The 57,671-nt window shown below is 40.6% G+C and carries 52 protein-coding genes, 1 tRNA gene and 1 other RNA gene (2 of these 54 cut by a window edge); 24 read left to right on the forward strand and 30 right to left on the reverse strand.

Annotated elements, in window-relative coordinates:
• The 17 genes from I3B46_RS17640 to I3B46_RS17720 all read right to left on the reverse strand — a co-directional run.
• On the reverse strand, window positions 1-1,472 hold the 5' portion of the coding sequence (locus tag I3B46_RS17640) for a fimbria/pilus outer membrane usher protein (protein ID WP_231405873.1). It extends 1,114 nt beyond the left edge of the window; 1,472 of the gene's 2,586 nt are visible here — the first part of the coding sequence; the start codon lies at window positions 1,470-1,472; the stop codon falls past the left edge of the window.
• A 22-nt stretch (window positions 1,473-1,494) separates the two neighbouring features.
• Window positions 1,495-2,247: a fimbrial biogenesis chaperone gene (locus tag I3B46_RS17645; protein ID WP_104873240.1), complete on the reverse strand. Its 753-nt coding sequence runs from the start codon at window positions 2,245-2,247 to the stop codon at window positions 1,495-1,497.
• Window positions 2,244-2,927, reverse strand: a complete 684-nt coding sequence (locus I3B46_RS17650) for a fimbrial biogenesis chaperone (protein WP_014657614.1) — start codon at window positions 2,925-2,927, stop codon at window positions 2,244-2,246. Before I3B46_RS17650 ends, I3B46_RS17645 begins: the two co-directional genes overlap by 4 nt.
• A 10-nt stretch (window positions 2,928-2,937) precedes the next feature.
• Window positions 2,938-3,507 carry a fimbrial protein gene (locus tag I3B46_RS17655; RefSeq protein WP_014657613.1) on the reverse strand — a complete coding sequence of 190 codons (570 nt, stop codon included), beginning with the start codon at window positions 3,505-3,507 and terminating at the stop codon, window positions 2,938-2,940.
• Window positions 3,473-4,030 (reverse strand): fimbrial protein, encoded by a 558-nt coding sequence (locus I3B46_RS17660; RefSeq protein ID WP_080574253.1) that lies wholly within the window; start codon window positions 4,028-4,030, stop codon window positions 3,473-3,475. Before I3B46_RS17660 ends, I3B46_RS17655 begins: the two co-directional genes overlap by 35 nt.
• Entirely contained in the window at window positions 4,002-4,700 is a 699-nt protein-coding gene (locus I3B46_RS17665) for a fimbrial biogenesis chaperone (RefSeq protein WP_060561401.1), read from the reverse strand. The genes I3B46_RS17660 and I3B46_RS17665 overlap by 29 nt, the downstream gene beginning before the upstream one ends.
• Before the next feature lie 47 nt (window positions 4,701-4,747).
• The gene (locus I3B46_RS17670; protein ID WP_014657610.1) at window positions 4,748-5,326 is read right to left on the reverse strand and encodes a fimbrial protein; all 579 of its coding nucleotides are present in this window, start codon (window positions 5,324-5,326) and stop codon (window positions 4,748-4,750) included.
• 337 nt (window positions 5,327-5,663) lie between these two features.
• Window positions 5,664-6,692, reverse strand: a complete 1,029-nt coding sequence (locus I3B46_RS17675) for a hypothetical protein (protein ID WP_163762172.1) — start codon at window positions 6,690-6,692, stop codon at window positions 5,664-5,666.
• 28 nt (window positions 6,693-6,720) lie between these two features.
• Complete coding sequence (locus tag I3B46_RS17680) at window positions 6,721-7,266, reverse strand: fimbrial protein (RefSeq protein WP_060561399.1); 546 nt, start codon at window positions 7,264-7,266, stop codon at window positions 6,721-6,723.
• Window positions 7,267-7,278: 12 nt separating this feature from the next.
• On the reverse strand, window positions 7,279-7,803 hold the full coding sequence (locus I3B46_RS17685; RefSeq protein WP_060561398.1) for a fimbrial protein: 525 nt from the start codon (window positions 7,801-7,803) through the stop codon (window positions 7,279-7,281).
• Window positions 7,803-8,309 (reverse strand): fimbrial protein, encoded by a 507-nt coding sequence (locus tag I3B46_RS17690; RefSeq protein ID WP_060561397.1) that lies wholly within the window; start codon window positions 8,307-8,309, stop codon window positions 7,803-7,805. The genes I3B46_RS17685 and I3B46_RS17690 overlap by 1 nt, the downstream gene beginning before the upstream one ends.
• Before the next feature lie 12 nt (window positions 8,310-8,321).
• Complete coding sequence (locus I3B46_RS17695; RefSeq protein WP_060561396.1) at window positions 8,322-8,948, reverse strand: fimbrial protein; 627 nt, start codon at window positions 8,946-8,948, stop codon at window positions 8,322-8,324.
• 46 nt (window positions 8,949-8,994) lie between these two features.
• On the reverse strand, window positions 8,995-9,759 hold the full coding sequence (locus tag I3B46_RS17700; protein ID WP_014657604.1) for a fimbria/pilus periplasmic chaperone: 765 nt from the start codon (window positions 9,757-9,759) through the stop codon (window positions 8,995-8,997).
• Window positions 9,760-9,838: 79 nt separating this feature from the next.
• Window positions 9,839-12,364 (reverse strand): outer membrane usher protein, encoded by a 2,526-nt coding sequence (locus I3B46_RS17705; RefSeq protein WP_060561395.1) that lies wholly within the window; start codon window positions 12,362-12,364, stop codon window positions 9,839-9,841.
• Window positions 12,365-12,428: 64 nt separating this feature from the next.
• Window positions 12,429-12,968: a fimbrial protein gene (locus I3B46_RS17710; protein WP_060561394.1), complete on the reverse strand. Its 540-nt coding sequence runs from the start codon at window positions 12,966-12,968 to the stop codon at window positions 12,429-12,431.
• Between the two features lie 38 nt (window positions 12,969-13,006).
• Window positions 13,007-13,534: a fimbrial protein gene (locus tag I3B46_RS17715; protein WP_014657601.1), complete on the reverse strand. Its 528-nt coding sequence runs from the start codon at window positions 13,532-13,534 to the stop codon at window positions 13,007-13,009.
• A 192-nt stretch (window positions 13,535-13,726) separates the two neighbouring features.
• Complete coding sequence (locus tag I3B46_RS17720; protein WP_223854670.1) at window positions 13,727-14,068, reverse strand: helix-turn-helix domain-containing protein; 342 nt, start codon at window positions 14,066-14,068, stop codon at window positions 13,727-13,729.
• Window positions 14,069-15,034: 966 nt separating this feature from the next.
• Between I3B46_RS17720 and I3B46_RS17725 the strand changes: the two genes are divergently transcribed.
• Together I3B46_RS17725 and I3B46_RS17730 are read left to right on the forward strand one after the other, a co-directional pair.
• Complete coding sequence (locus I3B46_RS17725) at window positions 15,035-15,376, forward strand: tetratricopeptide repeat protein (protein WP_014657599.1); 342 nt, start codon at window positions 15,035-15,037, stop codon at window positions 15,374-15,376.
• Window positions 15,377-15,624: 248 nt separating this feature from the next.
• Entirely contained in the window at window positions 15,625-16,812 is a 1,188-nt protein-coding gene (locus tag I3B46_RS17730) for an MFS transporter (protein ID WP_053109755.1), read from the forward strand.
• A 1,939-nt stretch (window positions 16,813-18,751) separates the two neighbouring features.
• Here the strand turns inward: I3B46_RS17730 and I3B46_RS17735 are convergent.
• Together I3B46_RS17735 and I3B46_RS17740 are read right to left on the reverse strand one after the other, a co-directional pair.
• Window positions 18,752-18,828 (reverse strand) — tRNA-Ile (locus I3B46_RS17735).
• Window positions 18,829-19,199: 371 nt separating this feature from the next.
• The gene (locus I3B46_RS17740; RefSeq protein WP_014657597.1) at window positions 19,200-19,796 is read right to left on the reverse strand and encodes a GNAT family N-acetyltransferase; all 597 of its coding nucleotides are present in this window, start codon (window positions 19,794-19,796) and stop codon (window positions 19,200-19,202) included.
• Window positions 19,797-20,045: 249 nt separating this feature from the next.
• Here I3B46_RS17740 and I3B46_RS17745 point away from each other — a divergent pair, with 249 nt between their 5' ends.
• Window positions 20,046-22,067, forward strand: coding sequence for an NADPH-dependent 2,4-dienoyl-CoA reductase (locus I3B46_RS17745; RefSeq protein WP_102780818.1), 2,022 nt, complete (start codon window positions 20,046-20,048; stop codon window positions 22,065-22,067).
• Window positions 22,068-22,150: 83 nt separating this feature from the next.
• On the opposite strand, the gene sstT is transcribed toward I3B46_RS17745, so the two are convergent.
• Window positions 22,151-23,404, reverse strand: a complete 1,254-nt coding sequence (gene sstT, locus I3B46_RS17750; RefSeq protein WP_036943096.1) for a serine/threonine transporter SstT — start codon at window positions 23,402-23,404, stop codon at window positions 22,151-22,153.
• A gap of 273 nt (window positions 23,405-23,677) precedes the next feature.
• Window positions 23,678-24,637 (reverse strand): TerC family protein, encoded by a 960-nt coding sequence (locus I3B46_RS17755; protein WP_053109761.1) that lies wholly within the window; start codon window positions 24,635-24,637, stop codon window positions 23,678-23,680.
• Between the two features lie 622 nt (window positions 24,638-25,259).
• Here I3B46_RS17755 and I3B46_RS17760 point away from each other — a divergent pair.
• The 5 genes from I3B46_RS17760 (at window position 25,260) to I3B46_RS17780 (ending at window position 27,816) form a co-directional block, all read left to right on the forward strand.
• Window positions 25,260-25,928 (forward strand): DedA family protein, encoded by a 669-nt coding sequence (locus I3B46_RS17760; RefSeq protein ID WP_004925324.1) that lies wholly within the window; start codon window positions 25,260-25,262, stop codon window positions 25,926-25,928.
• A 259-nt stretch (window positions 25,929-26,187) separates the two neighbouring features.
• A complete protein-coding gene (locus I3B46_RS17765) occupies window positions 26,188-26,493 on the forward strand; it encodes a DUF883 family protein (protein WP_004925327.1) in 306 nt (101 codons plus the stop codon).
• Between the two features lie 5 nt (window positions 26,494-26,498).
• A complete protein-coding gene (locus I3B46_RS17770; protein WP_053109763.1) occupies window positions 26,499-26,897 on the forward strand; it encodes a phage holin family protein in 399 nt (132 codons plus the stop codon).
• Window positions 26,890-27,189 carry a YqjK-like family protein gene (locus tag I3B46_RS17775; RefSeq protein WP_004925332.1) on the forward strand — a complete coding sequence of 100 codons (300 nt, stop codon included), beginning with the start codon at window positions 26,890-26,892 and terminating at the stop codon, window positions 27,187-27,189. The genes I3B46_RS17770 and I3B46_RS17775 overlap by 8 nt, the downstream gene beginning before the upstream one ends.
• A 231-nt stretch (window positions 27,190-27,420) precedes the next feature.
• Window positions 27,421-27,816 carry a DoxX family protein gene (locus I3B46_RS17780; RefSeq protein ID WP_004925336.1) on the forward strand — a complete coding sequence of 132 codons (396 nt, stop codon included), beginning with the start codon at window positions 27,421-27,423 and terminating at the stop codon, window positions 27,814-27,816.
• Window positions 27,817-27,910: 94 nt separating this feature from the next.
• Here the strand turns inward: I3B46_RS17780 and I3B46_RS17785 are convergent, their stop codons facing one another.
• Complete coding sequence (locus I3B46_RS17785) at window positions 27,911-28,807, reverse strand: LysR family transcriptional regulator (RefSeq protein WP_004925339.1); 897 nt, start codon at window positions 28,805-28,807, stop codon at window positions 27,911-27,913.
• Window positions 28,808-28,943: 136 nt separating this feature from the next.
• Between I3B46_RS17785 and I3B46_RS17790 the strand changes: the two genes are divergently transcribed.
• The 10 genes from I3B46_RS17790 (at window position 28,944) to dagF (ending at window position 37,932) form a co-directional block, all read left to right on the forward strand.
• Complete coding sequence (locus tag I3B46_RS17790) at window positions 28,944-29,645, forward strand: pirin family protein (protein WP_004925342.1); 702 nt, start codon at window positions 28,944-28,946, stop codon at window positions 29,643-29,645.
• A gap of 183 nt (window positions 29,646-29,828) precedes the next feature.
• Window positions 29,829-31,790, forward strand: coding sequence for a BglG family transcription antiterminator (locus I3B46_RS17795; protein WP_076914734.1), 1,962 nt, complete (start codon window positions 29,829-29,831; stop codon window positions 31,788-31,790).
• Between the two features lie 648 nt (window positions 31,791-32,438).
• Entirely contained in the window at window positions 32,439-32,777 is a 339-nt protein-coding gene (locus tag I3B46_RS17800) for a transcriptional antiterminator (RefSeq protein WP_004925351.1), read from the forward strand.
• A gap of 18 nt (window positions 32,778-32,795) precedes the next feature.
• Window positions 32,796-33,161 carry an SFCGS family glycine-rich protein gene (locus I3B46_RS17805; protein WP_004925354.1) on the forward strand — a complete coding sequence of 122 codons (366 nt, stop codon included), beginning with the start codon at window positions 32,796-32,798 and terminating at the stop codon, window positions 33,159-33,161.
• A complete protein-coding gene (locus tag I3B46_RS17810; RefSeq protein WP_004925357.1) occupies window positions 33,161-33,457 on the forward strand; it encodes a DUF4312 family protein in 297 nt (98 codons plus the stop codon). The genes I3B46_RS17805 and I3B46_RS17810 overlap by 1 nt, the downstream gene beginning before the upstream one ends.
• 27 nt (window positions 33,458-33,484) lie before the next feature.
• Window positions 33,485-34,276: a DUF4311 domain-containing protein gene (locus I3B46_RS17815; RefSeq protein WP_014657591.1), complete on the forward strand. Its 792-nt coding sequence runs from the start codon at window positions 33,485-33,487 to the stop codon at window positions 34,274-34,276.
• Window positions 34,277-34,278: 2 nt separating this feature from the next.
• Window positions 34,279-34,929 (forward strand): DUF4310 family protein, encoded by a 651-nt coding sequence (locus I3B46_RS17820; protein WP_004925362.1) that lies wholly within the window; start codon window positions 34,279-34,281, stop codon window positions 34,927-34,929.
• Window positions 34,930-34,954: 25 nt separating this feature from the next.
• Complete coding sequence (locus tag I3B46_RS17825) at window positions 34,955-36,094, forward strand: amidohydrolase/deacetylase family metallohydrolase (RefSeq protein WP_014657590.1); 1,140 nt, start codon at window positions 34,955-34,957, stop codon at window positions 36,092-36,094.
• Complete coding sequence (locus I3B46_RS17830; protein ID WP_004925369.1) at window positions 36,078-37,190, forward strand: DgaE family pyridoxal phosphate-dependent ammonia lyase; 1,113 nt, start codon at window positions 36,078-36,080, stop codon at window positions 37,188-37,190. Before I3B46_RS17825 ends, I3B46_RS17830 begins: the two co-directional genes overlap by 17 nt.
• Window position 37,191: 1 nt before the next feature.
• The gene (gene dagF / locus I3B46_RS17835) at window positions 37,192-37,932 is read left to right on the forward strand and encodes a 2-dehydro-3-deoxy-phosphogluconate aldolase (RefSeq protein WP_004925371.1); all 741 of its coding nucleotides are present in this window, start codon (window positions 37,192-37,194) and stop codon (window positions 37,930-37,932) included.
• A gap of 589 nt (window positions 37,933-38,521) precedes the next feature.
• Here the strand turns inward: dagF and I3B46_RS17840 are convergent.
• The 3 genes from I3B46_RS17840 to rsmI form a co-directional block, all read right to left on the reverse strand.
• Window positions 38,522-39,694 (reverse strand): tetratricopeptide repeat protein, encoded by a 1,173-nt coding sequence (locus tag I3B46_RS17840; RefSeq protein ID WP_104873212.1) that lies wholly within the window; start codon window positions 39,692-39,694, stop codon window positions 38,522-38,524.
• Window positions 39,695-39,923: 229 nt separating this feature from the next.
• Window positions 39,924-40,296, reverse strand: an RNA gene (gene rnpB / locus I3B46_RS17845) — RNase P RNA component class A.
• Window positions 40,297-40,345: 49 nt separating this feature from the next.
• The gene (gene rsmI / locus I3B46_RS17850; protein WP_004925382.1) at window positions 40,346-41,221 is read right to left on the reverse strand and encodes a 16S rRNA (cytidine(1402)-2'-O)-methyltransferase; all 876 of its coding nucleotides are present in this window, start codon (window positions 41,219-41,221) and stop codon (window positions 40,346-40,348) included.
• A 60-nt stretch (window positions 41,222-41,281) separates the two neighbouring features.
• Here rsmI and I3B46_RS17855 point away from each other — a divergent pair, with 60 nt between their 5' ends.
• From I3B46_RS17855 to dolP, 4 genes are read left to right on the forward strand one after another with little or no spacing between them, the layout of a single operon-like run.
• Window positions 41,282-43,036 carry a penicillin-binding protein activator gene (locus I3B46_RS17855; protein WP_104873211.1) on the forward strand — a complete coding sequence of 585 codons (1,755 nt, stop codon included), beginning with the start codon at window positions 41,282-41,284 and terminating at the stop codon, window positions 43,034-43,036.
• Window positions 43,037-43,085: 49 nt separating this feature from the next.
• On the forward strand, window positions 43,086-43,469 hold the full coding sequence (locus I3B46_RS17860) for a YraN family protein (protein ID WP_004925388.1): 384 nt from the start codon (window positions 43,086-43,088) through the stop codon (window positions 43,467-43,469).
• 20 nt (window positions 43,470-43,489) lie between these two features.
• Window positions 43,490-44,080 carry a DnaA initiator-associating protein DiaA gene (diaA, locus tag I3B46_RS17865; protein ID WP_004925390.1) on the forward strand — a complete coding sequence of 197 codons (591 nt, stop codon included), beginning with the start codon at window positions 43,490-43,492 and terminating at the stop codon, window positions 44,078-44,080.
• A gap of 9 nt (window positions 44,081-44,089) precedes the next feature.
• A complete protein-coding gene (dolP, locus tag I3B46_RS17870; RefSeq protein WP_004925393.1) occupies window positions 44,090-44,665 on the forward strand; it encodes a division/outer membrane stress-associated lipid-binding lipoprotein in 576 nt (191 codons plus the stop codon).
• 60 nt (window positions 44,666-44,725) lie between these two features.
• On the opposite strand, the gene mtgA is transcribed toward dolP, so the two are convergent.
• From mtgA to arcB, 3 genes are all read right to left on the reverse strand, one after another.
• Window positions 44,726-45,451: a monofunctional biosynthetic peptidoglycan transglycosylase gene (mtgA, locus tag I3B46_RS17875; protein WP_014657584.1), complete on the reverse strand. Its 726-nt coding sequence runs from the start codon at window positions 45,449-45,451 to the stop codon at window positions 44,726-44,728.
• An 8-nt stretch (window positions 45,452-45,459) separates the two neighbouring features.
• Window positions 45,460-46,110: an isoprenoid biosynthesis glyoxalase ElbB gene (elbB, locus tag I3B46_RS17880; RefSeq protein WP_014657583.1), complete on the reverse strand. Its 651-nt coding sequence runs from the start codon at window positions 46,108-46,110 to the stop codon at window positions 45,460-45,462.
• A gap of 233 nt (window positions 46,111-46,343) precedes the next feature.
• Complete coding sequence (gene arcB, locus I3B46_RS17885) at window positions 46,344-48,689, reverse strand: aerobic respiration two-component sensor histidine kinase ArcB (protein WP_061064395.1); 2,346 nt, start codon at window positions 48,687-48,689, stop codon at window positions 46,344-46,346.
• A 961-nt stretch (window positions 48,690-49,650) separates the two neighbouring features.
• Between arcB and gltB the strand changes: the two genes are divergently transcribed.
• Window positions 49,651-54,114, forward strand: coding sequence for a glutamate synthase large subunit (gene gltB / locus I3B46_RS17890; protein ID WP_104873210.1), 4,464 nt, complete (start codon window positions 49,651-49,653; stop codon window positions 54,112-54,114).
• Window positions 54,115-54,124: 10 nt separating this feature from the next.
• Window positions 54,125-55,540, forward strand: coding sequence for an FAD-dependent oxidoreductase (locus I3B46_RS17895; RefSeq protein ID WP_004925414.1), 1,416 nt, complete (start codon window positions 54,125-54,127; stop codon window positions 55,538-55,540).
• A gap of 1,166 nt (window positions 55,541-56,706) precedes the next feature.
• On the opposite strand, the gene sspB is transcribed toward I3B46_RS17895, so the two are convergent.
• Window positions 56,707-57,198: a ClpXP protease specificity-enhancing factor gene (sspB, locus tag I3B46_RS17900; RefSeq protein ID WP_014657579.1), complete on the reverse strand. Its 492-nt coding sequence runs from the start codon at window positions 57,196-57,198 to the stop codon at window positions 56,707-56,709.
• 8 nt (window positions 57,199-57,206) lie between these two features.
• Window positions 57,207-57,671 carry the 3' portion of a stringent starvation protein SspA gene (sspA, locus tag I3B46_RS17905; RefSeq protein ID WP_004925425.1) on the reverse strand. It continues 177 nt past the right edge of the window, so the window shows 465 of its 642 coding nt (coding positions 178-642); the start codon falls outside the window, past its right edge — the gene reads right to left on this strand; it ends in the stop codon at window positions 57,207-57,209.

Genomic DNA, 57,671 nt, shown 5'->3' on the forward strand with positions numbered 1-57,671 from the left:
TAATTATGTGTATTAAAATCAGAGAAGCTGAAGAAATGACGTGTGGAATAACGTAATGCGGTTAAATCGACATTAGTTCCTGTAGAGGTTAAGCTTTTTGAATATTTAATCCTAAAAGATTGACCTTCTTTTCGATCACCAGAGACAAAAGAAGCTGCTGCATGGGTAATATCGACGGACAAAGCGCCAAAATTCCCTAACGAAATCCCCGTCCCCATCACCCCAGAAAAATAATCTTTGGAGAATAAAGAGCCACCGTATAAGGTCACATCATAAGGCAAGCCATAAACCAAGCTACCCAACAAAAATTTAGCGCGTTTAGAAGAGCGCGTTAAATTGCCGTTATATTCTCCCGCCGTCACTTCATATTTCATGCCACCCGGTCTTAACATCACGGGTAATGAAGAATAGGGATAAACAAAGGTTCTTTCAGAACCATCTTCTTCACTGATATTGACCTGTAAGTTCCCTGAAGAGCCCGTTGGGTATAAATCTTTAATGCTAAAAGGCCCCGGTGCAACATAAGTTTGATACACCACATTACCATTTTGGCTGACAGTGATCCGCGCATTAGATTGTGCAATGCCATTAATTTCAGGAGCAAAACCACGCATACTGGAAGGCAGCATTTTTTCATTCGAAAACAGCTTAATTCCTTTAAAAGGAATACTGTCAAATACATTACTGCCCGTTGAACTTTCCCCCACCAACACCTCCCCCCGTAACGCGTTAATGGCTCGCATCACATAGGTGTTTGAAAAAGTCGACGTGCGGTTAGTGTAATTACGCCTTCCTTCTGAATTCGAATAGTAATAACGATAATTTGAACGCAAACGCCAAGCCCCTAAATTGACGCCGCCACGCAGGCTTAAAAAGGCATTATCATTATTTTGAGTTTCTCGTTGGGACTTATTACGGCTGTGACTCCCATTGAGCTGATAAGAAAGCAAAATTGCAGGGATCCCATTTTCCAACAGCCCTTCAGGCACATAACCATTAGCACGGTTATCCATATAAATTTGCGGAATACTGATTTCCATGCTCAGTTTAGACAAATTTGTTTTCACAAACGCGTCGGGAATATAATCCCCTAATGCGGTGATCGCTTCATCATCCGAAAGTTTTTGTAACGTTGGGATCGAGGCTACATTCACACCAAACTCACCGAGCATAGACTTAGTGAACTCAGCGGAAACATCACCATCATGGCCTTTTACGAAAGTAACATCCATGCTTCCCATATCTTTTTTATTGATAAATACCGTAATATTGTATTTACCTTCAGGAACCGTATTGGCTTTTTCAAATTGAGATAAATCGATTGAGTTCGGATCCATTCCTGACTGCAAAGATAATAGTTTTGGGTCAAAGTAATCCTCTGCATAAGAATAACCAGCAATGCCAAGACAATAAGAAATAAAGCTCAGATAAAAAATTCCACTTTTCATCTTAGACGAATGATATAATTTCATAGTTATCTCTCAGTGATTTTTTTTATAGTTTTTGGGTTTGCTCTGGCATTTCCAGCATGAATTCATTTAATAATCGCCATTTCACCGTGGCATTCGCATAATTCCCTTTCGGTAATGAATAACTTTGTTTGCCAAAAGGTGGAATTAATTTAAACAGTTGCATATTGTCAATTTGATATTGACCCACCGCTAATTTCCCAAAGGTTAAATAAAGTGGAGACTGGTTATCAACGATCAGTTTTCCATCAGAAACAGTAAATTTAAATTTATCTTTAACATTAACCATTTTAAGATTTTTAATCGCTTCTGGGCGATAATAAAACTTATAATGTAAAACTTTTGATAGAGTTAAGCTTCTATCCATTTTTTTAAATTTAACAGTATTTTTAGTTCCTTTCGGGGGAATAGACTTTAATCGAATAAAAAACACTGACTCCCGGTCTTGAGGTAATTTTTTTAAATTATCAATTTTTTTGATTTGCCAGTTATATTCTGACTTGGCCTCTAGCCGATATAAGGGTGGTGTAATCATAAAAAGAACTGAATCCGCTTTTTTCGCATTCAGCCCTGTCGACTCATCAGGAATGGCAATATCAGCTTGAACAAGATACGCATTTTCATCATTATTTTTTAATAAAAATGATAGTCCTCGGCTTTCTTGATGAAAAACCAATCGTTCATTAGGAAAGCGCAAGCCACTGCTAGTATTTTTTGCAATAGCTTGATGAAAGTTTAATAGACCTAAAAATAATATGATTAATGAAATTATTTTCATTTTTTAGCCTTACTTTCAAATATAAAAGGTTTAGTTGTGCCGCCATAATCATTCATTATTCGCCATGAAAAAGAACTAAGCCCCGCCATATCAGGTATCGTTATATGTGAATATGGAGCAACCATTTTATTCTTTATTTTACGATTATTATTCACCTTCATATCAACTAAAGTAGTATAATAAGGTGTTGGATTATTAATGGTTAATGTATTATTTTCATAGCTCACTGATATCTTTCCATACGAGTCTTTAACTGCCATATCTAAGTTTTTAGGCCGATAATAAAGTTTAATAACCAAATTTGTAACTATGGATAATTTTCCACTACCTTTTTCATCATTTTTCTTTGGTGGAATAGCTCTTGAGCTAAAATAAAATACACTCTCACGATCTTTTGGCAACAAGCTTAATGATGCAGGAAAAATACGCATCATAAAGGTTGAGTTTTTTTCAACTCTAAAAATATTAGGTGTAATAATAAAAAAATCGCTTTTTTTATTATCTACATCATAAATTTCATTTTGAACAAGAAAGGGAGATCCCACATTATTTTTAAATGTCACAGATGCAGATTTATCACCTTCATTGAAAATGATCCGGGTCTTATTTAAACTTAAACCAGCAGAATAAGTAAAAAAAGAGAGAAAAAATAAGAAGACAGTAAGCGTTATTTTTTTCATTATAATCGCCCTAATCTGAAAAATAGCTAAAAGTGACATGAGCGGTAAAGTCACCAACATCATCTTCCGAACAGCTTTGTCTAAGATCATAACAGGCTAATACTGCGGTTAAGATAATATGTTCATCTCCATCATCAATATCATCAAAAACGATATCTCCAACTGCAAAATTCTCTTGTTCATCTTCATCCATGATAGCGACACCAAAATAAGCATCGGGATCGCTATTAAAGACATAGCCATCAGAGCCATCAACAATACTTCCAGACGTCATTTGAATATAGCTGGTTGAAAAATCACCTTCACAATCTTGAAGAATAATTTCAAACTTTCTCCTCTGCGTTTGCTCAATAATGTCCTGCATTGATACAATGCCAAAATCAATTTCATCAGAAGCTTCATAAAGATCTTCGACAATAATGTCACAGGGCTCTTGATCAACATAAGCTGTAAATTCAAAACGGATCGAATCATTATCAGCTTTCACTGAAATGGAAAACAATAAACAAAATAAGAAAGAAAAAGTAACCCAATATTTTTTCTTATTATGGTATTTGTAATGAGAGTTCAATGGCAGCATCAATATCACCTGATGTTATGGTTTGATTGTCAATTTTTGCAGCAACAACTTCAAAATAATGCTCACCAGTCCCTGACTCGACGATTGCCTCATCGCCAGAAAAAATCACTTCCTCACATGCACCATTGTCATCACCGCAATTCATCAATAAAAAACCCACATTGATCGCGCTATCTTCATACAACACGTTATTTTTTATGTGTGTACTGCTTAATGGTGTAATCACAATATCGATGGATTCGGTGTCCTCTGAGATCCCTTCACAGCTATATTCCACCGTGAAAGACTTGCGATAATTACTTTCTTCGCCCGGCTGCAGCGCGTTCAGTACACTGCTGCTAAAAGGCTCATCAAAAATAACTTCCTGATCGCTATCTGCGGCGAATTCACAAGTTGCATTAGCTACCGTACCACTAAAATAAATCGTCGCACTTTCATCAGCCAAGCTGACCTTAGATAGTAAAACTGCTGGCAATAATACCCCTAAAAAATACTTATTGAATTTCTGCTGAATAGCCATCATAACCCCCTAAATCATTAATTGCAGTCCATTTTGCTATTGCCCCTTTTGGCGTTTTTAGGTCAAAATTAATACTTGAAAATGGTGCTATCATGTTATTTTTATTATCTGAACTAATAGTCATCACTTTATTATTCAGCGTAACGCTAAATAGACTGATGTAATAAGGTGAACGATTGATAACCTCAGTTTTATTACCAACATTTTTAAATACTAGCGATGACTGTGCTTCTTTGGCTGTTTGCTTTAAATCTGTAGGTCGATAAAATAATTTGATAATATTATCAAAACCGATAATTACCCCTTCGCTATTTTTATCTCTCGCTGGCACCATTCGTGCTTTAAAGTAAAAAACAGACTCTCTATCTTTAGGTAATTGATTATTGATCAACATAATGCGCACATCTTGCCTGCTCATTTTTTCTAAACGAAATAAAGGTGGAGCCACTTCAAAGGCATCGGGATATTGCTCACTCGCTATCGTGATTTGTGTCAGATAATTAATCTTTTCGTCATTATTTCTTAGTGTCACAGAAACACTTTTTTCACCTTGAGGATAAATAATGCGTGTTGCATCAATACCTACTCCAGCGGAATAAGCAAAGTTATTTAACAATAAAAAATTAACTAAAATAATAAACAACCAAATTTTTAATGACAGTGTATTTTTCATAAATTTTTATTAAGGTGATTACAAAATTTGTAATCACCTTGCTTTAATTAGTTATAAGCTACGCTAAAGATAACAGGTACATTCAGAATATCTGTATCATTAGCACCATTGAGTGCGAACAGGTCTGCCTGCATTGGTAATAAATTTACTGCGTTACCATCAACATCAGTTGCAGCGCCTTCATCATCCGTACTCATAGCCAGTGATTGATTAACACTGATTAATTGGTTTGGTTTAATTTCAGTGGCTGTGCCTGAAGCAGGATTGGTTTTAATTCCCACTGCTAATGTTTTTGCATCAGTGTTAGCAAAGAGATTAGGATTAAAGATACTTGCTTGACCATCTGCGTATAAACTTAATGCACCAGAAGTGGTTTCAGCACCCGCACAATTAGTTAATACTAAGTTGAAATCTTTATTAGCAATGGATGTTGTTGGACCTTGAGTCACGCTCTCAGTTGTGAAAACACCAAAGTCAACAATAGAGCCAGAGCTTGTTGCAATATCACAAGTTCCTTTCTGCAATTGTGCTTTAAAAGTTACCGTTGTTGTTGTTGCTGCCATAGCAGAACTTGCAACGCCAGCCGCTAACATTAATGCAGCGATAGATGCTAATTTAATTTTCATATTGAACCTCTTTTATAATGATATAAACGTGCGACACCATATAGAGACAGAACAATTCTGACTCTCTATTTCTTTGTATAGAAATTAATTTATTACCCTTCGGTAAGTAGCTTATTTACAATAAACAGTAATGTGACAATTTTTATATAACGCCTCTACTAACTAATAAAGGGGACAAAAAATAATTTGTTAATATTTTTCATTTCGCTAATTTTAAAATCATTTTTTAAATGTTAATGGCTCGAACCCTAATCGAATAATCATCGATTTACGATATTTCATTAGAATAATTTATCGAAGATTTATATATAAAATACACTTTATAATTGGGCTACTTTTATTCATATTCGATTTTTATAATACCTGACTTGGAATAATTTCCAGGAACAAGGTCAGTATCAATACTACTCACCTGAGCCCATAATATGGAGTTTTCTACTTTATCCCGATGCAATTGCCAATTGTTTTTCTTAGCAGACCAATAGTTATCATCAAATGACATACTTACCGTTAAGCCCCCCATATGCATGTCCTGAGGTAATACTTCTAGATTCACTATTACATCACTATTACATTGACCACTGATGACTCCACTTCTATTGGCCTTCATAGCTGAGTTCTGGTCAACAACCCCTAAATCTAATGTATCTTCATCTAACCAAAAATTACAAACGAGATCAGGTTCTATCGGTTCTATAGGCTCTGTCGGTATAGGCTCCCCTACAGACAAATATGCATGGTCGCCACATGACAGTCCATAAAGATCAGCATAAGGAATAACGTTTGGTCTTGCACCAGCACCATGAACATAAACAGGTGAACTCCGACCAGGCTTAGTATAAAAACCTTGAGGGACATCAGTTACATATACTTCTGCAGATAACCCTGGTGCGCTAAATGTCGCTATAAATTCAGGTTTCCCTAAAGGCATTCCAACCCATCTAGTTTGCACTCCAACACCACCGCCAAACCCCTTATCATATAATGCACCAGCACTATTATAGACGGTGCCTGTAATTCCTGGCTGCATAACGGTCCAGCCAACAAATAATTGCGCCTTAGGATCTACAATTTCACAATTACCTAAACCATAATAAAATGATTCATTTATATTTAAACTAATAGTACCGCTATAACTATACTTTAGCGTTGATACTTTATAACTTTTTCCATCTATAGCTACACCAAGCCAAATATCATTTGTTTCCATTACATCAAAAGTAGATGAGGTATGTTGAAATTCAACACCAGGAATTAAATATGCAGCCCTCATAACTAAATTAAATATTCTGGTTTCATTAGGGTATGGTTCCGCATAAACAAATGGAGAAATAAAAAAGAATGCGAATATAATTTTTAATTTCATAAAACTCCATTAAACCTCAATTAAATATTTATTCATAGCTTAACGCATAAGTCATGATTGCATTGAAATCTCCAGCCACTAAACTTTTATTTGCTAGAGCTTCTCGCTCTCCTTGTACATAGGCTTTTAAACGAATAAGCATATCGCCATCAACAAGCTGTACACTATAATTTGACTTTCCATCTATAGAAATAGGCCGACCATCTAAATATTCTAAGCCTATTCCTGCACCTTTTGCTTCACTTCCTGGTGCAAACCTTAATAAACCTTCATTATTTGTTGATCCTGAAAATGAAGCTTTAACAGTAGTACCTAACGATGTATCGCAATCTTTCAATTCAAATGTTATTAATATTCCTGAAGTTCGGGTAAAGCGATAGAGTGATTTTGTTGGAGTAACACCTAAATCATAATAAGCATTCTCCGTCCCTGGTTCTATCGTACATGGAAGAGCAATTAAAGTGCCCCCATAGTGAATAGTTGTCGAAGATGATGCCATAGAATAAATTGGTATTAATCCTCCACTCAACAGGAATAATATTAAATATTTAAAAGCTATTTTATAATTATTCATATTGTTTCCTTTTTAAGGATAACGAATTTCTACTGTGCCAGTAGCTGAAAATGTACCTTCAAATAAATTGCGATCATCTTCTCTCACAGGAACAGCCCATAAGGGAATTACCTTTGAATAACCACCTGACATTACGATGGGAATGTCATCATTATTAGGAGAAACAACTTGGTCTTGATAATATAAACGTATGCCAAGCCCTCCAATACTCGTTTGTACAGCATCATTATCAAATGGAGCATTCATACCGTTATATCCCATATACAGCTGCACACCATTACCAAGGTCATTACCGCAAGTCACTATTAATGTAAAATCCTTCCTATAATTAATTCCGTCGATCCTAGTAAGCCCGACTTCATCAAAATCAACATAAATTGGATCATTTTCCCCCGATATATCACAAGGTGGATGGCCAATTAAATTGCCATAAAAATTGACTTGTGTAGATGCTTGTACAGGTATCATGATATATCCAGATATCAATACACTGGCTATCAGCCATAATACAATGGAAATTACACGTTGTTGTGCCATTACTCATACTCCACAGTAAGTAACGCCGAAGCCGTAAACGGACCGTCATCAATTCCAGCTGATCCTCTTGCTACAGGAACAACAGACAACTCAGGTTGATTGCCGTAAGTAAAATAAACCCAATTATTAAACGCAAAAGGATAGCCATCTTGTTTCACTCGCAGCCCTAAATTAGGTTCGCTCGTACGTAATAAGTTGGCATTAAAATTTGCCCCGGAGTTATTTTCAAAACGTAACTTAAGTGGAGTACTATTGGTTGCATCGTCACAATCAAGTGTATAATCAATCGGTTGCTCGTAGGCTACACCATCGATATTTTTGATAATCATGTCACCAAAATCTACTTCAATGGCTTGATTATCATTTACATCACAAGTTTTAATCTCAATACGTATAGTTACCCTAAAGTCTAACTGAGTTGAACCAGCTAAAACATCTCTTGGTAGTAATACCGTTCCCAACAAAACACTATACAACCAGAGTATTTTGAATGTTTTTTTTCCCATAACTATTTCACCTTACTCATAGCGCATTTCAAAAGAAATCAGCGCAGAGTACGCTCCCGGCTGCATCAATTGTGCCGTACGTACCGGTGAGACATAATAGGTCAGCGTCGATTGCCCTGATGGCAGCAGATCTGGGTTACTATTTTGATTTAAAGGCAAGATTTGCCCTGCCTTATCACTCAGTACTAAACCAATCCCTTGTGCGCCAGTCACTCTGGCAAAATCCGGCATCCACGGTACCGTTGGCGCAATAAAACGGATTTTAACCGCCGGTTGGGTGCTACTCCACGCGGTTTGCCCAGTTTGGACGTTTTCCAAGGCACTGTTCACTTCGATACAATCTTGCAGTTCAAGGTGAAACGCCGTTGCACGCCCTTTATCCCCCACGGCTTTCAGTTCCGCCGTTTCGGTATTGCCCAATTCAACCGCTTGATACGCCGAGGTCATCGCTAAACGGCACGGACTTTCGGTCAGTGAACCCGACACATACAGCGCACCGTTGGCACCATCGACCTGCCAGTTATCCACAGGACGATACAAACGCGTATTGTTATCTTCGGCCTGACTGCCCCATGAACAGACAAGTACGCTGCCAAACAACACAGAGGTGACAGCATGATGGAGTAATTTGTGTGTCATCGGTTATTCCTTATCGTCATGATGCAGACAAAGCAAATATAATGGTTTACGGTGTCGCAGGCTTATCGTTCGGTACCACGTGACATTGGCTACCTTGACATTGGAAGGTCAAGTTTGGACGCCCGCCGTAATCATTGATGTAAGTCACGACCGGACGCTGCCCTAATGCATTGGCACTCACCCCCAACGCGCTTTCACCAAACGGTGGCAACATGATGGGTTTAAATTCTTTTTTATCTTTGTTGTCCAATGCCTTAAGGCTTTCTGCTGCATTAATCACTGTCACATAATACGGCGTGGGATTTTTGACCATTACCGTATCGCCTTGTTTTTGCAGGGTTAATTTTTCTTGCCATGGTGTGCCCATTTTGGCCGGCACAATCGCTTTTGGCCGATAGAACATTTTTACGCGGGTTTGTAAGGCAATCTGTAACGTGTTGGGCTTATCGCTTTTAGGCGGTATTTCACGCAAGTTAAAGTAAAACAAGCTCTCGCGATCTTGTGGCAAGGTACTAACCGCTGGCAGGGCTTCGATTTTCACTTGGCTAGATTTGCCGGGCTCCACACGCTGCACTGGCGGCAATACCACCAATGGCGAAGTAATTTTGTTGCCTTCAGCATCATCAATCCACGCCTGTGCTAGATACGGTAATTGTTTATTGTTGTTAGAAATGTTGAGTGACATCGATTTTTGGTCACCGTTAAAAATCACCCGAGTACGGTCAAGACCAATCGCCGCGTGTGCCATGCTGCTTAACCACATCATGCCCATCACACCCGCTATCAAAGCGTATTTTTTATTCAGTTTCATGCTGTTATAACCTTTTTAATGTCATCTCGGAGACACCATCGCGTCACCGCAAATTCTGTTCATACCGTGCTAACGCGTGTTATCGCTGCGCTAACTGCTTTGCTGCTAGCGGAGTACACTGCAACAACAGCGATGGATTGTTGATATCGATACTCTCAGGGAAAGCCACTTGGCATCCGTCCTCGTCTCCCCACTGTATGGTCATTAGGGAATTTGGTTCAATACCGCTGATATACGCACTGCCGCTATCCCCTACGATGCCGGTGCTTTGGCCTTTTGTATTGAATATTTGCGCCCCAAACGGAGGGTAACTGCCATCCGGTAAGCGCAACACCGTCATCGCTTTTTGCCCTGCCACAACCGCAAATTCGCGGTAACCCACCGCCCCTTCGGTTAAGGTCACTTGCACCACCGATTGCTGTGCATCCACATCATCTGGCAGCGCGTTCAAGTCAATTTGTGCCTTGCTGCGGTAGTAACTGTTCATGTCACCAACCACCGCTTTACCAAACATATTGGTGGTAACCGGAGCTCCAAACCCTTTGACAGGCACATTAGCAATGCCATCGGTGTCCACCAGTAAACGGGTTCCTCCAGGGATGCTCATGCGATGTACACCACCACCTTCTGCCGTCAGCGTGATCCCACCAGTTGCTGATAATCCAAACGCGGTATATTGGTTATTGGCGTAACTCGCATTACCCGAGACTCGCGCGGTATCGCCTTGGTGAGTCAGATACGCAGTTCCACTCGCTCCTTTACGGTTTGATCCTACGCCCAATTGATAATTGGTACGCTCATCAATGCGGTCATGGTAAGTCACTCGATTGACCGTGTCATAACGGCTGCTATTTAAGGAATACCCCACATTAGCACCATTACTCAGCGGAAATGAGGTCGATAAATAAATACTGTCATCCGTCACCCCGTTATACATACTGCGGTTTGCCGACAGGTTAACGCTGACATTCTTAATCGTTCCCACATCAAAATATTTGGATAACGTCAGGCTGTAATAGTTGTTTTCCGGTCGATCCCAATAGGTTTGGTGGTTGTAGTTCAAATACACAGACATACCGATATCACGGAAATTTTTGCTCAGTGAAATGGTGTACAGCTCTTTGCTACCACCATAACGAATACCTGTTTTCCTTGCCTGTAAGAAGTCTGACATACTCATAAAGTCTCGCTCCGAGAAGCGATAACCCGCGAATTGAATTTGACTATCAATAGCATCAAAACGTTTTGCGTAGCTGACACGATAAGATCCACCGTTAATAGTGTTTTCACCTGCCAAACGCGCAAACGACTGAGTCACATCGAATGACAACGCACCGAACGCCAGTAAGTCTCGACCAATACCCGCTGAAATCGCTTGGTAGTTTTTGCTGCCAAGCAAACCACTGAACAGTGACCAACCGTTATTCACCCCCCACGAAAACTCACCAGTGATAAAGTTATCACCCTCTTTGTGCCGGTTAACATCATTCGGCTGACCCAATGCCAACTTATATTGAAGCTGTCCCGGACGAGTTAGGTAAGGTAAGTTAGCTGTATCGAGTTGATACTCTTGTACCGTACCATCTTGCTCTTCAATTTTGACGTCCAACGTACCACTAATCGCATCGCTCAAGTTTTGAATACGAAACGGCCCCGGTGCCACTTGTTCGGTATAAATCACACGCCCTTGCTGGCTTATCGTCACCGTCGCATTGGATTGTGCGATCCCTGTTACTTCCGGTGCGTAACCGCGTAAATTCGGCGGCAACATGTTCAAATCCGAGCGCAAACTGGCGCCAATAAAACGGAATGAATCAAACATATTTGAGTTCAGGTAATCTTCACCCAAAATCAGTTTGGCTCCGAGAGCCGGCAGCGCACGAAAGGCGTAAAATCGATTCCATTGAAAATCACGATTGATAGCTTGGTTTGAGCCTGTTGCATGATTTAAACGGCCTTGCCAATCTGCACGAAAACGCCATGCACCTAAGTTTACCCCCGCCACCCCGTTACCGTTTAAGGTGTAGGTATTATGACCTTTGTTGTGCGGGCGATAAGTGTTACCGTTAATGTTGTAATCCAACAAAATCGCAGCAATCCCTTCATCCCAACGCGATGGTGGATCCCAATTAGGAGCCGTATACTCCATGTAAGCTTGTGGAATACTCACGTATAAGGATGAAGTTGAGAGATCCCCACGCACCTGTATTCCCGGCAAACTTTCCAAATTTAAGCATTGGTCATCGTGCCACCATGTCAGCTTTTTCAAGCTGTCTGCGGTCAGCCCTAATTGGGCAGTGATATCGGGTGATAAGCACGGCTCACTGCCTTGAGGATCATTCTCAGGGGGATAAAATGGTACTTTCACTTCTGGTAACGTATCGTCATTGACCTTAAGCGCTAAGCTATAGGTTCCTGGCATCACATAACCAGCACGCGAAAAATGTTCTAGATTGATATTTTTTTTGTCTTCCACATCCAATACATCCATATTGAATTGGATAACATCAGATGATGCCAATGCTATCTGACTTTCACCCAAAGCAAACGCAATGGACAGCGACAGCAATGCAAGGCGAAAATAAGTAGCCTTTGGTGAAGACATAAAAAATATCCCTCGTGAACATTCACAATAACAATAAAGAGAAAAATAAATTCAACCGGCTTAATTAGTAATAATCGACTTTAAAACGGATCAAGCTTTGGTAATATCCTGCTCTTAGTGGGCGAGAGTCAGAGACTAACCGTAATTGATAAGCTAATCGCATACTCGGCGGTACAATATCTTGCTCCGGAGATGCTTCCCCCGGTACCACTTGACGCGATTGTGCATCTTGCATAAGTAACCCTACGCCGCGCGCTTCACCAAATACTTGAAACAACCCGTTATCGGAAGGTCCATCAAAGGTCATGCGCAAGGCACGCCAAGTTTGAGTCGGATCACTGTGTTTGACTAAATCACAATTAACTAATTGAATTTCAAAATCTTGTTTGGGGCCTTGGCCTTCTTGACGGATCGTACCAATCGGCAACACACCCATATCAATGATTTGGTCACGTGATTCCATGGCAATTGTGCAGGCAGCATCGGTGATTTCACCGTTCATAGTCACCGTACCTGCACCTTGCCCAGCTGCGTGCACCAAAGGTGAGGTAAAACTCGTAGTGAGGAGTAATACACTCCATCCGAATACAGCTTGACACCCCATGGTTTTACCCTCCTTTGAATAACACACTAGTGTTCTGATTACTCGTAGCTCATTGTGAAGTTAGCGAGTGCTGTAAATTCACCTGGAACAATAGTTTTGCCATCACCTTTCAAATAAGCAGAGAACAGCAGTGAGTTATCACCATTTTGAATTTTTAAGTCAGTTCCAGCAGAGCCATCTAATTTCACTGGTACACCACCCAGACCTGCAATTTGAACACCTGCGCCAGATGCTTGACCTTGAATAGCCAGTGAATCAGCTAAGTTAGGATTCACACCACCCGTAAAGGTGACGGTCGCCGTATTGTCTGTCAGCGTGGTTGTATCACAGTCAACCAGCTCAATAGTGAATGGCACTGGACGAGAAGTACCACCATCGGCTAATTGTGCTGATGCTACCTGACCTAGGTTAACCGTTTGGTCTGTAGACTCTGGCGCGATACCACATGCGGCTTCAATGATTGAGCCGTAGAATGTCACAGTACCTTGACCTGCGCTGACTGGAGCAGCCATAGCTGATGCGCTCATTGCGCCAGAAATCAGAGTTGCTAAAAGAATCTTTTTCATATTGGTTACGCCTTTACGATGAACACTAAAAAAAGTAAGCTATTAATTAGCTCACTTGGTTAAATAATTAATAGAATTTATTTATTAAATAATAAATAAAAACAAATAAAATACTTTCTGAGAACAGAAAGTATTTTATTTATTCTCAGTTAAACATAAATCTTTAATAGTTTATTATTTGGCCGACTATAATTAGCCAACCAAATTATTCATCTTTACTGAAAAAGCATCCTCACCTTTATAGTAAGGAGATGGAGGTAAAAACAAATTAATATAATGAGAACCAACTTTTTTTTCTGTATCATTAACATTAAGATAAACAGCACTAAAGAAATTACTTAAACTACAATCCAATTCATGCAAAATAACAAAGAGGGTATCAACATTAATATTACACACACCTCTTTCATATCGAGATATTTGCTGCTGCGAGACATTTAGTTTTTCAGCTAACTGTTTTCCTGTTAACCCTCTCTTTTTCCTTAAACGAAATATCTCTTTACCAACAGCAATCATAAAAATATTTTTTGACACTTCATGTTCCACTATCATATTAGGCCCTCAATTCCTGATACAACAAACTTCATTTATTAAAGCCCGCTTGCACGAAAATATTTACGCCTTGCTCTGTTGCAGATAAATTTACTGTACCTGCTGCTCAAAATCAAACAAAGCTATATCTACCAAGCAGTTATTGATATAAGTTAAATATCCAAATAATGAGTAATTCAAACACAAAAAACCACATTAGCTTGGTACATTCAACATTCCTATTAAGAGAATACAAATTAGACCAGAATTATATATTACAAGAATCCCAAAAAGATTTAAAATTAGATTTATAATTCTGAAATTCATATTTTTTCAGAGGTTAAGTAATAACACTTAACGAAAAAAATATATGGAAAAATCCATCAATCCAACAAAATAAAATAAACTCAATAAAATCAATGCATTGAATAGCGTGGTAATTTTAATTAACACTTCAATTTTAGATATAATATTTTGCAATATCTGTAATATTGTTCTAATCAAACTAATTGTTTAGGATTAAATAAAACAGAAGTTTATTTTCACTTCACGTTTTTTATTTATATTCTTACAGAGCTATTCTTAATTAAAAAATCATTATTGCTAACTTCATCACCTTTAGAGAAATCATCATTAAATGACACTCACTTTATTATTTTCGAGATCATATTATGAAGATAGCTGCTCACCATACAAATTATCTATTAATATCTTTACAACACTTATTTTTTCATATTCACTATCCTTGAATAAAAGCCCCCCCTCTGACCTATTGACATTTACTCATGAATACAATAAAAAATGATGAAAAATATAAATTAGAATGAAATTAATGATATTGCTCAAAGTGGAATTCAACTACCGAAATGGAGATAAAAATCGCTAAACAATAAAATTTAAGTGCTAGATATTTTTAAGAAGCAATATAAAACCCCATATCTAGAAATAAGAAAAAATGAATATTTTAATTTGATTGATAATATAAACTTGTTAAGTCAACGACTCGAAGAATCAGAAAAAACAAAAACCAGCGCTGAACTGGGGGATAAAGATGCACAGCTCAACCTTGGCTTAATGTACTATCAAGGAGATGGAGTTCCTGTTTCCATTGAACAAGCACAGAAATGGTTTATGCGTGCAGCAGAACAGGGCAATGCATATGCACAATATAACCTTGGCTGGCTCATGCAAAAAGGTGAGGTCGAAAATGCTTCTCCTTATGCGGCACGCTACTATTTTGAGTTGGCCTGCAAAGGGGGCTTAGAAAAAGCCTGCTTCGCGCTAGAAAAATCGCATAGCGAACATTTCTAAAACAGCCTCTCTATTTAAACGTTAATGGGAACTTAAATCCCATTAACTTTTCCCAATGTATGTTTATTCAACCTATCAGATAATCTGCAAATTTCTTGATGTTGCCGCTAAAAAACAAAAAAAGCCCTATTTTTCGTTCTTAAGAATGATAGTCACCTTTCGTTATTTCACCCTAAAATCGACAAGTAATTATTAACTTTTTATTAACATTCACCGAAGGTACTGCTTATTATTGACGAGGTGCTTAAATGAACGAATCGCTGCACACACAAGATGTCAATGCCATGCCACCAAAAGTCATCCTAAAATCTTCATTGAGTTTACTACTCGCAATTATTATTTTTGCGGCCATTGCCCCAGGTATTTTGATGACAGCGCCGGCAGTTGCAACTCAATTGGGCTCTCAATGGCAGTTATCGGCCGATAAAATAGGTTATCTTTTTTCAGCAGAATTAGGGGCTATGAGCTTTGCAACTGTTCCTGCTTGGTATTGGATCAACCGTATTAATTGGCAAAAAATAGCCATTATCTCTGCCATTATTTTTATCATAGGTAACCTACTCTCTGCTTTCGCGGCCACCTATATCACCTTGTTAATTTTTCGCGTCATAGCATCATTAGCTGGTGGTACATTAATGATACTGTGTATTTCATGTGCCGGAAAAACAGAAAACCCGAGCCGCATGTACGCTTTTTGGGTTTTAGGTCAACTCGCATTAGGTACACTTGGACTACTTGTCTTACCACCGTTATTTGAACTCTACGGATTACGTATCGTTTACTTTATTCTCGCTGCTTTTATGGTCATCTTTTTTCCATTAATTCGAGCATTTCCTAATGTGATAATGGAAAAAGATCAACATCATCACTCATCAACTCACCCGCGAAATGCATTTATTAATAAGGCGATGGCCATTATTGCGATACTCATTTTCTATATTTGTTTGAGCCAAGTTTGGACATTCATAGGTGTATTTGGCCAAAATAGCGGGCTAGATGCTGAAGAGAATGGTCAGATTTTAGCGATCGCCACCATTTTAGGTATGGTTGGTGCGGTGATTGCGGCAACTGTTTCTAATCGGTTTAAAACCAATAAATTAGTGTTTTTAGGATATGGATTATTAATGGCAAGTATCTTGTTATTGATTGGTTCACCTACCGTAATACGGTTTATTGTTGCCGCCTTATTGTTTAAATTCACATGGACATTTGTTTTACCTTTTATTATGGGAGCGGTCTCCCAGCTTGATACCAGCGGTAGGCTCATGAATAACATAAATTTGGTAATTGGTGGTGGAATGGCTATTGGCCCTGCCATTGGTGGATATATTTTAGTCAATTCGACACAAATGTTGACCTTTATTAGTTTTGCAGCGTTATGCACTCTATGCTCATTCGCCTTAGTTGCTTACTTTATAAAACAGTCGAAGTCATAATTTAAGTTATAAAATAATAATTTTCTTACTTTTGATAAGTCGAGGTTTTCTTCACATTAATGATAACGTATGGCTCTATCCATTTTCAGTAAGCTCATTTTGTCTTATGAGGAAATATTGGAAAGCGGTTTTCTCTCAAAATTGTCATGGTCAATAAAATTTGCCCACAGCACTTGAGCTATCGCGAATTATACAGAAGGTCTAGTATCAGCAGTGCGGTAGCTTTCTTGAATTGTATTGTGTACTTGCAACCGGCTGATTTTTTTATTCATCGGTGAGGCTTATTGTGAATGCCTTTAGGCTTTCACTTGAACTGCCTGCTATTCATCTATGGTTAATTAACGCATTGATAGCTTTAGATACAGTGTCATTTTAGCCTAGACCCCGTTAAGTGACCCCAAGTTAAAATTCAGCACTGAGATTACATGAACCTTATATGTTATCAATATCCTCTGTTGAGTAATGAAATACTCGTTCCCTAGTTCAAGTTGCTAAATTAGCTATATCACGACAATCGCACCATTTCCTTCTGTGTGAAAACAATAATACCGCCAAGGTAGCAATTCAAATAGATAGTCGCTATCAAAAACAATTTATTTATCGAAACGTTCAAATATTTATAGCTGTAAAAATATACCGACCGATAACAAACCTATAAAATCACTCATTCTCAGTTCGCTTTTGTCAACTTGATAAGATTATGATTGTATGATTAAGGTAGGCGCTTTAACATTAAGGAGCTTTTTACCTAACTCCTACAGTTATTTTCAAAAAGAAACTATTTCTACAACACAAAATATAGTAACCAAGCGTTAATAAATTATTGTAATTGTAGAAATAGTAACATGGACAAAAAATTAAACTTCAGAGTGCACAACAACCATATTAAAGTAAAACCTGGGAGGACAACACTTTATATACATTTATGTGCAAACTAAATTTAAACAATATATTTCAATCGTCGTTACACCTAATTCGGGATTAATAATATTCCAGCAATTTTAAATATTCAATAGCTTAAAATTCCCCAAAAACCCTTTAAAGTTGTAATAGTTAAATTATAAAATTAAAAATACTCATTAATAATTATGAACTTAATAAGTCAGAATAAATTAAAACAAACTTATTACAAAAGATTTCAAAAAAATAAAAAAACACCATTTAAGACTAATCTCACCATAGAACAATAACCACATAGGTAAAAACAACTATAAAAATACGAAAACCTACAATTACAGCCTACAAAAACGCAATAAAGGATAACTAAATAGATTTAAATACCATACAAATGCCATAATATATTTTTAAATTCCATTAATTATAAAAAATTAGACCAATTAACAAGAAAAACACTTCTTTATATAAAAATATTTCTTTCTCACTTTAAATTTTTATTAATAATATAATTTAAAATCTTAACAGATATATGCTTTTTAAAATTAATCGTGATTTTTATGAGGATATTTTCTTTAAACCAATGTGCATGATTAAACATACAACAAAGTTGTCATCACGAAACACCTATAAAATCTATCAATCTGATCACTATTAAGAACATTCTCAATGGTGATTTTTATAATTAATTAAACACTCATAAAGGAATAGTTTTAATGATTATGGGAATACTTCTTTCTCATTTAAAAATAAATATTACTCAACCAACCTTAAATAGATAGTCTATATATGACAATTAAATAAAAATAAACCATATCTTGTAGAAGTCAAACTCCCATTAGCAGCATAAAGAAATACTTTTATCATTAGGTTCTTAACTGGAACGGATACCTAATTAATCTTAAAGCGAATAGTTTAAATTCATTATTTTCAATAGATAGGGAGAACTTCAGTGAAGAGATTTCTTGAACTAAAGGAATAGGATGGAAACAAAAAAGCCACTTGCTAAGAAGTGGCTTAATGCGCTGATTTAACAGCTAAAATTTGGTGGCCCCTACTGGACTTGAACCAGTGACCAATCGATTATGAGTCGACTGCTCTAACCAACTGAGCTAAGGGGCCAAAGTTGAAGCGATTATACGTGCTGTTTTCTCTCAGGTCTAGTCTTTCAAAACTGTATGGTGATTTTCTACGCAATTCCATTTTCTGCTTTATCATTCAGCAAGATATCATTACTCAAAATGATAACTCTTGTTCAAAGAGCCGCATTTATCCCTCTTCCCTCTGCCTTTTAAACAAGTATTTTTACAACTCAGCACTGATAACAACCAAATGCTATGCATAAAAAATCAAAAAAATTAGTCTAACTATATAAAAATCAAACGATTTAATTGATAATGACTATTTCTTAAACAGAAAACAGCACCGATTAACCAACCTCTCTTATTGATTAATCACAGAGACTTATTTTTTATAAACTCAGCGAATGGCTACTAGCGAGGTTTCTCCAATTGCCACTGTAGATGGTGTTTTATCGATGGCCACTCTGACGCAATAATACTGTATACGCAGGTATCCCGTAATTCACCAGTACGAGTATACATATGACTTCTTAGTACCCCGTCAAGTTTAGCGCCCAGTCTCTCTATCGCCCTTCGACTTTGCTGATTTAAAAAATGAGTTCTAAATTCCACGGCAACGCAAGATAAGGTTTCAAACGCGTGTTGGAGTAACAAGAATTTCGCTTCTGTATTAATTGCAGTTCGTTGAACTTCTCGACTATACCAGGTTGCACCAATTTCAACTCGACGAGTCTCTTGGTCAATTTTATTGTAGGCGGTCATCCCAACAGCTTTACCTGATTTTTTATTCATCACTGCAAAAGGTAACATTTCTTGTTGCTGATATAGCTTTAAACGCCGTTCAACATCTTTAGCAAGGTTTTCTGGTTCAGGTACTGAGGTATACCATAGTTTATGTAAACTATCTCTTTGAATAATTTCCATAAACTCAGAGTCATATTGGTGGGATAGCAGCTCCAGTTTTACAAAGCCCCCTTCAAGTTCTATAGCCTCGCAAATCGTTTTCATCGTAACCATCCTTTTTCGTACAATGGTAAAATAGCTTTACTGGTTAAGTTCCCTAATAGCCACCCTGTTTTACACGCCAATTATGACAAAAAAATAAAATCGTCTGTGCCGACCTAGACTACCTGCAATTTACCAATAAATCATATGATAAATATCACATTTTTTTAACATATTTTTCTATTGTCCCCATCATTGCGCTAGAGTTAACTCATCTGACCTGTTAATAAAATCCCGCAGGGGAGCAAAAATATGAGCAATTTTCCACATCTTTTTACCCCACTGAATTTGGGGCACACAGTACTAAAAAACCGTATTTTAATGGGTTCCATGCATACGGGGCTTGAAGAACATCCGGAAGGAAGCCAGCGTTTGGCTCATTTTTATCGGTTACGCGCAGAAAATGGTGTTAGCTTAATAATTACAGGAGGGATCGCACCAAATAAAGAAGGTGCCTTAACCGCTCATGGCGCGGTGCTCAATACTCCGGAACAGTTGCCTTTTCACCAAGAAATCACCCAAGCAGTACACAGCGCTGACGGTAAAATTGCTTTGCAGATCTTACATGCGGGTCGTTATGGTTTTCATCCTCATATTGTTGCCCCTAGTGCCATCCAAGCTGAGATCATTCCATTTACCCCCAACGCTCTCACAACAGAACAAATTAATAAAACGATTAATGATTTTGTCACCACAGCAAAACTCGCACAGCAAGCAGGCTATGATGGCGTCGAAATAATGGGCTCAGAAGGCTACCTTATTAATCAATTTATCGCCAAGCGCACAAACCATAGAACTGATGAATGGGGAGGAAGCTACGATAATAGGATCCGTTTCCCTCTCGAAATTGTCAGTAAAATCCGTCAGGCAGTGGGTGAAAACTTTATCATTATTTATCGCCTCTCAATGTTAGATCTCGTAGAGGAAGGTTCCAACTGGGAAGAAATTGAATATTTAGCGAAAGCGATTGAGCAAGCTGGCGCAACAATGATCAACACAGGTATTGGTTGGCATGAAGCGAGGATCCCAACTATTGCAACACAAGTACCACGTCATGCATTTAGCTGGGTAACAGAAAAATTAATGGGAAAAGTCACCATTCCTTTGATCACAACGAATAGGATCAACGATCCCTTTGTTGCCGAACGGATCATTAGTTCAGGTCAAGCGGATATGGTATCGATGGCTCGCCCATTCCTTGCCGACGAAGCATTTGTTCGGAAAGCACAAGAAAATCGTGCTGATGAAATCAATACTTGCATTGGCTGCAATCAAGCCTGCCTTGATCAAATTTTTAATGGCAAGCTCGCTACCTGCCTAGTGAATCCTCGGGCCGTAAAAGAATTGAATTATCCCGATGAACAGGCGACACAAATAAAAACAGTAGCCATTGTTGGTGCAGGCCCTGCCGGACTCTCTTGTGCCATTTATGCAGCCAAGCGCGGTCATAAAGTGACTTTATTTGAAAAAGCCAATCAAATTGGTGGCCAATTTAATATGGCTAAACAGATCCCCGGAAAAGAGGAGTTCCACGAAACAATCCGCTATTTCTGCCGCCAACTGGAAATTCTAAATATTGAAGTCAAGCTTGAACATCAAGCGCATATTCGTGACCTTATTGGTTACGATGAAGTTGTTATTGCAACGGGGGTTGTGCCCAGAACCATTAATCTAGAAGGGCGTGAACACGAGAAGGTACTCTCCTATATTGATGTACTAACTGGAAAGCGCATGGTAGGCCGTTCAGCTGCTATCATTGGTGCCGGGGGAATTGGCTTTGATATTGCTGAGTTTTTAAGCCAAAAAGGCCCAAGCAGCAGTTTGAATATATCGTTATTTAATCAAGAGTGGAATATTGATACCAGCATCAATTCGACCGGAGGAATATTGAGCCAATCTCCTCATCCTATCCCCTCTTCTCGCCAACTCTATTTGTTACAACGCAAAAACAGTAAAGTTGGCGCTGGGCTAGGTAAAACCACAGGCTGGGTTCATCGTTTATCACTCATGAAGCGTGGCGTGCAGATGTTTAATGGTGTTGAATATATGCGAGTTGATGATGATGGCTTGCATATTCGCTATCAAGATAAAATACATTGCCTCCCCGTCGATAATGTCATTCTTTGTGCAGGCCAAGAGCCATATCACCCATTAAAAGAGCCTCTCGCAGAGCATGGGATTCAAGCTCACGTCATTGGTGGCGCTGATGTCGCTGCTGAGCTTGATGCAAGAAGAGCAATTGAACAAGGAATGAAAGTAGCCTATCAGCTATAAAAAGCGCCATATTTATAATGCTAACCTATAAAAAACCCGCTATCCGTCAGCGGGTTTTTCTATGGATATTTATCGAGACTAAACTAGTCTTTTTGTGATAATTGCGCTGTAGGATCAGCCAATTTCTCATCTTCAGCAAGGCAAACCGCTGCTGTAAATAGTACATCAGTCGAAGAGTTAAGTGCTGTTTCTGCTGAATCTTGCAGCACACCAATCATCACCCCAACAGCAACTACTTGCATAGCGATTTCGTTCGAAATACCAAACATGTTACAGGCTAATGGAATGAGCAGTAAGGAGCCACCAGCAACACCAGAAGCACCACATGCGCAAACCGCAGCAACCACACTCAGTAAGAGCGCTGTCGGAATATCAACAGGGATCCCTAAAGTATGCACTGCCGCTAAGGTCAGTACTGTAATGGTAACCGCAGCCCCGCCCATATTGATCGTCGCACCCAGAGGAATAGAAACCGAGTAGGTATCTTCATGCAAATTCATGCGACGACACATCCCCATATTCACTGGAATGTTTGCAGCAGAGCTACGCGTAAAGAAGGCGGTTACACCACTTTCACGTAAACATGCGAAAACGAGTGGATACGGATTACGTTTAATTTTCCAATATACAATCAGAGGGTTAACAACTAATGCCACAATCAGCATACAACCAATAAGCACAGCGAGAACATGGAAGTAGCCTTTTAATGTTGCAAAACCTGTTATTGCGATTGTTGAAGAAACGAGACCAAAAATCCCAAGAGGCGCTAAGCGGATCACCACTCTAACAAGCTGTGTCACACTTTCTGAGAAGTCTTGAATCAGGTTCTTAGTCGTCTCGCTAGCATGGCGTAAAGCGATACCTAAACCAATCGCCCATGCGAGGATCCCGATATAGTTCCCCTTGATCAATGCATCGACTGGGTTAGCAAAAATATTCACTAACAAGCCTTTAAGCACTTCTGCAATATTTCCAGGAGGTGTTAACTGAGTATCACCGAGTGCTAATACCAGTCTGGATGGGAATATAAAAGAACCAATAACGGCTACCAACGCCGCGAAGAACGTACCTAATATATACAATACTAAGATAGGACGGATATTGGTTTTTTGCCCTTTGCGATGATTCGCAATGGATGCCATGACCAGTACCCAAACGAGTATAGGAGCAACCGCTTTTAGCGCACTAACAAACAAATCGCCCAATAACCCAACATTTTTTGCTGCTGATGGCCATAACCATGCCAATAAAATACCTGCGATCAGGCCTACGAGTATTTGCTTAACTAAGCTACCGCTCGTAATAACCTGCCATAACCCTGTTTTGTTTGTTTCCATAAGAGACCCATACATTATTTATCTTTATTAGGAATTAAATGTGTTTGCTCTGCCAGTATAAGGAATAAATACCTTATGGAAAGGCGATTATTTTAAATATAGACAATAATTTTTTTATTTTAACAATATATTTACATATCTGTGATCCTAATTGTATTTTGTTTCTTATAGTAGGATAGGAAACTGAGAAATCTATGATATTTTTCAGTCTGTTAAAGAGAAAAAGCACTCGGTTTTTATGCCGAGTGCTTGAGTTAATTAAGCAGTGAAAGATTAGCAGTTAGAAGCGTTTCTTTTATTAACGATAACATTAATCACTAAAGTGGCGACTAAAATTGTTGCAACCGTCCCCAAAGAGATGATCGTTGGAATGTGATAAATATCCATTAAAAGCATTTTCACACCGATAAAGGTCAAAATCACCGCCAAACCGTACTTAAGCATAGTGAATTTTTCAGCGACCCCAGCCAGTAGGAAATACATTGCACGTAAGCCTAAAATAGCAAAAAGATTTGAGGTTAATACGATAAACGGATCCGTGGTGACAGCAAAAATAGCGGGAATGCTATCTACCGCAAAAATCACATCGCTGATTTCAACAAGGATTAAGACTAAAAAAAGTGGTGTAGCAAAAAGTAACCCATTTCGTTTAATGAAAAACTTTTCACCGTGTAATTCATCAGTCATGCGTAAATGAGAACGAACCCACTTTACCAAGGGCTTATCGGTAATTGGAGAGCCATCTTCCTTTGTAAAAGCCATTTTGATACCTGTAAAGAGAAGGAACAGGCCAAAAATGTAAAGAATCCAACTAAATTGAGATACGAGCCAACTGCCTGCAAAGATCATAATGGTACGCAGTATAATCGCACCGAGTACCCCATAAACTAAAACACGTCTTTGTAGGTTCGCTGGGATCGCAAAATAGCTGAACAACATTAACCACACAAATACGTTATCAACCGCTAAAGCTTTCTCTAATACATAACCCGTTAAGAAAGCCGTTGTTTGGCTATTAGCAAATTCAAGGCTTACCGTATCTTTGAGATACCACCAAAATCCCCCAGCAAACATCAATGCTAGCGTCACCCACACCGTGCTCCAAATCGCCGCTTGTTTCATCGACATAACTTGGTCTTTATGTTTGCCTTGCCATAATAGGTCAACAAGCAACATTATGAGAATGATAACCGCGAAACTTCCCCATAAAATAGGGCTACCAACAGAGTGCATATAATTTCCTTAATTACAAAAAAAACGGCTGACACCTCAGAAGGCATCAGCCGCTTAACTGTTTTTAACCTAGAGTGACTATCTTTTGGTTGTAAACGATGAGCAAACCTTGCCTTCTGGCAAGGTCTCACTTACAACACAATAATCCTAGGTTAGGAAATTGTGGTGCTCGGCTACCGGGTGCAATATGATGAGCACCGTAATGACGATAAACCGACAAGAAGAAGTTACTCCCCTTTGCTATGACTGATAAATTAGGGTAATTAGTCCTAAAAATCAATAATCCATAGGTATAATTTGAGTAAAAATATTTAAAGACTATTGAATAAGGAAACACCTTTTTTTACCATTTTTGTCAAGAAACATCTTGGTAAAGCCCATTTTCACACCATTTATTGTAGAAAAAACGTGAGGAAGAAGATTGCGTTTTTCCGCAAAACTTAAATGAATTCTAAAAATAGAACGAGAATTCGCTGTTTAGTTATTTTTTGTTTTGTTAAAGTGGAGAGGCTTTGAACTAACAGCCTGAGGAAACATGACTTTTCACTTAGGTATTCGCATAATCCATGTCTCCCTACCCAACAATAAAATTGTTGCTGTTATTGCCGTTTAGGAAACATTAATGGAATTAGTTAAAGAATTATTTTTTGCCCTTTGGCATCAAGACTATGTCACGCTCTCCAACCCTACGTTGGTTTGGGCTATTTACCTTATGTTATTCGCTATTCTTTTTCTTGAGAATGGGGTTCTCCCTGCCGCATTCCTACCAGGTGACAGCTTATTGATCCTCGTTGGTGTTCTCATAGCAAAAGGTACACTAAGTTATCCATTGACGATTGTTATTTTGACTGCGGGCGCTAGCCTTGGTTGCTGGGTTGGTTATATTCAAGGTCGATGGCTTGGCAACACGAAACTGGTGAAAGGTTGGCTAGCCCATCTTCCTGAGCATTATCATCAACGTGCTTACGGCTTATTCCATCGCCATGGTTTAGCAGCATTATTGATTGGCCGCTTTTTAGCTTTTGTCAGGACGCTCCTGCCTACAATTGCTGGTCTAGCAGGGCTACAGAATGGCCGCTTCCAAATATTTAACTGGCTAAGTGGTCTTCTTTGGGTCTTAATCTTAACAGCAATTGGTTTTGGTTTTGGGAAAAGCCCAATATTTCTACAGTATGAACAGCATATTATGAACGTGTTGATGCTGATCCCTGTCGGCCTACTTATCATTGGTCTTATCGGAAGTATTGCCGTCGTCATTAAGAAAAAACTTTCCACAAAAAAAGTTAACTGATCACATCACGAGGCGAGAGGCAAATTACGCCTCTCGTTTATTCTCTCTGACAGTAAATACATCTTTATTAGAGCATCCGTCTTGGATATAAATTCGTTTTTTATTTAACATAAACATAATATTATTCTCTCTTACTTGAAATAAAACATTCTTTTACATTAATTTAATCAATAATTCCCCCTCTCCTCATTGCACTTACTGTAAAAATAGCTATTGTTAAAGCTGCTAACTATATTTTTCTATTGATAGGAGGTTCCATATGTCATCGAATAACTCATCAGAAGATCTACGCGCAGAACTAAAAGCACTGGCTGACTCTCTCGAAGCGATGCTAAACGATACTGGAAACAAATCGAAAGAAGAAATAGACAGCCTGAAGCAAAAAGCCCAAGATGCCTTACACGCTTCACGCGCCAAACTGAGCAACGCGGGTGATAAAATCACCGAGCAAACAAAAGAAATCGCGGGTCGTGCGGATAATTATGTGCGCGAAAATCCGTGGACTGGCATCGGTATCGGTGCTGCTGTTGGCGTCGTTCTTGGCGTATTACTCGCTAAGCGTTAATTTTTATGGAACAACAAGAGCGTCAGGGCCCCGGAAAAGGGGTCCTTAATACCTTACAACGCATCGCCAGTATCGCCGTGCAAATGGTGGAAACTCGGATCCAATTAATCGCAGTTGAATTAGAGGAAGAAAAAACCACTCTTATTCAACTCATTTTAATGGCGGGTATCACCCTACTTTTTACTGCCTTTGGTCTAATGTGCCTCATTGGTTTGATCTTTTGGTCAGTTGATCCTATTTATCGCTATCAAGCCCTTGCGATTACTACAGGCGTTTTAATATTACTCGCTATTATTGGCGCAATTTGGACCCTAAAAAAAGCGAGACAATCGACCTTACTCGGCGCAACTCGAGAGCAGTTAAAGGAAGATTCTAAAGCGTTAATGGGGTCAAAAGATGAATAAAAGCAAGCGCCTATTATTGGTTAAAAAGAAACAGCGTTTAATCAAACAAATTGAGCAACAACGTTCTGAACTCTCTGCGGCTTCCAAAGATTGGTTACAGATGACAGAGCCTTACGATCGCTCATGGCAAATCTTTGTCACCTTCCGGCCTATTTTTGTTGCCGCTGCCGGTCTTATTTCTCTTTATACCATTAAACGGCCTCAGCGTATTTTTTCCCTAGGCAAAAAAGCGATTGCCGCTTGGAGTTTAGTGCGAACCCTCCAAGGCGTTGTTAATACGGGTAAAAAATAACCTACTCTGCTCCAAACCTGAAATCTGACCATTTCAGGTTTCCTCTCCCTGCCATTATTCAATATTTTTGTCCATCTTTGTTAATAACCTTTGCTTTTTATTGAACCAGCAAATCACTACCATAGCGTCGTTAGGTGATTTCTTGTCATTTAATGCTAAAAAAACAATTTATATCGCGATGTGTATCTCATTTTATTGACACTTGCTGACCTAGTTAGCTGGAGAATCTTAATGAAAAATTTAGAAAATAGCGTGCTATTACTTGCCCGCATTATGATGCCGATTCTGTTTATTGTTGCTGGGTATGGTAAGTTAGGTGACGCTTATGCAGGCACTCAACAATATATGCAAGCGATGGGTGTTCCCGGCTTTTTACTTCCCCTGACTATTTTATTAGAACTGGGTGGCGGGCTTGCTGTGCTTTTTGGTTTCCTCACCAGAACAGTGGCTATTTTTACTGCTGTTTTTTGTGTATTAACATCCCTGCTCTTCCACATTAATTTCAGTGTAGAGCCAAATAGTTTGATGTTTATGAAGAACATGACTATTGCAGGTGGCTTTTTATTACTGGCAGTCACAGGCCCTGGTAAATTTAGTATTGACCATTTATTGAATAGAAAATGGTAAAAGTTGCTTTTTCATCATTAACCTTTACTTGATAAATTGATAACCGAATTTGGTTGCACCTCTATAGTGCTATATAGAGGTGCTTTTTTACTCTTTATTTATTAGCAAATAATTTAGGTATTTCTCGTAAGCACCACGATTTTGCTTCACCCATACTGTCTCTGCGCCACGCCATAATAATATTCGTCTGATGGCTATATTCTGCACTGACTACACGCAAGCGCCCTTCACGAATATCTTGCTCTACCATTGGATATGGCATCGTTGCTACACCTAACCCTGCTAATAGCGCACTACGCTTATCTTCAATAGTGGAGACCGTTAATCTTTGCTGTTTATCTAATAACTGTACTGTAATAACTGGCCGTTCACGTGCGGTATCGGCCACCGCAATACCTCGATATTTAATACGTGTCGTATCTGACAGCGGCTCTGGCTCTTGGTGGATCGGGTGATCAGGGCTAGCAACATAGACATGGTTAACGCTGTATAACGACTTAGAGTTTATCTCGGAGGAGGAACGAAAGTGCATATCCGGTGCGATAACAATATCCGCCTTTCCACTTTCTAACCGTTCCCACGCCCCTGCAAGTACTTCAGTTAAAATAGAAAGTTGCGTTTCGGATTTTTCAGCTAATTTATCCACTAACGGGAATAAGTAATACGCAGGAACTAATGCTTCACAAACAATGGTAAGGTGAGTTTCCCAACCTTTAGCGAGCGCTTCTGCATCGGATGTCAATTTTTCTGCGGCTTCAAGTAATACTCGACCTCGTTCTAACAACATCCTACCGACATTCGTAAATTTTGTTCTATGTCCTGAACGATCAAATAGAATAACATCCAACTCTTCTTCTAACTTTTGCATGGTATAACTGAGTGCTGAGGGCACTCGGCCCAATTCGTCAGCAGCAGCAGCAAAGCTACCACGCCGGTCGATTGCATCCATCACCCTTAATGATTCAAGTGTTAATGCTCTCTCTTTACTCATGGGATATCTCTTTCAGGAAATTTGAATGAAGTAAACAGATTAACTGGCTAACAATTCAACGTCCAGCTATTTATGATAACTCTATAAATTTATCAATTTTTGTGTATTTTTGTCGAGCGAAGGAGGGTTAGCCACCATGATGACATTAAGGGCAGTTAAGCACTGTGGAAAGGCTGACTATGGCTGGTTACAGGCACGTTATGCGTTTTCCTTCGGCCATTATTTTGACCCTGATTTTATGGGGTTTAAGACACTAAGAGTACTCAATCAGGAAGTTATTGCACCTGAAAGTGCGTTTCAGCCTAAAAGCTACCCACATGTCGATATTCTTAACTTTATACTACAAGGAAGTGCCGAATATCGCGATAGTTTAGGTAATAAAATCAATGTAAGTGAAGGCGAGTGTATTCGTTTCTCACCCCGTCCTGATTTAAGTTACAGTGAACATAATATGTGTCCATATAAGCCGTTAACTCGTTTGCAGTTATGGCTAAATGCTTGCCCACAGCAAGAGTACTATCCGGCCCAAAAAATTCAATTACCGCCTGATAGTAATATGTTAGTTGCTTCACCTGATGGCGAAAATGAGAGCATTCAATTACGTCAACAAATTTGGATTACACAGCTCAATATTACGCCTGAAAGTGCTCAACATATTAAGCTTAAGGGGAAAAATGCTTATCTCCAATCCATTCGTGGAGGAGCGACTCTCCAAGCAGAAAATGGCGAAACCATAGAAATGAGTTGTAATGATGGTGTATTTATCCAAAATGAAAATGCACTAACACTCTCATCATCAAAATCAATGCGCGCTTTACTCATTGACCTCGGTGCATGATCTTCAATGGGCCAAATGACCTTTTTGGCCCATACAAAAAGTGCACTATTTCCTAAAATCTCTCGGTTTTTGCGAAGATATTCTCAAATTTATGATCTGCCATACTCGGTATGTTGATAGGCTTATGATAGAGTCCAATCCATAGTCAGCCAAAATAAAAGAACTATTTTGGCTATTAAGCTTATGGTTTTAGGTCGAGAAGGTATTTTCGTGGCTTTATTCACTCAACAGCGACTCAATCAAATTTTTGCAAGTATCCTTGATGAGGTAGTGCCTCAAGATGAGCTAGCTAAGCGTTTTTCGGTATCAACCCGAACAATTCGCTCTGACATTAATGAGATAAATGCACTCATACAAAATTACAGCGCTCATATCCTCTATGAGCGAGGCCATGGTTACCGTTTAAAAGTCGATGATGAAGCGCTTTTTGCTAAACTTACCCAGCAAAACCAAGTCGAAAATAGTATTCCTCGTACCAGTAAAGAGCGTGTTGATGCGTTATTGCTAAAACTATTGATGCTCTCTTTACCCGTAAAATTGGACGATATCGCGGAAGAGTGGTTTATTAGCCGTGGAACGCTACAGCAAGATATGAGTGTTGTCAGAGAGCATCTACAAAAATACCAGATCTTATTAGAAAGCATTCCACATCAAGGGATCCGTCTTAACGGTAGTGAGTGGGCCATCCGAGCTTGCATGACCGAAACCCTATGGCGCCGCTTTTCACAGCAAATTAATCAAGACTTATCCATTTTCCAGCCTGAATGTTTAGATAACCTTGATTTGACCTATATCGATAAAGTTCTCCATAACAGTATGAACCGTTTTGATGTTCGTTTAAGTAATGAAGGGCATCTATATCTGGTATTTAATTGCGCTGTCACTATTTTGCGGATCACTCGAGGCCATGAACTCACATCTATCGTTAAAGATCATGATAGTGAAGAGACGCTACGTAAAGCCTGTGAAGAAGTTTCGAAAGGGCTTATTTATTTTCTTGGCAGTGATCTATCAAGTGCAGAACTCAGCTATCTGCATGATCAAATCATCGCACAGCGCATTAGCCACCAAGATATTACTCAACAAAAAAATCATCATCATCATGAATTGGTTGAATATATTCTTAATTATATTAATGAATTATATAATTATGACTTACGTGATGATGAGAAACTCAAAAAGGATCTCAATACCCATATTGCGGCCCTGATGACACGTCTGCAATATCACATTATTACCCCTAACCCTTTGTTAAGTGATATCAAGCAATATTATCCTTTCGCCTATGATGTCACGCTCAGTGCACTGACCAGTGCAAGTAAGCAATTACTTCCTTATCCAATCAATGAAGATGAGCTTGGTTACCTTGCCGTTCACATTGGTGTTAGTTTGGAAAGGAATTATGGTGCCGGCTCTATTCGCCAGACAGAAGTGCTAGTTGTCACCGATGCGGGAAATTCCACATTTCGAGTCGTTGAATCAAAAATCATGCGTGAGTTTCCACAACTCAAATTTAGCCGAGGGTTAACTCTACAAGAATATGAGTCATTAGATGAAGTCGAAGAAGACTTTGTGATCACCACCGTTCGTATTTCTGAAAAAAATAAACCCGTGATCAAGATAGCGCCATTTCCGACGCCTTATCAACTAGAGCAGATCGGCAAATTAGCCATGATAGATCAAACCCGCCCCTATATTATTGAGCGCTTCTTTGATGAACGCTACTTTATGGTGATTAATGACAAAATCAGCCAAGAAACATTATTTCAAACGGTTTGCCATAAATTACAACAAGATGGCTATGTGACTGCGGATTTTTATCCATCATTACAAGAGCGCGAATCGATTGTTTCTACATTATTAGGCGAAGGAATTGCGCTTCCTCATTCACTGGGATTATTGGCAAATAAAACGGTTGTCGTGACGATTGTTGCCCCTAAAGGTATTGAATGGAACAAAGAGACGAAAGAAAACGCCTATGTGGTTTTCCTATTGGCGATTAGCAAGGCTGACTATGAGGAGGCTATGGCGATTTATGATCTTTTCGTTACCTTCGTAAAAGAGAAAACCACCCGTAGGCTGATTACGGTTAAAAATTTCAATGAATTCCAAGTGATCGCGAAAGACAGTCTGGCGCGTATCTAGTGGTTTGCTCGATTTATCAATCACTTTGCCTATCTCACTGCGTATTAAACGATAGGCAAAAATTCAGTGTGATAAAACGGTAGCTTCCTACTCTCGAATCACAAGGGCCTCCGGTTGCCTGAAATGAGTTCAACATCTTTGTGGTTACATCAACTTTTAACGCAGATCATCGCTCGCTTCCACTTGTTAGCGGAAAAGGGAAGAATCGACTATTTTGCGTGATCATAACCGCAATTCTGTTATTTTGTTTTTCACCAAAAATCGCCTGTTTCAGGGCTAATCTCTCTAAGTGGAAATGCTCAGTTCCCTTTTATACCTATTTCCACTTTTCGATTTCCACTTTATTTACAGCGGCTATTTCGCCTTTCCAGTTCTATCATTACATTGCTAATAATTTGAATTTCAAAAGATTTAATAAATAAATTACTTAGTTATGCTTATTTTAGACACTCCAATATTGAGTTATTTTCCATTTTATTTCCGGTTGGTTTAATTTTTATACGCATTACACTTATTTTCCCTTCCAATTTATTTCCACTTACAAGTGGAAATTCAATGTCTGCACAACTCCTATAGAACCGACTAAGGTATTCATCATGAAGGAACAAAGCGGTTTAATTGCATTATTACCTTGGATTTTAAACAGTTATGAGTGAATCAGTTGTCGTTTTCAAGATGTCGGAAGATAACCTCGATATCGATGAAGTAACACAGGAGCTGTTGGTCATCATTAGTGGCTGGCTTCAACAAGAAGATTGCTACACCACCGATGTACAACAACAGATGTTGGAGTCTCATCTGAGAGCCATGGTTGCGAGAGCAAAAACGGGTGAAGCGTTACCAGAAGTCGATATCAGTTTGTTCGATGAGATTTCGGCGCACTCGATAGCATTATCACAACGTGTTGTCGATGCACTTCCTGGATTAGCGCCAGAAGAGACATTTTTACTCTCTGTTCACTTTGAAGTTATCCGTTCGAATGATTAATTTTTGGGGAATATCACTATGAAACAAGTTGTTGTTGCTATCGGAGATCGTTTAGGGAAAGGCCAAAAAGTTGCCGCAGGTGTAGAGGCAGCAGGTGGCAAAGCGATTGTTGTACCTGGCGTTGCCGCTGATATGAAGCTAGGTGATGTCATGAATGCCGAACACGCTGATTTGGGGATCTCGTTTTGTGGTAGTGGCGGCGCTGGAGCCATCACTGCACAAACCAAATATGGCTACAAAGCACGTTACGGTATGCGTTCAATTGAAGAAGGAGAAACCGCCATTGCAGAAGGCTGCACTGTATTAGGTTTCGGTTTTATGGATAAAGAAGAATTAGGTGAGCGCTTGGTTAAAGCTTATATCAAAAAATACGGCGACGCGTAATGAAGAAATCTATCGAAACGGTTGTGCGAGTCTCGGGGCAAGGTGACAGCAAGCAAAAAGCGATCGCTGATGCACTGAACTCGGTTCAACGCACGGTACTAAAAGAGAGCAATGACATAATCCTGCGAATCGAACCTAAGGATGTTGCCGTTGTAAGTGCACACTCGCACTCGCGGACAGAAAAATTTCTTTTCGTCTTTCTGCCGCGTAAACGTGAACATTTCCGTGTGGTGCTCGACGTTTCGCTAGATGTCACCCTACTTTCTGTCAACGAAATACCATTTACAGAACAATAAAAACAATTCAGGTCTGGAGGCATTTCTATGAGTGAAACTGCATCTTTCTTAGAAATATTGGGTATGTCCCTCATCATCGGCGGCCTATGTGGCTTTGGCCTTGGTGCAGGGGCTGCTCGTATGTTCCATGCCCCTACAGTGCAAGGAATGGGGGCATTCCGTACACTTGGGGAACTTAATGCCTGTGAAGGAGATCCCGCATCTCACTTCTCATTCGGTTTAGGATTCTTTTTCAACGCATGGGCATCATCCGTTGCCGCGGGTGCATTCACACAAGACGTTGATCACCGCATTATTCCTAACTGGGGGGCAGCCGCTTTATTATCCAAAAATCGTAATGTGGCTGAAACACTGCATAACCCGAAAAAAATGGCGATTGCCTGTACCGTGATCGGGGCCTTAGTCGTCGCGTTCTTAAATACGACCGCTTCTGCTGTTCCTGCTGCGCTGCAAACAACCGCAATTAATGTGTTAGTTCCTGCGGCAAACCTGTTGGTTAACACAGTGATGCCTGTGATTTTCTGGCTAGCCGCTATGGATGCAGGTCGACGTTCTGGCTTCTGGGCAACCCTTTTCGGTGGTTGTGCTCAGCTGATTATGGGAAATGCTATCCCAGGTTTAGTCCTCGGTATCCTGATCGGTAAAGGTGTTGATGATAACGGCTGGAACCGTGTGACACGCACAATGATGATCACTGTCGTATTGCTGTTTGTTTTGAGTGGCTTCTTCCGTGAATTTGACTTGAAGATGATCACCTCTTTCCATCTGGATAAACCTCTGTGGCTTGAATACATCCATGGACTATTGAGCGGGAAATAATCATGACAACTGAAATTAACAAACAAGATTTTTGGTACGCGGAGTGGTCCTTCCCAATCTTTGTCGGACTGTTATCTGCTGGAATTTTTGCCGGTACTCATATGTATGTTGTTTATGGGTTCGGGGCATTTAACGAAGTTGCGTTCGTGGCAATGTTAAAAGCCGGCTTAGATACGGGGGTTTACGGTGCGGTCGCCGCATTTGGTGCCAGCTTCCTATTTGCTCGTATTATCGAAGGTTCATTGGTTGGTATTTTAGATATTGGCGGTGCACTACAAACAGGGATAGGCCTCGGTGTTCCTGCACTGTTCCTTGCCGCCGGATGGGATATTTTAGTTACCAATTTCTGGATCTCACTGGTCACGGGTTTAGTGCTTGGTTTAATTATCGGCCTGATCATTATCTTTGCGCGTAAATTTACCATTGCACAAGCCAACTCCACCTTTGGTGCAGACATCATGATGGGGGCTGGTAATACCTCAGGTCGCTTCTTAGGGCCTTTGATTATCCTCGCCGCTATGGCTGCATCGATACCAATTGGTATTGGGTCACTAATTGGTTCATTGATCTTCTATGTATGGCAAAAACCCGTCGCAGGTGGCGCAATTTTAGGGGCGATGCTATTTGGGTATTTCTTCCCTCTTGCAGCCTAACCTCATGATAAAAAAGAAGGTAACTATGTATTCTCTAATCATCAAACAGGGTAAACGTATCGATGGAACACACATTGATATTCTTATTAAAGATGGAAAAATCGAAGCTGCAGGCCCTGAGTTGGCCTGCAACCAACAAGCTGAAAAATGGATTGATCTGAAAGGAAAAATCTACGTCAGTGCCGGATGGATTGATTCACATGCTCACTGTTTTGTTGAGTCTCCTATCTATTTCGATCAACCAGATTTAGCCGGTGCTGCTGGAGGTGTTACTTCATTAGTTGATGCAGGCAGTGTTGGTGCTGATGATATCGACAAATTTTATCAATTAACTCAAAAGGCCCAAACCAACGTCTTTTCATTATTAAATATCTCTCGTATCGGTATTATCGCGCAAAATGAGTTATCAGATATGAAGAATATTGATGAAACCTGTTTTCAGCAAGCGATTGAGCGCCATGAGGGTTTTGTCGTTGGTATGAAGGCTCGCATGAGTAAAAGTGTTGTTGGTGATAACGGTATTGAACCGCTGCTTAAAGCGAAACAAATGCAGAAAAAACATCGACTGCCACTTATGGTACATATCGGTAATAACCCCCCCAATATTGATGAAATTGCCGATCTCTTAACACGCGGCGATATTATTACTCACTGTTTCAACGGTAAACCGAATCAAATTCTCGGTAGTGATGGTAACTTAAAACCCTCTATTGCCCGAGCATTAGCTCGAGGAGTGATTTTGGATGTGGGTCATGGCGCTGAAAGCTTTAGTTTTAAAGTCGCCGAACAAGCCATGCGTATTGGTACCTACCCAGACATTATTAGTTCCGATATCTACCACCGTAACCGTGTTAATGGCCCTGTCTACAGCCTTGCATTTGTGATGACGAAATTCCTTTGCATGGGCTTTAGTGCTGAAAAAATAATTCGTTGTGTAACAGAAAAAGCTGCCGATTTATTAGCGCTTCCCGCAAAAGGTTACTTAAAACCTGGTTTTGATGCTGATATCACGCTATTTGACCTGAAAGAAGAACGCACAGAGCTGACGGATGCAGAAGGAGAATGTCGTACTGGCACTCATCGCTTTGTGCCTATAGCGGCAATTATTGGCGGAAAACATATTGTTCATGCAGAAGGTGAATCTGAATATGCAATCGATTTATGAGAAATATCAGCTAAGACATGTGATTAACGCCTCTGGCCGCATGACCATACTCGGCGTCTCTACGCCGAGTCCAGAAGTTGTCGAACGCGTAGCTTACGGCCTAAACCATTACTTTGAGATCAAAGATCTGGTTAATAAAACGGGCGATTATATTGCCAAATTGCTCAATGTCGAAAGCGCCGTTGTCGTCTCTTGTGCTTCAGCAGGGATAGCACAGGCAATTGCTGCGGTGATCGTGCGTGATGATGATGATTTACTGCTAAATCTGCACTCATCGTCAAAAAACGTACCACGGGAAATCATTTTACCGAAAGGCCATAATGTGAATTTCGGTGCGCCTGTCGATACTATGGTGGCATTAGGTGGTGGTAAGGTTATCGAAGCGGGCTTTGCCAATGAGTGTTCACCTACACAACTATCAGCTAAGGTAACGCCACAAACAGCAGCCATCCTCTATATTAAATCTCACCATACAGTTCAAAAAAGTATGCTCAGTGTTAGCGAAGCGGCTGCCGTTGCTCGCCAACACAATCTTCCTTTAATTGTTGATGCTGCTGCGGAAGAAGATCTCACCAGTTACTACCAATCCGGCGCTGATTTAGTTATTTACAGTGGCGCAAAGGCCATTGAAGGCCCTACAAGTGGGTTAGTGATCGGTAAAAAAACCTATGTGGAATGGGTAAAACGTCAGAGCCAAGGTATTGGCCGAGCCATGAAAGTCGGAAAAGAAGGGATTTTAGGCCTGACGCTCGCGATCGAGCAATATTTGACAGCCACTAAAGAAACTGGCGCGGAGATGGTTGAGCGCATGGGTGAATTTATCGAAGCACTCAATTCGCTGCCTGCCATTTCAGCACGTATCGTTTGGGATGCGGCTGGACGTGATATTGCACGTGCTGAAATTAGTTTCGATGAAAAAATGATAGGTAAAACAACTTACCAAATCATGAATGAATTAAAACAAGGGGATACGGCAATCTATTTCCGTGAATACAAAGCGAATGAAGGCAAAGTGGAAGCTGATATTCGTAGTGTTAGCAATGAGCAACTTAATACGATTGCTGAACGTATCCGATTGTTAGTTAAAGGAATGTAGTATGAAATTATCACCAAATTTTTATCAAGATCGGGTATGTTTAAATGTACTCGCAGGCAGCCATCAAAATGCCAAAGATATTTATGAAGCCGCGGAAACCTTTGTGGTCGTTGGCGTGCTCTCTAAAAATTACCCTGATTTAACCAGTGCCATTGCAGATATGCGCATCTATGCAAAAGAAACCAATAATGCGCTTTCTGTTGGTTTAGGGGCCGGTGACCCTAACCAATCCACAATGGTTTCGTTGATTTCAAAAGCGATCCAACCGCAACACGTTAACCAAGTCTTCACAGGCGCTCCAATTAGCCGCGCCCTGCTTGGGCAGGATGAAACCTTTGTCAATGCGCTGGTTTCACCAAGTGGAACAAAAGGCATGGTGAAAATATCAACGGGGCCATTAAGCTCCCAAGCACCTGATGGTATCGTGCCGGTAGAAACGGCGATTATGATGCTTAAAGACATGGGAGCTAGTTCAATCAAATTCTTTAATATGAAAGGGTTAACTTATATTGAAGAGTATAAAGTCGTTGCACAAGCCTGTGCCAAATTTGACTTTTCCCTTGAACCTACAGGGGGGATTGATTTGGAAAACTTTTCCCAAATTTTACAGATTGCATTAGATGCTGGTGTGAAAAAAATCATCCCTCATATCTATAGTTCAATCATTGATAAAGAGAGTGGAAATACACGTCCAGAAGATGTACGCCAACTGCTCACAATGGTTAAACAAGCACTAAAATAGCGTTAATCACTTTGCCTCAAAGAGTAGAGGGGGATATTTTCCCCTCTACAATAAACATCTATTATTTTGTCTATCATAAAGAATAAAATTCATATCCATAGCTCCCCCTATTAATCGCCCATAACTATGTTGACTGGTATATCGCTTTTCCACCGGAACCAAAATCAGACCGATAATTTTTTATCTCGCTCATTTTTCTAATAAAGTAATGAGTATCCTTATTCGCAAAAAACTCTATTAATTTTTTACTGCAACAGGCTATATCTAAATTAAAGTTTTTTCATCGCGATAGTTGCGTATTTTTCTTTCTGTATCATTAATAATGACTGGCTCACCTATTTATTACTTCTTAAACAAACGACACTTTTAAATTCCATCTAACTGACTTAATCCCCATTCATGACTAAATATACTATTTTCTACTCATCACTTTTCCAGCATTACTTTATCTTTAATAGTGATAACGTTTTTATTATTTTTAATAGCGCTCAACTTACACATTATAAAAAGGCAAAAAAAGAAATACACAAAGCAAAAATATAGCTTATTTGACGGGCAATACGCTATTATATATGAGTTATTTAATTAGCTATTCATATGCAAATTTTTTCACTGGGTATTTGCGCTTAAGCTCTTTCGATAATATCGTTGCTTTTCTTAGTTCATCAATGGTCATCTGTTTTTCCATGTTATTTAACGTATCCTCATCGTATTTAACGGAATAAGCAGCTATCGAATACCATGCGTAACCTGTAACTTTATCTCCCATGTTAAAAGTTTGTCGCCCCAATTCTGTTTGAGCGCGCTCATTTCCTTGTTCCGCCGAGGCTTTCAATAGTAATAATGCTTTTTGCGGATCTTTTTTAAGATAGCTCCCAGTTAGATAATGTTCAGCAAGATGTTTTTGTGCAACGGGGTCATTTTGAGCGGCTGATTTGTTTAAATATTCAATGCTGAGGCGTTTCATATTGACCTTATTTTTAACATTAGCCATCCAATAATCGTTTTCACTGGTGATATATTGCGCAATAGCATCCCCATGATCTGCCGCCTTTTTATGCCATTCAAATGCCATATCTCTATCACGCTGAATATGAACGGTATCCTTTTCATACATGTTACCTAGCTGATACTGCGCCTCAGCATTCCCAGTATCTGCCAGTTTTTTGGTTTTAATAAACAGCTTAGAGGGTTCTCTTAATTTTTGCCCTTCCATTAATGGCTTATAATTAGGCGATAATAACGGAACGATAACATTGACTTCTTCGTCAGGCTTTAGCCAATGACGATTCACATTAGAAGGATAATTATTGAATATGGGGGCAGATGTACTTGATACACTTTGATAATGCTTATCACTATTATTTTTTAATTTAATTAGAAATAAATAGTTATGAGCAATTTCATTGAGCTTCATCATCCATTCATCATTGACGTCTAATCCAAATTCATCGTTACCATTTGCATGAAGTGATAATGTCTTTGGTGATGAACCTCCCCCTAAATCAATCGACGTTTCAAGCACAAGGAAATCTCGCCCATCAATCATTGAACAGTCAATAAATTTAGTATTTTCTAATTCTGTGACTTGTTCTTTTAATAAATTAACATTATCGCAACTTTCAATTATTGAAAAAAGATTAATTTTTTGTGTTGTCGCTTTTTCATTTATTATTGATTCTATATCAATTGGCTTATAATCAAGTAAATAAGCATTCGCGTCTATCACTATAAGACTTAGAAATAAAGCGAGATATTTCATTGTATAAACTCTCTTTTAGAATGGGATATTTCTCTTATCGGACTTCATTATATGGTATTACCAATATTATTCGAATACGATAATTTACTATAAAAATTTGGTATGCATGACACCCTATAAAAACGTACCAATGAAAAAAGATGCAGCCTTTAGGCCCCCAAAAGATAGGCACTATCGCATATGAGTATAAAAAATGCCCCACCGTACTCATGCACGTTGGGGCGTTTATTTGAGGAGTCGGCCGATAAGCCGGGTTCTGTCGTGGACAACCATTCATCTAGGCCAGCACTTGCGCACTGGCTCCAGCAACCTACCCGAGTTCAATGCGGGCCGCATCATATGAACCCCTATTTGGTCTTGCTCCGGGTGGAGTTTACCGTGCCACGGACTGTTACCAGCCGCGCGGTGCGCTCTTACCGCACCCTTTCACCCTTACCTGAGCCTGTAAACAGGCCATCGGCGGTTTGCTCTCTGTTGCACTAGTCGTAGGCTTGCGCCTCCCAGACGTTATCTGGCACCCTGCCCTGTGGAGCCCGGACTTTCCTCCCCTCTACCCGTCTCCCAAAGGACAACGATAAAGCAGCGGTTGTCTAGCCAACTCCGAGGCGGATTATAGGCACTTTATCTATTCATGTATAGGGGTTTGTACCGTTATTCCTCGTCACTTGATTGTTCAAGCATCAATTTATATAAGCGGTTCTTTTTCAACCCGTATATTTCGGCGGTAATCGCAGCCGCTTTTTTCGGTGGCAACTCTTGCTGTAATAAGTTTAAGGTACGGATCACTTCCGGTGAAATATCATCCTCATCTAGATTCGCTTTATAGCCTTCAACAACCAGCACCATTTCGCCTCGATGACGGTTTTCATCTTCTTTAACCCACGCTAATAATTCACCGACAGGGCGCCCTTCGATTGACTCCCAAGTCTTGGTTATTTCACGAGCAAGTACAACATGCCGTTCTGGCCCCCACACTTCAACCATGTCTGCTAAACTATCGAGTAAGCGATGTGTTGACTCATAAAAAATTAATGTGCGAGTTTCTCGTTCAAGTGCTTTAAGGGCGTCTTTACGACCTTTACTTTTTGCGGGTAAAAAACCTTCATAGCAAAAACGGTCAGAAGGTAACCCCGCAGCACTGAGGGCAGTGATAGCGGCGCATGCTCCCGGTAATGGAACAACGCGGATCCCGGCTTCACGGCAGCGAGTGACTAAATGATAACCAGGATCGTTAATTAAAGGTGTACCTGCATCGGAAACTAATGCGATACTATCACCCTGTTGAAGTCTGCTAATTAATTGATCTGCCTTCTGCTGTTCATTATGATCATGTAAGGCAAACATGCGTGCATTAATGGCAAAATTCTGCAACAGCATTCCTGAATGCCGTGTGTCTTCTGCAGCGACAAGGTCAACATGTTTAAGAACATCCAGCGCACGTTGCGTGATATCGCCCATATTACCGATAGGGGTAGGCACAATATACAGCGTGGATGCCATAACCACTGCTTGATTAGGTTGATTCATTGTTTCATCCGAATAGCCGGTTTAAAATTAAGCAACTGAAAATACACCACTGGATACAGTATGCGTCCTTCAATTTTTTTGCATGTAAAAAAAGGGTTAATCTGCACGGCAATGCTATCTGCTTTAGTGTTGTCAGGCTGTCAACTCACAGGGGATAACAGAGCACCGATCACCCCAACGACACCTGAGCAAATCAGCTCTGAAGTCAGTCGTTATCAGTCTATCATTGATTCTGCACAAGGTAAGCCTTCCGTTGAGGCTTTACGTGCCTATATCAGCCAAGAGCCATTGCTAACAGAACAAGCTGCTCATCAGGCAAATATCGATGGTACGTGGCAAATGTTAACACAAATGGCACCTAATCAGGTGGAGGGAATTGGAGTCGAAGAAAATACCCTCGCTGGATGGGTTGATTTGTTGGATATCTACCTCAATAACCGTGACGATATTGATGCACTACGTGCCGGTATTAATGACTGGAAAATCCGTTATGCGGATCACCCAGCGGTAAAAACCCCACCAAATCAACTTACTCAGTCATTGCAACCACCAGTTGGAACCTCACCAAAAATTGCGCTTTTCCTTCCTATGAGCGGTCAAGGGAAAGTCTTTGGTGAAGCTATTATGCGGGGCTTTATGGATGCACAAAAAGGCTTACCACAAGCCCCTGTGGCAACCAGCAATAGTGCACCAGTAGCAACACCTGAGGCAAATAGCGGTAATGATGTATTAGAGCAAATCTATGCGGAAGTTGCAGCGACCACAGGTAATAGTAGCCCAAGCAGTGAGTCTGAAGTGGTCAATCCTTCGTTGAACATTGCGCCCGCGCCAACCAATACCCAAAGTGTCAAAGTCTTTGATACGAATGGGAAGTCACTGCCTCAGTTACTGCAACAAGCACAAAGTGAAGGCTTCACGTTAGTGGTTGGTCCACTATTGAAACCTGAAGTACAAGCGATTGCGCAAGCAGGATCGCCATTAAGTGTACTGGCACTGAATGAATTAGATGCCGATAAGCTACAGCCACGCCCAAATCTTTGCTATTTTTCCTTGTCGCCAGAAGATGAGGCCAAAAATGCTGCTGCACATATGATGGCCGATGGGAAACGTGCTCCATTGCTTCTCGTTCCTTCAAATGCCTTTGGTGAGCGTATTGCTAAAGCATTCGCTGAAGAGTGGCAATCAAAAGGTGGCGCAACCGTACTCAAACAGTCCTTTGGATCTACTGCATCGCTCAAAGAGTCGATAAACCGCGGTGCGGGTATTCGCATGACAGGTATACCTGTTATTGTTAATCAGCAAGTGGCGGCAAAATCAATCGATGGACAAAATTATCCTGAGCTTACTCAGCCTGAGCCGCAAGTAAGTTCAGCGAGTGCCGTTGATGCGGTCTATATTGTGGCGACTCGTGATGAATTAACTTTAATCAAACCAATGATTGAAATGGCGATTAGTAGCCGCCAACGCCCTGCGCTCTATGCTAGCTCACGCAGTAACCAAGCAGGTAATGGCGCTGATTTCCGTTTCGAAATGGAAGGGGTTAAATTCAGTGATATTCCATTGTTAGCGGGTGCAAATAATAATTTGCGCAAACAAGCTCAACAAAAGCTCAACAATGACTATTCCCTATTACGTCTTTATGCGTTAGGGGTCGATGCTTGGGCACTCGCGAATAACTATGATCAATTACAACACAATGCTCAATTCCGCTTACAAGGTGCATCTGGTGCCTTAAGTGTCGATAAAAACTGTGTTGTATACCGCGATCTTCCTTGGTTGCAATTCAATCAAGGGCAAATCAAATTGGCAAAATAAATTTTGTCGCGCAATTAGGATAATTGCCAAACTTTAAGACAAGGACGTCATGCAACCTCTCAAAAAAACATTAAAATGGTTAACTGGCCGGTACTATGAAAATCGGGTACTGGCTTTCCTGCAACAACAGGGGTTAACATTTATTGAACGAAATGCCAGAAATCGCCATGGTGAAATTGATCTTATCATGCGTGATAGCACTGGTTGGGTATTTGTTGAAGTACGTTTTCGCCAAGATAAGCAATATGGTGGAGCACTGTTATCAATTGATCGGTGCAAACGCAGAAAACTGATTGCCACCGCTAAATATTGGCTTGCCGAAAAACAAGAAAGCTTCGAAACTACCGCATGTCGTTTTGATATCTGTGCGATTACTGGTCGTCAGTTTGAATGGATACAGAATGCCTTTAACGATAGTGAACATGTTGGTTAATTTCACAGGAAAATAAGCAAGTGCTGGATAGAATTAAAGTCTGTTTTACAGAAAGTATTCAAACTCAGATAGCAGCGGCAGAAGCATTGCCGGATGCAATATCACGGGCAGCAATGATGATGGTTCAATCACTGCTAAATGGTAATAAAATTTTGTGCTGTGGAAATGGTGCTTCAGCGGCAACAGCACAACGTTTTGCCGCGAGTATGATCCATCGGTTTGAAACTGAGCGTCCGAGTCTTCCCGCACTCGCACTAAATACGGACAATGCCGTTTTAACCGCGATTTCTGGTAGCAAACAACCAACTGAAATATATGCTAAACAGGTGAGAGCACTGGGTCAGCATGGTGATGTTTTAATGGCTATCTCAACACATGGAAATAGTAGCGATATTATCAAAGCGGTTGAAGCTGCTGTGACGCGGGATATGACGATTGTAGCACTGACGGGTTATGATGGTGGCGAGCTAGCTGGCCTCTTAGGCCCTCAAGATGTGGAAATACGCATTCCATCACAACGTAGTGTCAGGATCCAAGAGGTCCACCTTCTTACCGTGAATTGTCTTTGTGATCTCATCGATAATACACTTTTCCCCCATCAGGATGATTAAGGAGCAAAAATGCGATTACTCCCAATAGTAGCCATTGTTGTCAGCATGACAATGCTACAAGGCTGTATTGGCGCTGCCGTTGTTGGTTCAGCGGCGGTTGCCACCAAAAGTGCGACAGATCCTCGTACGGTCGGTCAGCAAGTTGATGATGGCACGTTAGAAGCTCGTGTCAGTGGTCAACTCAACAAAGATAAAGACATTACAGGCAAAGCGCGCATTATTGCGACAGCATATAAGGGAAATGTTCTGCTAACCGGCCAAAGTCCTGATATGTCATGGGCTGAGCGAGCGAAGCAGATAGCAGCAAATGTCGAGGGAACCAATGCGGTTTATAATGAGGTTCGCCAAGGAGAGCCCGTTACTTTAGGAACAGCGTCAAAAGATACTTGGCTCACAACCAAAATCAAATCCAAAATTCTCACTAGCGATGCAGTGAAGTCCTCCAGTGTGAAAGTGATTACTGAAAATGGTGAAGTATTCTTGCTAGGTGTTTTAACTAAGCAAGAAGGTGATGCTGCTGCAAAAATTGCCAGTGAAACAGATGGTGTCCGTCGTGTCACGACCGCTTTTACCTATCTCAATTAATCATAAACAATAATATATTGTTATAAAAACAAAAGTCATGAGTAAAAATTCATGACTTTTTTATTTGGTCGGACCAATAGCGTTGCTTTTCAGATAATTCCTACCTCCAAGAAGGTACATCTGATTCAAGATCCAAGCCTGCCGCTTTAACACATAAGAAGAAGGTGATTCTACCTTAAATCGATGAGGATTTGGTAGAACTGCTGCTAATAGTGCAGCTTCCTCCATAGTTAATTGATTTGCTGACTTTTTAAAGAATTTTTTTGATGCCTCTTCAACCCCAAAAACCCCATCACCAAACTCAACTATGTTTAAATAAACAGTAAGGATTCGTGTTTTAGACCACATAACTTCCATAATAGGAGTCATCGTTGCTTCAAGCCCTTTTCTTATCCAACTTCTCCCATTCCATAACCAAAGGTTTTTTACTGTTTGTTGAGAGATAGTTGACGCGCCTTGAATCGTCTTTTTTTTACTCATATTATGCTTATAAGCCCTCTCTATCGCTTCGAGATCAAAACCCCAGTGATGAGGAAAATTTTGATCTTCGGCGGCTATTACCGCCAAATACAGATAGGGAGAAATGTGATTTTCATCAACCCACTCAGAATGAGAAACATAAGAAAAGTTTAAGTTTATCCATGCGGATATTTGCTTTTCTATCATGACGGCAGAAAATGGCACTGGTAAGAACTTAAATGCAATCACAGTCAAAAACCAAAAAGCGGCTAATGAAAGAAAAACTTTCCTTAACCAGCGCCATAATAGAGAAATTTTCACTCTCATTTAGTTGATCATGCCATTTCTAATACTTTCTCAACGAGCTTATTAATACCGATTTCAGCCTCTGAGATCGATTGAGCCAGCATATAAGCAGGTGTTGTAACGACTTTGTTAGCATGATCGACCACAATATTATCGACAGTACAGGTAATGTGCTTACCTCCCATCTTTTCAATGTGGGCAATCGTTTCCTTATCGTTACCAATTGTTAATTCAACTGATGTATTTAAAAGCTTAGGAAGCATAACGGGCGCAATACATATTAGGCCTAATGGCTTTTTCTGTTGGTGCATTTGTTGGACTAAACTTAATAGTTCTTTATTAATTTCACAGTCACTTCCTTTAACCGCGAAATCACATAAATTCTTTGCTGCACCAAAACCACCAGGAATTATGAGGGCATCTAGCTTATTTGCATCCGCAGAGGATAAAGGCGCTATTTTCCCACGAGAAATTCTTGCAGCCTCCTCCATTTGATTGCGTTTTTCTGTTTTTACTTCACCAGTAATATGATTTATAACAGTAGGTTGATCTTCATCTGGTGCAAAAAAGTGGACTTCGACATTTTTTTTACTTAAAGCTAGCATAGTTAATACTGACTCATGGATCTCGCTTCCATCAAAAACACCACATCCACTTAAAATAACCGCAATTGATTTCATATCTCGCTCCATTTGTAGTAAATTATCACTGAACCGCAAAAAGGGAATAAACATCAATCTTCATCACAGATTTTAATGAATCTTGTAACAAATTCGCTAATATTTGGTATCTTGGTATTATTCTCTTAAGCAGTAAACAGATTCTAAAGGTCTGCCCAAAAAGAAAACCATAGGTAGATCAACGATTTCCCTGGTGTTGGCGCAGTATTCGCGCACCCCAACTTCGGTTGGGGTTATTTTTTTGCACGCCCGTCAACGTAGTTTCTCAAAGTTTCTATATCCGACTTCCAATCCTGTTTTAACTCATCCACCCACTCTTGTACATTATCCCACCAAGCAGGTAGTTCAGGTGATTGAATTTGTTGTGCAATTTTTTGCAAATTTTTCAATCCTACAGAGCCTGCGGCCCCTTTAATTTTATGCGCTTCTTCGACGATACCTTTCTGATCTTTTGCCACCATATTGGAATCTAAAATCGCTAAATAGCTTGGTAGCATTTTTTCAAAGACTTCGAGACCGTCATAAATAACTTGCGGGCCAACCAACTCCATATACTGCTCCAGCATCTCACAATCTAGCACGGACTCATCAGTATCGCCGCAAACGCTTTGTATGCCCTTCTGAGGCGTTTCATTCGCATGCTCACCCCAGAACTGCTCAATGACCTGTTTAAGGGCTGAGACGGCCAATGGCTTGCTTAATACGCCATCCATGCCTGCATCGAAATACTCTTTCTTATCTTTCAAAACATTCGCCGTCAGTGCGATTAATGGAGGGAGATCCTCTTTCTGGTAGCGTTGATTCAATTCACGAGCAATATCAATTCCCGTCATATCTGGCAGTTGAATATCTAGTAGCACTAAATCGTATTCACCAGGAGCGAACATCGCTAATGCCTCTTTACCGTTCATGGCAACATCAACGGTATTTCCTAATTTCTCCAACACAGAGCAGGCTACGACGACATTTAGCTCAATATCTTCCACAAGCAAGATATGTAAAGCAGGTAGTGGATACTCATCGTCATTGACTTGTGAATCAATCACTTCTTCTTCAATAACAGGTGCTACAATGGATAGCGTAAAAATTGAGCCTTGCCCAATTTCACTTTCAACTTGAATATCCCCGCCCATATTTTGTGCGAGGCGACGTGATACCGACAGCCCGATCCCTGTGCCTGTTGCGGGTTTGCCCCCCGCACTGTCTGTTACTTGGTAATACATCGCAAAAATTTTATCTAGCTCATCTTTCGGAATACCAATACCGCTATCTTGAACACGGAAGAATAGCTTATCTTCCCCTTCTCGCCAGATACTCAATTTAACTTCACCTTGCTGAGTGAACTTGACGGCGTTTCCAATGAGATTCCAGAGAATTTGACGAAGTCGGGTGCCATCTGTCAGCACTTTTTCAGGCAGTCCAGCCGCCACATCCATGACAAATTTCAACCCTTTCGGTTGAACTAAAAGACCACTGAGATTTTCTAAGTCATTGACAAATTGAGGTAAAGCAACAGGTTGATTATCTAATTGAACTTTACGACGTTCTATCTTATCCATTTCGATCACGTCATTGAAAATGTTCCCTAATGTGACCGCACTAACATGGATGGTTTTCAGATAATTCATTTGTTCAGCCGTTAGGTCTGTGTCTAACAGAATACGGCTTAGCCCGACAATACCATTGAGCGGTGTGCGAAGTTCGTGGCTAATTGTTGAAATAAATGTCGTTTTATCGCGGCTTGCGTTCTCCAATGCCTCTTGATAGCGCTTACGCTCTGTAATATCACGCCCAAAGCCCATTAGACCATGTCGCTTACCAACCCGATCATAAAACGGCACTTTACGTAGCTCAAAACACGCTTTTCGCCCATCCGGATAAACGAGCCACTGTTCATAGGTGAGAGAAACATTGTGGCGGAATACCTTTTCGTCGGTTTCCATCACTTTAGAGGCGATTTCAACATCATAAATATCTAACGGGGTTAACCCAACAAGGTGTTTTTCACTCTTACCTGTTAACAGCTCCATTGCCCGGTTACACCCTGAAAACTCATTGTTTTCATTACGGTAATAGACCAAATCTGGCGATGCATCAAGAAACGAACGCAATAATGTGGACTGCTGCTCAAGCTCAATTTGTGTTTGCTCGCGGTGTTTCATTTCTTGTTTTAATTGCTCAAGCAATTCAAGATGCGCGCTTTCCGCTTTTTCCCGCTCAATAATTTCCTGATTAAGCTGCTCTATGTTGCCTTGCAATTGCGTATTAAGTTCAGCATCGCGCTTACGCATCACTTCCAGCTTATCGACCATGCGAGAAAGGCGCTGCCGAGATTCTTCAAGTTGTTCAACCACCACCGATAAAAAATAGACAGCTAATGGTGTAATAATTAAACCAAAGAAAATAGAGCCAACCAAATCAAGGCTATCAACTTGACCACGCAATACAATTGTCACCGCCATTTGCATTATCATTGCGAGAACAACCAATGCAGATGCGAGTAAGAGCGAAAACCGGACGAGTCCGAGCTTCATCATTAAATCGACATAATATTGCGCAAGACCGCGAAGTACTTTCATAACCACCCCTTAATATGATACTCATTGAATCATATATCAAATAAGGCAAATCCGAGTCATTGTTGATAAGAAATGTCGATCCTGCTCATCAATAAAAGGGATTTTTTGTTACTCATACGATTACCACCCCTCTTTATTCACGGTCTTTATGCTCGATACCTTATTATTCAAAAATAAAATAATACGCGATATTCTTTAATTGAAGCACGTTCCTTATCTAAAATACACTTTATTTTTCAAAAATATAAGCATTTATAATAACAAACAACTACATTATTAATTTTATAAAACAACAAAAAACAGAATAAAAAACCAGCCTAACTCTTAAACTAAAAACATTTAATTATTTAATAAGTAAAACTCGATAGAGTTAGCGCAAAAAAAATCAATTTATTGGTGATGTATATCACAGTATTTACAAAAACAAGACGTGCATCACAAAAGCATTTTTGATAAGTTTTTCTTTCTTTATCAAATAAATAACATTATTTTATCTTGCAAATAATGCTTATTACGCACTATTTGACCTAGAAAAAGAATCTCGCTAAGTTAAAACCTGACCGTGTACCGCCCTCTCTGCTGATGACGTATACATAACAATTACTCCCATACACTGTTTATTTTTTATTAAGAATAGAAACAGCGACTCATTGGCGCTGTTGTTTGGTGTGCTCAAAAGATAACCAGCAAAAAAGATGAGTAAATGAATGAATTAATCCAAAGCAATAAGCCAGAGTAATAAATAGAAGAAACCAAGATAACCCATTGAATTTATTTACAGTGAAGAGCAAAGAAGTACGCCAATACAGTTGTAGTTAAAACCTCTACGGTAGCTATTTCCTAGATATTTCACGCTACAACTAGGCATAAAGAACCGGTTCCCTGAAAGTAGAGCAACACTCTCTATTCAGCGGAAAAAACATAGCAATAACGTTGTAGTACGAAAGACGACGGAGAATCTATGCTGTACGATAAAAGATTAGAGAAAGACAACTGTGGCTTTGGCCTGATTGCCCATATCGAAGGTGAACCTAGCCATAAAATCGTCAGAACCGCTATCCATGCACTCGCCAGAATGCAGCATCGCGGTGCAATCCTCGCTGATGGAAAAACAGGCGATGGTTGCGGCTTATTGTTACAGAAACCTGACCGCTTTTTCCATTTAGTGGCACAAGAGCAAGGGTGGCGTTTAGCACGTAACTATGCCGTTGGGATGATCTTTCTAAGTCAAGATGAAACCATTGCAGCAGATTGCCGACGTATTATTGAAGAAGAGATCTTAGATGAAACCTTAGCGATTGTTGGGTGGCGTGAAGTTCCTATTAACTGTGAAATTCTTGGCAGCATTGCACTTTCTAGCCTCCCGAAAATTGAGCAGCTATTTATCAATGCCCCTGCCGGCTGGCGACCACGAGACCTTGAAAGACGCTTATTCGTTGCCCGTCGTCGTATCGAAAAACGTATTCATGACGATGATTTTTATATCTGTAGCCTATCTAACCTTGTCACCATTTATAAAGGGTTATGTATGGCAACGGATCTGCCCCGTTTTTACCCTGATCTCGCCGACTTACGAATGGAATCTGCTATCTGCCTTTTCCACCAGCGCTTTTCAACCAATACCGTACCACGTTGGCCACTGGCCCAGCCATTTCGCTATTTAGCGCATAACGGGGAAATTAATACCATTACAGGCAACCGCCAATGGGCGCGGGCGCGCTCATACAAGTTTCGTACCCCTCTGATCCCCGATTTGCAAACAGCGGCACCTTTTGTCAATGAAACCGGATCAGATTCAAGCTCTCTCGACAATATGCTCGAATTATTGCTCAATGGAGGGATGGATCTTATTCGAGCGATCCGTTTACTTGTTCCCCCCGCTTGGCAAAATAACCCCGACATGGATGAAGATCTCAAAGCCTTTTTTGACTTCAACTCCATGCATATGGAGCCTTGGGATGGCCCAGCAGGTTTAGTCATGTCTGATGGCCGTTATGCTGCTTGTAACCTAGATAGAAATGGTCTACGCCCAGCCCGTTATGTGATTACCAAAGATAAGCTCATTACATGCGCTTCTGAAGTTGGCATTTGGGATTACCAACCTGATGAGGTGGTCGAAAAAGGCCGTGTTGGCCCCGGTGAGCTAATGCTAATCGACACCCAAGAGGGGCGTATTTTGCACAGTGCGGAAACAGATAATGACCTAAAGAGTCGTCATCCGTACAAAGAGTGGCTTGAAAAAAACGTTATTCGGTTAACGCCATTTGAAGCCATGGAGCAAGCGCAAGATGCGGTAGGGCAACGCTCCATGGACAACCAAACCCTTGCCTCATATCAAAAGCAATTTGCTTACAGCAGCGAAGAGTTAGAGCAAGTTATCCGAGTCCTTGGTGAAAATGGCCAAGAAGCCACAGGGTCAATGGGGGATGACACCCCATTTGCCGTGCTTTCACAGCGTCCACGCATTCTTTATGATTACTTTCGCCAGTCATTTGCACAAGTCACTAACCCCCCTATCGATCCACTTAGGGAAGCACATGTGATGTCACTTGCCACCTGTATTGGGCGAGAAATGAATGTGTTTTGTGAAGCGGAAGGGCAAGCGCATCGGCTCAGTTTTAAATCCCCTATTTTGCTCTATTCTGATTTCCAGCAATTATGCCAACAAGATAGTCGCTACTATCAAACAGCCACTGTCGATATTACCTATCCACCTTCTGTTTATTCATTAAAACAAGCGATTGAAAATCTGTGCCAAGAAGCGCAGCAAAAAGTGCGTGATGGCGCCGTATTATTAGTGCTTTCTGACCGTAATATTTCACCAGAGCGCTTGCCTATTCCTGCCGCAATGGCCGTAGGTGCCGTCCAGCACTGTTTAGTTGAAAACCATTTACGTTGCGATGCTAACTTAATTGTCGAAACAGCCAGCGCCAGAGACCCACACCACTTTGCTGTGTTATTAGGTTTTGGAGCAACGGCTATCTACCCTTACTTAGCCTATGAATCACTCGCAGCAATGGCGGAAAAACAGCTGTTTGATAAGCCTCTTGGTAACGTTTTGCTGAATTACCGCAATGGTATTAATAAAGGGCTATATAAGATCATGTCGAAAATGGGGATTTCGACAGTGGCCTCATATCGCTGTTCAAAATTGTTTGAAGCCGTTGGCTTACATGAAGAAGTCACCCAACTGTGCTTTGACGGTGTAGTCAGTCGAGTTAGTGGAGCTAACTTTAGTGACTTTGAATTAGACCTATTTAATTTATCCCGTAAAGCATGGCTACCGCGTCTACCTATAGAGCAAGGCGGTTTACTCAAATATATGCACAATGGTGAGTACCATGCCTACAACCCTGATGTGGTAAAAACCTTACAGCAAGCCGTCCACAGTGGTGACTACAATGATTATCTAAAATATGCGCAACTGGTGAATAATCGCCCAGTCACGACGTTCCGTGATTTACTCGCCTTAAAATTTTCAGATAATGGAATTTCGCTGGACGATGTAGAGCCTGAAGAAGCACTATTTTCACGTTTTGATACCGCTGCAATGTCGATTGGGGCATTAAGCCCAGAAGCACATGAAGCGTTAGCCATCGCAATGAACACGCTCGGTGGTTTTTCCAATTCAGGCGAAGGTGGAGAAGACCCCGCACGCTACGGTACACAAAAACGTTCACGTATCAAACAAGTCGCTTCTGGGCGTTTCGGCGTCACTCCGGCTTATTTAGTCAATGCTGATGTCATTCAAATCAAGGTGGCTCAAGGCGCGAAACCGGGTGAAGGTGGGCAATTACCGGGAGACAAGGTCACCCCGTATATTGCACGTTTACGTTATTCCGTGCCCGGCGTCACCTTAATTTCACCACCACCACATCACGATATTTATTCAATTGAAGATTTGGCACAGCTTATTTTTGACCTCAAACAAGTCAACCCTCACGCTCTTATTTCCGTCAAACTGGTATCTGAGCCGGGTGTTGGCACTATAGCGACGGGGGTTGCAAAGGCATATGCTGATTTGATCACCGTCGCAGGTTATGATGGCGGAACTGGAGCGAGTCCAATTACCTCGGTTAAATACGCTGGGTGCCCATGGGAGCTTGGCCTTGTAGAAACGCAGCAAGCTCTTGTCGCCAATGGGTTACGTCATAAAATTCGGCTACAAACAGATGGCGGCCTAAAAACGGGCCTTGATATCATCAAAGCCGCTATATTAGGCGCCGAAAGCTTTGGTTTCGGCACAGGCCCCATGGTTGCATTAGGTTGCAAATACTTACGCATATGCCATCTCAATAACTGTGCAACCGGTGTTGCAACACAAGATGATTCCCTGAGGCAACATCACTATCATGGGTTACCTGAGCGGGTGATTAATTACTTTCGATTTATTGCAAGGGAAACCCGCGAGCTAATGGCGGCATTGGGTGTGACTAAACTGACTGATTTAATTGGTCGCACAGATTTACTTGAAATTATTGAAGGTACTACGGCAAAACAGAGCAAAATTAACTTGCAAAGCCTATTAGCGAGGAGCGTACCACAGGCTGGCACAGCGGTGTTTTGTACTGAAAAGAACCCTTCTTTTGATGAAGGTTTATTAAACCAACGTATTTTACGTGATGCAGAGCCTTATTTAGCCCAAAAACAATCAAAAACCTTTTTCTACGATATCATGAATACCGATCGTTCCGTTGGTGCCGCACTCTCTGGTGAAATTGCTCGTCGTTTTGGTGACCAAGGCTTTGCAGCAACGCCGTTACAACTCTATTTTACAGGAACAGCGGGGCAGAGCTTTGGCGTGTGGAATGCAGGTGGTGTCGAATTGATTTTAACGGGTGATGCTAATGATTATGTTGGCAAAGGCATGACGGGAGGGATTATCGCGATCCGTCCACCGGTAGGCTCTTCCTTTGCAACACATAAAACCACCATCGCGGGTAACACCTGTTTATATGGCGCCACAGGCGGTAAACTCTATGCAGCGGGTCTAGCTGGTGAACGTTTTGCGGTACGTAATTCAGGTGCAACCGCCGTCATTGAGGGGATTGGTGATAATGGTTGCGAATATATGACAGGTGGGATCGTCTGTGTGCTTGGTAATACAGGGATCAATTTTGGGGCTGGTATGACAGGCGGATTCGCTTATGTTCTTGACGAAGAAGATAACTTTTCACGTCGAGTTAACAATGAAATGGTTGAGTTGCTATCCGTCAATGAGTTGCCTATCCACGCAGAGCATTTACGTGGGCTCATCACTGAACATGTCCGCTTAACACATTCATCCCGTGGCGAAGCTATCTTAGCTGATTGGGAGTACTGGGTAAGCCGTTTTGCATTGGTGAAGCCCAAATCCAGTGACATCAATGCGCTCTTAGGCCATCGTAGCCGTTCAGCAGCCGAATTACGCGTCCAAGCACAGTAAGGAGAGAAAAATGAGCCAGAATGTTTATCAATTTATCGACTTACAGCGTGTTGACCCGCCGAAGAAAACATTAAATGTTCGTAAGATTGAATTTGTGGAAATCTATGAACCTTTTAGCGCGATCCAAGCACAAACACAGGCAGATCGCTGCCTTTCATGCGGCAACCCATACTGTGAATGGAAATGCCCTGTACACAACTATATCCCTAATTGGTTAAAACTAGCGAATGAAGGGCGTATTATTGAAGCTGCTGAGCTTTCTCATCAAACCAACAGCTTACCTGAGGTATGTGGTCGAGTGTGTCCTCAAGATCGCCTATGTGAAGGCGCATGTACCCTAAACGATGAGTTTGGTGCTGTCACTATTGGTAATATTGAGCGTTATATTAATGACACTGCCTTTGCAATGGGCTGGCGTCCCGATCTTTCCCATGTTGTGCCAGTCAATAAACGTGTTGCAATTATCGGGGCTGGCCCTGCTGGTCTCGCCTGTGCCGATGTTTTAGCGCGCAATGGTGTTCAAGCAACCGTGTATGATCGCCACCCTGAAATTGGGGGATTACTCACTTTTGGTATCCCTGCCTTCAAACTCGAAAAAGAGATTATGTCTCGCCGTAGAGAGATTTTCACCGCTATGGGAATTGAGTTCAAACTGAATACGGAAATTGGCAAAGATCTGACTTTAAGTGATTTGCTCAATGAATATGACGCCGTATTTATAGGTACAGGAACTTATCAATCAACGAAAGGGCAGCTAGCCAATGAAAATGCCCATGGCGTCCATGATGCCTTGCCGTATCTGATTGCCAATACGCGTCATTTAATGGGGTTTGAGGAGTTACAGGATGCACCTTATATCGACCTCAACAATAAGCATGTTGTCGTGCTTGGTGGTGGTGATACTGCAATGGATTGTGTCCGTACTGCTATTCGGCAAGGTGCAAAAAGAGTTAGCTGCGCTTATCGTCGAGATGAAGCGAGTATGCCAGGGTCGCCTAGAGAGGTAAAAAATGCGCGTGAAGAAGGCGCTGAATTTTTATTTAATGTGCAGCCAGTCAGTATTGAAGTCGATCAACAAGGAAAAGTATGTGGTGTTAAGGTGGTGAAAACCAGTATGAGCACATCTAAAAATGGTCGTGCTCAAGCTGAAATCATTGAAGGGTCTGAGCATTTGCTCCCCGCAGATGCCGTGATCACCGCCTTTGGTTTTCGTCCACATGTTATGCCTTGGCTCGCAGATCACGATGTGCAACTCGATAATCAAGGGCGTATTATCGCGAGTCATGATGCGCTTTTGGCCTACCAGACTTCAAACCCCAAAATATTTGCAGGGGGGGATATTGTCCGAGGCTCTGATTTGGTTGTCACCGCAATCGCTGAAGGGCGTAAAGCTGCCGATGGTATTTTATGTTTTATGGGAGTCTAATTGCTAACGCCTTAGTAAGCGACCGATAGGCCGTAGTGATACCCCCTCCTAATGCCAGTCAGCTAAACTGACTGGCATTTTCTTGTCAGGATATTGATCGGATTTAGATTTATGGCTTATCCATGTATTGCAAAACACCGATTTTCGCGTTTTCTAGTTTGTTTCGTTTTCAACCTAAAGATCATCTATCTCGCGAGTCAATCTCATCACACAAATACAAACCCATAAAAAAATAGTGCGGTTCGATTTATCAATAGTCATGAGAGCCGCTATTTCATTATATTAGGAATGGTTATATAACGTTCATAACAAATATTGATGAGCGGCTTCGACTACTTATTAGTAATTTTAGCTATATGTGTTTGTCCCATCTAAAGTGCTACAGCACGATACTATTTTATCTAAGCCTTAAGCTTCGTTAAATGGCTATAGAAGGTAACTCGTCTCATTTACTGATAAGGGATAATAAAGTCTACAATTCATCAGACGCTTTCTTTTCTCGATAATATTTTTCAATTATGCGTATTACGAATAAAACCATTTGTATAAAGATAATATCAATATACAAATGGCTATCTCGAAGTGATCGCCTAAATAGGTCACTGAGAGTGTTTATCGGCATGATTTAATCGCTATCTATACCGATTATGTCGAAATAAGTGACAATATTATTGATATTTATCTCACTCAACGAATAAAAGATCAGATCCACTCTCGTGATATCAGTTGGGATTATTATATTGATGCCCAAGATATATGTGATTTTTGACTAAGAAATATAACTGTAGAAGAGGCTAGATAAAGCCAAAGTAAAAGTAGCTTTCAGTAATTATACGTATCATCCAGCATCGCTAGTTGAATTATTAAAAGGTTTATCTGGCTGGAAAATTGATGCTGTAGTTCTTCTTGAACGCGATAGCAAGCAGCTTACTGATTAACAGGGTAATATAAATTGGTGTATCTCAATTAATAAGGAGTGGACAGCATCACCGATGCTAGAAGTAAGTAGACTCAATCAGCAACACCATAAAAAAATCCGATATTATATTCCTTAATATCGGATTTTATATATTCAAAGGGTCATCAGCCATTTCGCCAATTTTTTCTTTATTGATCAGCGTCGAAGATGCTCTTCCCTCTATTTTTTAACCTAGATAACTTACCAACTATTTGATAACTCTCAGAGATGGCCTACCTTTAGGGGGTGGCGTTGGTTCATCATCCGATGCTGTAGATTCATCACTTGTCGGCTCTGATTCGTGAACTAACATGATGTTATCCGCTGGGTTATCTTCAACCACTTCTGGCTCACCTGATAATTGCTCTTCATAGGCTGTTTCAGGTTCGAACATCATGCCAGCCCCATTTTCACGAGAGTAGATAGCGATAATCGCAGCCATCGGAACATACACCTGACGAGGTACGCCACCAAATCGTGCATTAAAACGTACTTCATCATTTGTGATCTCAAAATTACCAACCGCACGCGGCGCCACGTTCAAGACAATTTGCCCATCACGAACAAATTCCATTGGTACGTTGGTATTAGGAACGGAGACATCAACTACCAAATGCGGCGTCATATCGTTATCGAGCAGCCACTCGTAATGCGCGCGTAACAGATACGGGCGTCGAGGTGTCATTGGTGCCATTTCCATCATGACACTTAGCCTCGTGCCGAAAGACGCATTTCGCGCTCTAATTCAGTCAGTGAAGCCAAAAATGCGTCACGTTCAAAAACACGTTGCATATACATTTGCAGGTGCTTGCTGCTTGAAGGCTTCAGTTCAATACCCAATACAGGTAAACGCCATAATAGCGGTGCTAAATAGCAATCAACGAGACTGAACTCTTCGCTCATAAAGAAAGGCATTTCAGCAAAAACGGGTGACACCGCAATCAGCTCTTCAGCTAATTGGCGACGCGCGTTATCGGCTTCCTGTGCACTTCCCTTCTCAATTTTGTACATCAGAGAATACCAGTCTTTTTCAATGCGATGCATCAGTTGACGGCTAGTACCACGCGCAACTGGATAAACAGGCATTAATGGAGGATGAGGGAAACGCTCATCAAGGTATTCCATGATGATATGTGGGTCATATAGGGTCAGATCACGGTCAACAAGAGTAGG

It is taken from the genome of Providencia sp. 2.29 (assembly GCF_015832305.1).
Taxonomy (GTDB): domain Bacteria; phylum Pseudomonadota; class Gammaproteobacteria; order Enterobacterales; family Enterobacteriaceae; genus Providencia; species Providencia stuartii.

Bases quoted from the DNA above. Each gene is read 5' to 3' on its own strand.
- I3B46_RS17645 (WP_104873240.1), bottom strand. From the start codon at position 2,247: ATGAAAATAATTTCATTAATCATATTATTTTTAGGTCTATTAAACTTT.
- I3B46_RS17650 (WP_014657614.1), bottom strand. From the start codon at position 2,927: ATGAAAAAAATAACGCTTACTGTCTTCTTATTTTTTCTCTCTTTTTTT.
- I3B46_RS17655 (WP_014657613.1), bottom strand. From the start codon at position 3,507: ATGCTGCCATTGAACTCTCATTACAAATACCATAATAAGAAAAAATAT.
- I3B46_RS17660 (WP_080574253.1), bottom strand. From the start codon at position 4,030: ATGATGGCTATTCAGCAGAAATTCAATAAGTATTTTTTAGGGGTATTA.
- I3B46_RS17665 (WP_060561401.1), bottom strand. From the start codon at position 4,700: ATGAAAAATACACTGTCATTAAAAATTTGGTTGTTTATTATTTTAGTT.
- I3B46_RS17670 (WP_014657610.1), bottom strand. From the start codon at position 5,326: ATGAAAATTAAATTAGCATCTATCGCTGCATTAATGTTAGCGGCTGGC.
- I3B46_RS17675 (WP_163762172.1), bottom strand. From the start codon at position 6,692: ATGAAATTAAAAATTATATTCGCATTCTTTTTTATTTCTCCATTTGTT.
- I3B46_RS17680 (WP_060561399.1), bottom strand. From the start codon at position 7,266: ATGAATAATTATAAAATAGCTTTTAAATATTTAATATTATTCCTGTTG.
- I3B46_RS17685 (WP_060561398.1), bottom strand. From the start codon at position 7,803: ATGGCACAACAACGTGTAATTTCCATTGTATTATGGCTGATAGCCAGT.
- I3B46_RS17690 (WP_060561397.1), bottom strand. From the start codon at position 8,309: ATGGGAAAAAAAACATTCAAAATACTCTGGTTGTATAGTGTTTTGTTG.
- I3B46_RS17695 (WP_060561396.1), bottom strand. From the start codon at position 8,948: ATGACACACAAATTACTCCATCATGCTGTCACCTCTGTGTTGTTTGGC.
- I3B46_RS17700 (WP_014657604.1), bottom strand. From the start codon at position 9,759: ATGAAACTGAATAAAAAATACGCTTTGATAGCGGGTGTGATGGGCATG.
- I3B46_RS17705 (WP_060561395.1), bottom strand. From the start codon at position 12,364: ATGTCTTCACCAAAGGCTACTTATTTTCGCCTTGCATTGCTGTCGCTG.
- I3B46_RS17710 (WP_060561394.1), bottom strand. From the start codon at position 12,968: ATGGGGTGTCAAGCTGTATTCGGATGGAGTGTATTACTCCTCACTACG.
- I3B46_RS17715 (WP_014657601.1), bottom strand. From the start codon at position 13,534: ATGAAAAAGATTCTTTTAGCAACTCTGATTTCTGGCGCAATGAGCGCA.
- I3B46_RS17730 (WP_053109755.1), top strand. From the start codon at position 15,625: ATGAACGAATCGCTGCACACACAAGATGTCAATGCCATGCCACCAAAA.
- I3B46_RS17740 (WP_014657597.1), bottom strand. From the start codon at position 19,796: ATGAAAACGATTTGCGAGGCTATAGAACTTGAAGGGGGCTTTGTAAAA.
- I3B46_RS17745 (WP_102780818.1), top strand. From the start codon at position 20,046: ATGAGCAATTTTCCACATCTTTTTACCCCACTGAATTTGGGGCACACA.
- sstT (WP_036943096.1), bottom strand. From the start codon at position 23,404: ATGGAAACAAACAAAACAGGGTTATGGCAGGTTATTACGAGCGGTAGC.
- I3B46_RS17755 (WP_053109761.1), bottom strand. From the start codon at position 24,637: ATGCACTCTGTTGGTAGCCCTATTTTATGGGGAAGTTTCGCGGTTATC.
- I3B46_RS17760 (WP_004925324.1), top strand. From the start codon at position 25,260: ATGGAATTAGTTAAAGAATTATTTTTTGCCCTTTGGCATCAAGACTAT.
- I3B46_RS17765 (WP_004925327.1), top strand. From the start codon at position 26,188: ATGTCATCGAATAACTCATCAGAAGATCTACGCGCAGAACTAAAAGCA.
- I3B46_RS17770 (WP_053109763.1), top strand. From the start codon at position 26,499: ATGGAACAACAAGAGCGTCAGGGCCCCGGAAAAGGGGTCCTTAATACC.
- I3B46_RS17775 (WP_004925332.1), top strand. From the start codon at position 26,890: ATGAATAAAAGCAAGCGCCTATTATTGGTTAAAAAGAAACAGCGTTTA.
- I3B46_RS17780 (WP_004925336.1), top strand. From the start codon at position 27,421: ATGAAAAATTTAGAAAATAGCGTGCTATTACTTGCCCGCATTATGATG.
- I3B46_RS17785 (WP_004925339.1), bottom strand. From the start codon at position 28,807: ATGAGTAAAGAGAGAGCATTAACACTTGAATCATTAAGGGTGATGGAT.
- I3B46_RS17790 (WP_004925342.1), top strand. From the start codon at position 28,944: ATGATGACATTAAGGGCAGTTAAGCACTGTGGAAAGGCTGACTATGGC.
- I3B46_RS17795 (WP_076914734.1), top strand. From the start codon at position 29,829: ATGGTTTTAGGTCGAGAAGGTATTTTCGTGGCTTTATTCACTCAACAG.
- I3B46_RS17800 (WP_004925351.1), top strand. From the start codon at position 32,439: ATGAGTGAATCAGTTGTCGTTTTCAAGATGTCGGAAGATAACCTCGAT.
- I3B46_RS17805 (WP_004925354.1), top strand. From the start codon at position 32,796: ATGAAACAAGTTGTTGTTGCTATCGGAGATCGTTTAGGGAAAGGCCAA.
- I3B46_RS17810 (WP_004925357.1), top strand. From the start codon at position 33,161: ATGAAGAAATCTATCGAAACGGTTGTGCGAGTCTCGGGGCAAGGTGAC.
- I3B46_RS17815 (WP_014657591.1), top strand. From the start codon at position 33,485: ATGAGTGAAACTGCATCTTTCTTAGAAATATTGGGTATGTCCCTCATC.
- I3B46_RS17820 (WP_004925362.1), top strand. From the start codon at position 34,279: ATGACAACTGAAATTAACAAACAAGATTTTTGGTACGCGGAGTGGTCC.
- I3B46_RS17825 (WP_014657590.1), top strand. From the start codon at position 34,955: ATGTATTCTCTAATCATCAAACAGGGTAAACGTATCGATGGAACACAC.
- I3B46_RS17830 (WP_004925369.1), top strand. From the start codon at position 36,078: ATGCAATCGATTTATGAGAAATATCAGCTAAGACATGTGATTAACGCC.
- dagF (WP_004925371.1), top strand. From the start codon at position 37,192: ATGAAATTATCACCAAATTTTTATCAAGATCGGGTATGTTTAAATGTA.
- I3B46_RS17840 (WP_104873212.1), bottom strand. From the start codon at position 39,694: ATGAAATATCTCGCTTTATTTCTAAGTCTTATAGTGATAGACGCGAAT.
- rsmI (WP_004925382.1), bottom strand. From the start codon at position 41,221: ATGAATCAACCTAATCAAGCAGTGGTTATGGCATCCACGCTGTATATT.
- I3B46_RS17855 (WP_104873211.1), top strand. From the start codon at position 41,282: ATGCGTCCTTCAATTTTTTTGCATGTAAAAAAAGGGTTAATCTGCACG.
- I3B46_RS17860 (WP_004925388.1), top strand. From the start codon at position 43,086: ATGCAACCTCTCAAAAAAACATTAAAATGGTTAACTGGCCGGTACTAT.
- dolP (WP_004925393.1), top strand. From the start codon at position 44,090: ATGCGATTACTCCCAATAGTAGCCATTGTTGTCAGCATGACAATGCTA.
- mtgA (WP_014657584.1), bottom strand. From the start codon at position 45,451: ATGAGAGTGAAAATTTCTCTATTATGGCGCTGGTTAAGGAAAGTTTTT.
- elbB (WP_014657583.1), bottom strand. From the start codon at position 46,110: ATGAAATCAATTGCGGTTATTTTAAGTGGATGTGGTGTTTTTGATGGA.
- arcB (WP_061064395.1), bottom strand. From the start codon at position 48,689: ATGAAAGTACTTCGCGGTCTTGCGCAATATTATGTCGATTTAATGATG.
- gltB (WP_104873210.1), top strand. From the start codon at position 49,651: ATGCTGTACGATAAAAGATTAGAGAAAGACAACTGTGGCTTTGGCCTG.
- I3B46_RS17895 (WP_004925414.1), top strand. From the start codon at position 54,125: ATGAGCCAGAATGTTTATCAATTTATCGACTTACAGCGTGTTGACCCG.
- sspB (WP_014657579.1), bottom strand. From the start codon at position 57,198: ATGGAAATGGCACCAATGACACCTCGACGCCCGTATCTGTTACGCGCG.